The sequence below is a fragment of the Exiguobacterium sp. s70 genome, assembly GCF_018618315.1.
GTDB lineage: Bacteria > Bacillota > Bacilli > Exiguobacteriales > Exiguobacteriaceae > Exiguobacterium > Exiguobacterium chiriqhucha.
Window position 1 is genome coordinate 575758 of sequence record NZ_JACSLV010000002.1, and the last position, 57671, is coordinate 633428.

The following is a 57671-nucleotide window of genomic DNA, read 5'->3' on the forward strand; positions in this document are numbered from 1 at the left end:
GTCGAGATTCGCCGCTGTGCGATTATCCGTGAACCGTCGGGCCTTGCGAAATCGTCCCGTAACGTCTATTTGTCGGAGTCAGAGAAGGCGGATGCGAGTGACATCAACCGTGCCTTGATCGAGGCGCGAGACGCCCTTGCGCAAGGTGAGGCGATTCGAGACGTGATGGCACGGCTCGAGGACCACTTGAAGAACATTCCGAACAGCACGATCGACTATGTCGAAATCAAAGACTATCCGACGTTGACCGAGGTGACCTCCGCGTCAACCGAACTATTGATTGCTGTAGCGGTGCAGTTCGAACGGGCCCGCTTGATTGATAATGTGATTTGGAAGAGAGGATGAATCCAATGATTCGAACATTTATGCACGCAAAACTACACAAGGCGACCGTCACCGAGGCGAACTTACATTACGTCGGCTCGATCACGATCGATGAAGATTTAATGGATGCGGTCGGGATCATGGAGAACGAGCATGTCCACATCACGAACAACCATAACGGGGCTCGCATCGAGACGTACGTCATCAAGGGCGAACGAGGCTCAGGCGTCGTCTGTTTGAACGGGGCTGCGGCCCGTCACTTCCAAGTCGGGGACGTCGTCATCATCATGGCGTACGGTCAAATGACGGCCGAGGAAGCGAAACAACATCGTCCGAAAGTCGCCGTCTTGAACGAGCGAAACGAGATCGATCAACTTCTATACGAAGAAATCGCCCATACGATTTTATAAGACGAACGGGGATGTCCGCGAGAGGCATCCCCGTTTTTTCGTGTATCGTTCTATGGTAAGATGAGACAGACAGAAAGCACGAGCGTGCCGAAGATGGGATGGATGTTATGGACACCTATGTGATAGTGGATTTGGAGACGACTGGTCATTCCGTCAAGTCCGGCGACGAATTGATTGAATTTGCGGCGGTGGTCGTTCAAGGGAGTGAAGTGATTGAGCGCTACAGTACCTTGATTCGTCCGAGTCGCCCGATCCCGCCTTTTATCACGCAGTTGACGACGATCACGAATCAAGACGTGGCGGAAGCCCCGACGTTTGAGGAAGTGATCCCAGATATATGGAAGATGCTAGACGGGCGGATTTTTGTCGCCCATAACGTATCGTTTGATTTGAATTTTTTGAATGAAAGCTTAGAGTTGGCCGGGTATATCCCGTTCCAGGGCCGGGCCATCGACACGGTCGAGCTGGCACGGATTCTATACCCGACGCTCGAGAGCCACGCGCTCGAGTCGCTCGCCGAGACGTTCAACCTCGTCCACACCGACGCGCACCGCGCGCTGAGCGACGCCGAGGCAACGGCTGAACTGTTCGTTCGTTTGGTCGAGCGGTTGCGCGCGTTACCGCTCGTCACGCTGAAACAATTGCGGCGGTTGTCCGAATCGTGGACGAGCAACGTCGAGCCGCTGCTCGATGAGTTGATCATTCAAGTCGGGATTCGAGCCGACGACGAGACGACGTACGATATTCATCGGAAAATCGCACTGAGACGTCTCGTCGACACGTTCGAACCCGCCGTCGAACGCGAGCCGTTCGAGCCGTTCCTTCACCGGACGATTGAAGAGACGCTCCCGGCATTGTTCGGGCAATTCGAGCCGCGTCAAAGTCAATTCGAGATGATGCGCCACGTCTATAAAGCGCTCGATGACGAAGCGACACTGTTAATCGAGGCGGGAACAGGGACCGGAAAAACGTTAGCGTATTTGATTCCGAGCGCACATCACGCGCTCGAGACGAAACGACCGGTCGTCGTCAGCACACATACGATTCAATTGCAGGAACAGCTGTTGAATCGAGATTTGCCGATTTTAAAAGCGATTTTCCCTGAAGTCGAATTCACGTTGTTGAAAGGGAGACGCAATTACATCGACCTCCGCAAGTTCGAGATGATTCTCGAAGAGGCGAACGAAGGCTTGCTCCCAGCGATGTGCAAGGCGATGGTACTCGTCTGGTTGACCGAGACCGTGACAGGCGACTTGGAAGAGTTGTCGCTACCAGGCGCGGCGTCACAAGGGCCGGCCTCGTTCAAACGGCTCATCCAAGCCGACGCGGCCTCGGACTTCGGCCGTTTCGACCCGTGGTATAGCCGGGACTTCTTCACCCGGGCCGTCTTGCGCTCGAAAGAGGCCGATATCATCGTGACGAACCACGCCTTATTGTTCTCTGATTTGCAGCATCAGGCCGGGATTCTTCCGATCGATACGCCGCTCATCTTAGATGAGGCCCATCAAGTCGAGGAAGTCGCGTCGCATCACTTCGGTGTGACGTTCGACGCGATTCAGTTCGACCGCTTGTTCAAGTGGTTCGGTTACGGCGCCGATGGCAAGTTCCATTCACGCGTGCTCGGACTCGCTGATTTGACGGCCGTCGCGGAAGAAGCCGAGGCGTTCAGCAAGGCGACCGATCAAGCGCTCGCGCGCGTCGACGATGAACTGAACGATTTGCTCACGGCGCTCCAGTCGCTCGGTAAAAAGCGGGAGCAACGTCAAACCGTCCGCTTCGAGCGGGAAGGGGAGCCGTTCCGTCCGATTCGGGAAGTGGCGAAGCGACTCGAAGACCGTCTGCGGACACTCCGGACGACGCTCCGGCAACTGCATCGGCTTCTCGATGAGCATAAAGAACATATGACGTTCAAACAACGGGCCGTGCTCGGGGATTTGAAGGCGTTCATCGGGGACGTGCGCGATATCGAGAGCGTGCTCTACGAAACGATGCTCACGCGGGATGACGATGCTGTCAGTTGGGTCGAACTCAACCTGGCCAACCGTAAGTTGACTTCGGTGTATACGCAACCGGTCGAAATCGGTCCGCTCTTGCATGAACGACTGTTCGCCAAGCGTCCGACCGTCTTGACGTCGGCGACGATGACCGTTTCGGGCCGATTCGGATTCATCGAACGCCGTCTCGGCCTCGACGGCGAGGATGTCCGTCGCGTCGTCCTGGCGTCACCGTTTGATTTCAAGAAACAAGCGAAACTGTTCGTGCCATCCGACATCCCGCTCATCAACGAGGTTCCGTTGCCGCGGTTCGTCGAACAGATTGCAGGCTCGATTGCCCAAATCGCCAATGTGACGAAAGGACGGATGCTCGTCTTGTTCACATCGAACGAACTGTTGCGGTTGACGCACGAGGCCGTCAAAGACCAGCTTGATGAGGGCTATACGCTCCTCGCCCAAGGCGTCAGCGGCGGATCACGTAGCCGTTTGACGAAACAATTCAAGCGCATCGACCAATCGATTTTATTCGGGACGGCCAGCTTCTGGGAAGGCGTCGACATTCCGGGCGAGGCACTCACTTGCCTCATTATCGTGCGACTCCCGTTCGCCCCGCCCGACCAACCGGTCATGCAGGCGCGGTCCGAGAAAATCGAGGCGACAGGCAAATCGTCATTCTTCGAGCTGTCACTCCCACAAGCGGTCATCCGCTTCAAACAAGGGGTCGGCCGTCTGATTCGCTCGAAAGAGGATTACGGCGCCATCTTCGTCTTCGACCGTCGTGTCGAGACGACCCGTTATGGGAAGCAGTTCATCAACAGTTTGCCGGCCGTCGACCGAATCGACGGCCCGCTCGAGACCGCACTCGCCGAACTGGAGCTGTTTTTAGACGAGAAAGAAAAGACCGGCCTAGGAAATCAGAGATAACGCTAGGCATCGTGATATTATCGTTTTATAATAATGGGTATAGTGTTTTTTGAAGGAGGAGTAATCATGAATTCGAATATCGAGACGTTGGCGACGGTTCGAATCGAGCCGACGGCAGATGTATACAAAATTGTCGACTTGTTGAACCGCACGTTGAAGGGCCAAGATTTAATGTTCGGTCTTGCTTTAGAGAAAAAAGTGAATGATCCGAAGAAAGAAGAGATGGTGTTCACCATCTATCGGACGGAATGACACGGAAGACCAAAGTAGTGGTTGCGTTCATGACGGCACTCATCGGTGTCGTCATCGTATTTAGTGGCATCTATTGGTTCACGGTCGGTCACACCGAGCGCACGAAAGACAAGATGATCGAGGCGGCACGCGAGCGTCTCGAGACCGAGCAACCGTCCGTCAACATCGAACGGGCCGAGCTGTACAATGGGACGGAACCGTACGTCGTCTTCGAGGAGACGGATCAAGTCCAGTTCGTGCCAGTCGATGACAAGTTGCCGATTGTGACGCGTGACATCGCGTCGGTCGACCTCGATCAAGTCTGTGCCGAATCGGTCGCAGAAACGGGCGGGTCACTCGTCAGCTGTAAATACGGGTTCGACGAACGGGCCTTGATTGAGGTCGTGACGAAATCGGGCGCATCGTATACGTATTCGTATTATACGCTCCAAGCGGGCGAATTTATTCGACGGGTCCAATTGACGGACTCGTAACGAAACCAAGGGGGAGTTTTTGTGGAACATCTATTGGCACAACGTGTAAAGCAGTTGACACCTTCAACGACACTCGCCATCACAGCGAAAGCGAAAGCGTTAAAGGCTTCGGGACAAGACGTCATCGGCCTCGGCGCCGGGGAACCGGATTTCAATACGCCGGAACGCATCATCGAGGCAGCCTGTCAGGCCGCGCGCGATGGTGACACGAAGTATACGCCATCAGGCGGGACGGTCGAATTGAAAGACGCGATCATCGAGAAGACGAAGCGCGACAGCAACTTGACGTTCACGCGTGCGGAGGTCATGGTCGCCTCAGGTGCGAAGCATGCCCTCTATACATTGTTCCAAGCGATTTTAGATGAAGGCGACGAGGTCATCATCCCGGTACCGTACTGGGTCAGCTATCCGGAGCAAGTGAAGCTCGCGGACGGTGTCCCGGTCTACGTCGATACGAACGAGTCGACGATGTTCAAATTGACGCCAGAGTTGCTCGAAGCGGCCATCACGGATTGGACGAAAGCGGTCATCTTGAACAGTCCGTCGAACCCGACCGGTATGATTTATACCGAGGCCGAGCTGTCGGCACTCGCGGACGTCATCAAACGACACGACTTGCTCGTCGTCAGTGACGAGATTTATGAGAAACTCGTCTACGGCGATGCGGAGTTCGTCTCGATCGCGACGCTTCCAGGGATGTTGGAGCGGACGATCATCATCAACGGCGTCTCGAAGTCACACGCGATGACCGGATGGCGCATCGGTTATGCGGTCGGCGATAAGACGATTATCGAGGCGATGACGAACCTCGCATCGCACTCGACATCGAACCCGACGTCAATCGCCCAAGCGGCGGCGGTCGAAGCGTATAACGGGCCACAAGACGATGTCGAAATGATGCGTGTCTCATTCGCAGAACGACTCGAGATCGTTTATGAGCGTTTGATTGCCATCCCAGGCATCACATGCTTGAAGCCGCAAGGCGCATTTTACTTATATGCCAACGCCAAAGAGGCGGCATCGATGAGCGGATACGACTCGGTCGACGCATGGTGTGAGGCCGTGCTCGGCGAAGCGTTCGTCGCCCTCGTCCCAGGCTCAGGTTTCGGACAGGACGACTACGTCCGCTTGTCTTATGCAACAGAATTGAAACGGGTATTAGAAGCGCTCGATCGAGTAGAAGACTTCATTACACGTAACGCTCGATAAGCGAAAGGATGGATATGGATATGACAACAATTTCAATCAGCCAATTTAAAGATTACGAAGGCCAGACGGTCCGCGTCGGAGCCTGGATCGCCAACAAACGTTCGAGTGGAAAGATCGCTTTCCTTCAACTTCGTGACGGGAGCGGTTTCGCTCAAGCCGTCGTCGTCAAAGCCGATGTAGCCGAAGAGTTGTTCGCGCTCGCTAAAGGCGTGACGCAAGAAACTTCGGTCTGGGTCACGGGTACGGTCAAATCGGACGGCGGACGCACGCCGCTCGGCTTCGAGCTCGAAGTGACGGCGATGGAAGTGATCGCGGAATCGATCGACTATCCGATCACACCGAAAGAGCACGGCACCGAGTTCTTGATGGACAACCGTCACCTTTGGCTCCGTTCGCGTCGCCAGCACGCGATCATGAAAGTTCGTAACGAATTGATTCGGGCGACGTATGAGTTCTACAACCAAGAAGGTTTCGTGAAAATCGATCCACCAATCATCACGTCGAGTGCACCGGAAGGCACGACTGAGTTGTTCGAGACAGATTACTTCGGACAACCGGCCTACTTGTCACAAACGGGCCAGCTATACATGGAAGCTGCCGCGATGGCACTTGGCAAAGTATTCTCGTTCGGACCGACGTTCCGGGCCGAGAAATCGAAGACGCGCCGCCACTTGATCGAGTTCTGGATGATCGAGCCGGAGATGGCATTCTTCGACCACGACATGAGCCTCGAGCTCCAAGAGCGCTACGTCTCGTATATCGCCAAATCGGCGCTCGAGAACTGCCGCAACGAATTGGAACTGCTCGGACGCGACTTGTCGAAACTTGAGAAAGTCCAAGCACCGTTCCCGCGTGTCCGTTACACCGATGCGATCAAGTTCTTGAAAGACGAAGGCTTCGACGACATCGAGTACGGCGACGATTTCGGTGCCCCGCACGAGACGGCCATCGCCAACGCGCATGACCTCCCGGTGTTCATCACACATTGGCCGAAAGACATCAAGCCGTTCTATATGAAAGTCGATCCGGAAAACCCGGAACTCGTCCTCTGTGCCGACTTGATCGCACCGGAAGGCTACGGCGAGATTATCGGCGGTTCGCAACGTGAAGACGATTACGACCGGTTGAAAGAAGAAATCATCAAAGAAGGTCTCGATGAGACGGACGCGTACGACTGGTACCTCGAACTCCGCAAATACGGATCGGTCCCGCACTCTGGCTTCGGTCTTGGCCTTGAGCGTACGGTCGCCTGGATTAGCGGGATTGAGCATATCCGCGAAGCGATTCCGTTCCCACGCCTCTTGAACCGCATTCACCCATAATCGCCAATCGGGGATGACTTCGTCTTCCCCGATTGATTTGTCTAGAAAGGATGTGCGACATGGATGCACATAATCTAATCAAGCTGTTCGAACAAAATCCAGTCGTCGTTCCGAGAAAATTGTTCACGGAGGCGCGTCGCCTCAACTTGAGTCCGGTCGAGTTCAATCTCGTCATCCACTTGCTTGAGATGACGGGGGAAGGCATTGAGATGCCGCTTCCGAGCGAACTCGGAGACCGGATGAACGTGGCCGAGAGCGAGGCTCGTTCCGTCTTGCTCGGCTTGCTCCAAAAAGAGTTGATCGCCATCGATGCGTCGACCGAGGTTGAACGATACAGTCTGCTTCCGTTGTTCCTTGCACTCGAAGAAGGGGCGACACCTGAAAAATCGGCTCATTCGTTAAATGAGAACATCATTCATACGTTTGAGCGCGAGTTCGGGACGATCACCCCGTTCGAGATCGAACAGATTGTCGGTTGGTTGACCGAGGACGGCTTCAGTGAAGAGCTGATTATGGCCGCGCTTCGGGAAGCAAAGCTTCGCAACGTACGCAACTTTAAATATATGGACAAGATTCTCAGAGTGTGGCAAGACCACAACGTCGAGTCACTCGAGGACCTCGTCGATTATCAACGGAGGAAAAAGTGATGTTGACGAGAGCCCAATTGACCGAAGTGTCTGACACGATGCGTCGCATGTTCCCGGACGCCCACTGTGAGTTGACGCACCGTAATCCGTTCGAGCTTGTCGTGGCCGTGGCGTTATCGGCGCAGGCGACCGATGCACTCGTCAACAAAGTGACGCCTGGTCTGTTCGAGGCCTATCCTTCCGTCGAATCGATGGCTGCGGCTGACGTCGCCGACATCGAGGCGTTAATCAAGCGCATCGGTCTCTATCGGAACAAGGCGAAAAACGTGAAGGCGCTCTCGATGCAAATCGTGGAACGTCACGACGGGATCGTCCCGTCCGACCGTGAATCGCTCGAGGCGTTGCCTGGCGTCGGACGGAAGACGGCGAACGTCGTCTTGTCGGTCGCGTTTCACGAACCGGCATTCGCCGTCGACACGCACGTCGAGCGCGTCTCGAAACGTCTCGGCATCTGTCGTTGGAAAGATAACGTCCGTCAAGTCGAGGACACGCTCATGAAGAAGTTCCCGCGCGAAGAATGGTCACAGCTCCATCACCAGTTCATCTTCTTCGGCCGCTATCACTGCAAAGCGCAACGTCCTGCTTGCGAGACATGTCCGCTGCTCGATATGTGCCGTGAAGGAAAGAAACGAATGAAGTCCAAGCAAGCGACTGGACAATGAACGGAAGCGTCTTCCTGATCACGAGATCGGGAAGACGCTTTTTATACGTACGGGGGTATTTTTTGATATACTCAATCCAGCAACCAGTTGGCAAGGAGGATGTATATGAATCAACCACGTATCGGCGTCCGAGAAAATCGATTCAATTTTATACTGCTCGTCGTGACAAACTTCTTTGTCGGATCGATGGTAGGGCTTGAGCGGACGATCTTGCCTATTATCGGAGAAGAGGATTTTGGTCTCATCTCGACGAGTGCGGCACTCTCGTTCATCATCAGCTTCGGATTCTCGAAGGCGGTCGTCAATTACTTCGCAGGAGCCATCGCCGACCGATACGGTCGCAAAAAAGTGCTTATCTTCGGTTGGGCAATCGGGCTCCTTGTTCCCGTGTTCGTCATATCGGCATCGGCTTGGTGGGTGATTATCGTGGCGAACGTCTTGCTTGGGGTCAACCAAGGGCTGACGTGGTCGATGACGGTCAATATGAAAATTGATTTGGCCAAACCGACGGAGCGGGGACTGGCGGTCGGACTGAATGAGTTCGCGGGTTATATCGGCGTCGCCGTGATGGCGGCGGTGTCCGGGATGGTCGCCGTCACATACGGCAGTCGGCCGGAACCGTTCTATATCGGTGTAGTCGTCGCCTTGATCGGTCTCACGTTATCGTTGTTCGTCCGCGATACGACGAAACAATTACAGCTTCAGTCTATAGGTCAACCTGAAAAGACACGTTCGCCGAAACAGGTATTCCTGGCGACGACGTGGAGAGATCGTTCGCTCTCGAGCCTGACGGTAGCCGGTCTGTCGACCAATTTGAAGGACGGCATGGCATGGGGCTTGTTCCCGATTTATTTTGCTGCCCAAGGGCTGAGTCTCGCGGAGATCGGGCTTATCGTGGCGCTCTATCCCGCGGCATGGGGCTTCTTTCAACTGTTCACCGGTGTGTGGAGCGACCGCATCGGACGAAAAGGGTTGATTGTCGTAGGGATGTGGGTTCAGGCCGGCTCGCTATGGGCGATTCTCGTCATGACCGACTATTGGCAATGGGTGTTCGCAGCGGTCATGCTTGGCATCGGGACGGCGATGGTCTATCCGACGCTCCAAGCCTCAATCAGTGACGTCGCCGAACCTTCGTGGCGCGCCTCGGCGATGGGCGTCTATCGTTTTTGGCGCGACAGTGGCTATGCGTTCGGGGCTATATTCGCCGGGCTGTTGACCGATGTCTTGTCCATTGGCTGGGCAATCGGATTGGTGGCCGTGATCCCGTTTTTGGCCGGCCTCAACGCGCTCATTCGTTTGCGGGAGACGCTCCCGGGCTTGCGCCGAACATAAAAACTGCCTTGCCGAATGATGATCGGCAAGGCAGTTTTTAGTGATTCCACGGATGGTCGCTCCATTCGCGGCGCTTTTTCGTAATCGGTACTTTTTTGAATCCCCAGTTGCGGAAATCTTGGTCAGGACTTTCTTTACGAATGTAAATCTTGTCCTTGATGGCTTTGAAGATGCGGTTCTCATCCCCATAATGGACGAACCGTGGTTTTACTTCGATGACGCCGCGACGCACGCGCGAGAGCGGGAGGCAGACGAGGTCAGCGATTTCGAGACCCGACTGATACACCGTGTTCTGCTTCTCTGAAAAGATGAAGCCTTTGATTTTTTGACGGCTCTTCTCGACGTCGAGATGGACCGTCCCCGAATTGAAGATATCGAAGAACGCTTTTTGGATGAGCAAGTTCTGATAGTCATCCCGTGACTCCAAGACGACGCGGGCGCTGACGGCTTCCGTCTCTTCCAAAAACGCATAGAACGACTTCATCAAGTGAGCGAATGCGACGACGTACGGGTCTTTCGGTGTCGAGTAGAAGTCATGGAGCTTTTGTTTATCGACCTCGACGCTGACGATCGTACAGTCGATATCGCGCAAGAAATCAGGCAACTTGTTCCAGAAATCACGAAGCATATCGATCGTGATGCCGTCTTCTTTCCCGTACGGATGCTCGGCTTTTAAAATCTCTTTTAAATGGAGCGGGATATTTTCTGTCTTGAACACGTCACGTTTGAAGGCGTGTAACCGACGTTTCAATTCGCAAGGCATGCCGGCCTCGTCGGCATCAATCGCATATTTATATTCCATCAATACGCCGGTCAGATTGAATTGCGTGTTCCCCTTTGGCGTTCCCGTCTCATCGACGAACATGACATACTTCTTTTGTGTTTCCATCTTACTCCTCCAACCATGGCTCTACTGCTTATAAAAGCGGGCCTGCTAATTGTTTATCAACCTTGGTTTACACTATTTATTGCACACTTTTTAGAAACTTCCGTCAATCTGCGTTTAATCCGCCCTGATTATGGCTAATAAGTAGAAGACTTATTTCAGAAAAATAAATAGCTTCTCCGTAACAAGGTCGTGTCAATTTGACTACACAATGCACTACATACTAGTTTAACATACGGGAGTTTGGTACGATATGGATTGCGGAAAATCCACACAGGAGTCGAGCGACAGAACTCGACAATCAGACTTCAGACGGAAGGAACGGCTGGGCGAACCTGTTAAACTAGATATTAGGGGTGACGACATTGTTCCATTATCCAAACGGAAAAAAGCCGCAACCTTCGGCTGGGCCGGCCCGATCGAATCCGCAGACGTATGCGAACCGAGGCATGAACCTCGAGACGCTGCTGAACGACACGAACGAGTTTTATCGGCTCCACAGCCGGGCGGTCATCCATAAGAAACCGACGCCGCTGCAAATCGTGAAAGTCGATTATCCGAAACGGAGCGCGGCGAAAGTGACCGAGGCGTATTTCAAGCAAGCATCGACGACCGATTATAATGGGGTGTATCGCGGCAAGTATATCGATTTCGAGGCGAAAGAGACGAACAATAAAACGTCGTTTCCGCTCGGAAACTTCCACGACCACCAAATCCATCACATGCGCGAGTGTGAACGACATGGAGGGATTTGTTTTGTCATCATTCGGTTTAGCCGCTATAATACGCAATATGTGTTATCAACGGAGCAATTATTAGTCTGGTGGGAACAGCGCGAATCAGGACGCAAGTCGATTCCGCTCTCCTATATCGAGCAAGAAGCAATTGAAGTTCCAACCCGGGCGATGCCGGCCATCGATTATTTGACGGCGATTGAAGCATGGCTCGATTGAAATAGAAGGAGTGAAGCGTGAATGGAACGAAGTCGGATGGCACGTCGACAAGACACGACGACCAATAAACGTAAACCAGCGGCCAAAAAGCCGAAACCAAAAGCGAAGAAATCGAAGTTTCGACGCATAATAACGATTTTAGGGATTTTATTCATCATCGGCGTCATCGCCGGCGGCGCATACACCGCGTATGCGATCGCGACAGCACCACCGCTCGATGAAGAGAAATTGGTCGATACGTACCCGATTCAGCTGCTATCGGCTGAAGGTGAACCGCTCGAAGAGAACGGACAGATTCGCGAGTACGTCTCGATTGACGATATCTCGGAAGTGATGCAACAAGCGGTCATCTCGATTGAGGACCGTCGTTTCTATGAGCATAACGGGGTCGACTTGCGTCGCATCGGCGGCGCCGTGCTCGCGAACGTGACCGACGGCTTCGGGGCCGAAGGTGGTTCGACGATCACGCAACAGCTCGTCAAGCAGTCGTTCTTATCAACGGATAAAAAGTTGAAACGGAAACTGCAAGAGCAGTGGCTCGCCATCAAACTTGAGCGCGAGTACACGAAAGAACAGATTTTAGAAATGTACTTGAACAAGAACTATTACGGTTCAGGGGCATGGGGTGTCCAAGCGGCTTCGAAGACATACTTCAATAAGCCGGTCTCGGAAGTGAACTATCAAGAGGCGGCCATCTTGGCCGGTCTCCCGCAACGTCCGAGCGCCTATGACCCAATCAGTGGTGACCAAGAGCTCACGCGTTACCGTCAAGAGCAAGTGCTCTCTTCGATGAAGCGTGACGGTCACATCACGGAAGAACAATACAATGAGGCGCTCGACGTCGAGATTGCGGATATCATCTCACCAGGCGCCCAGTCTGAAGAAGAGTCGTATACACGTTCGATTTACGCCCGCGTCCAAGCCGAGCTCGAGGAAGACTACGGTCTCGAGCAGGCCGATATTTACGGGACGGGCTTGAAAGTATACACGTCAATCAATAAAGAGTTGCACACGAAGTTCAATAGCGACATTAAGAACGATAACGTCAACCTTCCAACAAGTGAGTTCCCAGAAGATCTTCGTATGGGAGCGACGGTGTTGAATACGAAGACGGGTGAAATCGTCGCCGTCATTGACAGCGAACAAGCGAAACAAGGCGATAAGAACTATCGCGACTATTCGCGTGAGAAACGCCAAATCGGTTCCACGGCGAAGCCGTTCTTCGATTACGGTCCAGGGATTGAGAACGCGCAATGGTCGACGGGAAAAGTGTTGATTGATAAAGCGTTCGAAGAAGATGAATACAATCCACAAAACTACTACGGTGATTATCGTGGCGCCAACACGATGCGCTATTACTTGACGATTTCGGGTAACACCCCGGCCGTCCGTGCCTTCTATGAAGTTCGCGACGAGTTCGGTCAAGAGGCAATCCAGTCGTTCGTCGAGAACGTCGGCATCGAACCTTCAATGTCAGGCGACGAGATGAACGCCTCGAACGCGCTCGGTGCCGCCGAGGCGAGCACGACACAAATGGCGGCCGCTTACGCCGCGCTCGGGACGAACGGGATGTATACGAAGCCGCACTTGATTCAAAAAATCGAGTTCAATGACGGCTCAACCATCAATTCGCCAATCAAGGCGAAACAGGCGATGGAAGACTATACGGCGTACATGTTGACGGATATGCTCCGTGACGTCGTCAGCGGTTCGAACGGGACGTATGAGCCGGGCGCGTTCCCATGGGACGTCGCCGGTAAGACCGGGACGACGAACAAGGACATGGACAAATGGTTCACCGGCTATACGACCGATTACTCGATTTCAGTATGGTCGGGCCGTTCAAGTGCCACACCTGCATCGGTGATGGATCCGAACTACGCCCAATACTACTTCGAGTATATGATGCAAGAAGTGACGAATGCGACGGGACAACCGGACCGCTTCCAGCAACCGGAGTCGGTGCTCTCGCTCGGCAACGAGTTGTACGTCAAAGGGACGAAACCGAAAGATTTACAGCCGGATAAATTGGCCGCTCCGACCGGCGCATCGATTGACTATGATGTGCCAGGAGAGACAGGCACACTCTCGTGGTCGTATGACACACAAGGGGTACAAGCCGCTGGCTATCAAGGTCTTTCGTTCACCGTGACGGAGACACGTCCGGACGGTAGCGAACGTGTCGTCGGGACGACCGAAGACACGAGCATCGCCATCGCCGGTCTGGCGGAAGGGCAGACGACGTTCACGATTGTCGCCAACGCGACGAATGCGCTCGTCGGCGATCAACAATCGAGCCCGCTCCAAACGTCTTACACGGTCGAACGAGGCGAAGAGCCTCCGGCCGAAGAGGAAGAAGAGCCAGCCACGGAAGAGACGCCGCCTGAAGAGGAAGGCGAACCGACCGATGGCGAAAATACTGAGAACAACGGCAATAACGAGAATAATGAAAACAGCGAAAACAATGAGAATAACGGCAACGACACGAACACCGAAGACGAGAATACGGAACCACCGACCGAAGAAGAACCACCAGCCGATGAGACTGATGGGGAAGCGGATTCGAACGGAGACGTCAGCCGTCAATCGACAGACTCGAATGGCCAGGGTAACGGCAACGGGAATGGCAACGGTGGTCGTGACTAAAACCGACTCACAGGAAACAGGGCGACATCAGCGCCCTGTTTTTCTGTTTCGTTTGCTATAATGAAAAGAAAGCGAATAGGATGGTGACACATGGTACAACTCTCACTGAAACGCAAGATGAAAGTGTTGTTTGTGATCGACCGACTGCAAGACGATGATTTAGGTATTCCGTTACACGGTATCAACGGCTTGAAAATGAGCCGATTGCTCGTCGAGGAGTCGATTCCGTTCGGACGTTTGATTGATGATCAAGCTGTGGCCGAAGCCAGTGGCCATCCTTATTTGAAACGAATCGGCGTCGAGACGATGTTCCTCGGCGACGAAACATTCTATCCAGAACTTCTGCGGGGCAAGCGTCAAGCGCTCGCGACGCATGAAGATTATCATAAAGCGGTGCAGCGTTACACGAAACACTTGCAAGCCGTTCATTCGAAATGCACGAAGCTACATACCATCGTCTTGTTCGGACGGTCGACGCAACGGTTGTATGACGATGCGATCATTAGACTCGAAGAAGAGAATGGACATGTTGCCGGCTCCTTCAAAGAAATGGATGTGCTGCGTTTACCTGCTGTCCATCGGCTCGTACGCGATGAACGGATCGGCGAAGTGAAAGCAATCGTGGAGCGACTCGCACCTTCGAAATCATAAAGAAGGTGAACCTCATGCGGAAAAAACGTTCCGTGGAAGAAATGATCCATACACTCAAGACCGACCCGGGCTTTTCTCAAAACGTGACACATTGGCATACGGTCGAGGCGAAACCGGCCCGCTACGCATCGATTCCGTCGAGTGTGCCGCCAGATCTTGTCCGAGTGCTGCATGGCCGGGGAATCGAACAACTGTACACCCATCAAGCCGAAGCAATCGAGCAGACGTCGCGTGGGAACTCGACGGTCATCGTCACACCGACCGCATCCGGGAAGACGCTCTGTTACAATCTGCCCGTCCTGTCTAAAATGATTGAACAACCGAACGCCCGGGCGCTCTATTTGTATCCGACGAAGGCGCTCGCGCAAGACCAAAACAGCGATTTGATGGAGATGGTCGAAGCGCTCGAGGGCGACTTGCGTTGCTTCACCTATGATGGCGACACGGCACCGGCAGCCCGAACGAAAGTACGGGACGCCGGCAATATCGTCATCACGAATCCAGATATGCTGCATTCCGGCATCTTGCCGCATCATACGAAATGGATTCGCTTGTTCGAGAATTTGGAGTATATCGTCGTCGATGAGCTTCATACGTATCGCGGCGTGTTCGGTAGCCATGTCGCCAACGTCTTCCGCCGCCTGAAACGGATTTGCGCCTATTACGGGAGTCATCCGAAATGGATTATGACGTCGGCGACGATTGCCAACCCGGTCGAGCTGGCTGAACTGTTGACGGAAGAAGACGTCGTCTTCGTCGACAATAACGGGGCGCCACAAGGCAAGAAGCATTTGATTTTCTATAACCCGCCCGTCGTCAATGAAGCGCTCGGCATTCGCCGGAGCGCGACGCTCGAGACGAAGCGCATCGCCTCGAAATTGGTCGAGGCGGACATCCAGACGATCGTCTTCGCCCGCTCACGTGTCAGGGTCGAGGTGTTGTTGACGTATTTACAAGAATTGACGCGGCGCGAGCTCGGTCCAAAATCGATTGTCGGGTACCGAGGCGGTTACTTGCCGTCGGAGCGTCGCGAAATCGAGCGTCGGCTCCGTAACGGGGAGATTAAGGCCGTCGTCTCGACGAATGCGCTTGAACTCGGCGTCGATATCGGCCAATTGCAAGCGTGTGTACTGAACGGCTATCCGGGAACGGTCGCCTCGATGTGGCAACAAGCCGGCCGGGCCGGACGCCGTCATTCCGAGGCGCTCGTCATCTTCGTCGCCTCATCGTCATCGCTCGACCAACTCGTCGTCGAACAACCCGATTTGATTTTAGACCGGTCTCCGGAAGCGGCTCGTCTCGACCCGAACAATTTAATCATCCTCGTCGACCATATGAAATGTGCCGCCTTCGAACTGCCTTTCCAGAAAGGGGAGCGGTTCGGCACGGTCGAGACGGAAGAGATTCTCGATTTCTTGACGGACGCCCACATCTTGCACGAACGGGCCGATAAATATTATTGGATGACCGATGCGTTCCCGGCCCATGACATCTCGCTTCGGACGAGTGACCAAGAGAACGTCGTCATCGTCGATCAAACCGCGAAGAACCAAGTCATCGGTGAGATGGATACGTTCAGCGCGATGACGTTGCTCCACGACGAAGCCATCTATTTACATGGCGCCGAACAGTATCAAGTCGAACGTCTCGACTTCGAAGAGAAGAAAGCGTACGTCCGACGCGTCGACGTCGACTACTATACGGACGCCAATTTGGCAGTCGAACTGAAAGTGTTGGAAGAGAACAAGACGACCGGCGTGAAGACGTTCGGGGAAGTGTCGGTCATCGCGATGGCGACCCTGTTCAAAAAAATCAAGTTCGGGACGCATGAGAATATCGGTTCCGGACCGATTCACTTGCCAGAGCGGGAACTTCATACGACCGCGACATGGTTCACGCTCGACGAACGGTTCGCCTACTCGGAAGCCGACATGGAAGACCAGCTCGAGGCGGTCAGCGATCTGTTGCGACGCCTGGCCCCGCTCTATTTGATGTGTGACACGCTCGATCTGTTCACGACGATTCAAATGAAAGCGACCCATACGAATAAACCGACCGTTTATTTATATGACCGCTATCCGGGCGGCATCGGGCTGAGCGAAGCACTTTATCGCGACGCCGATGAGGTCTTGGATGCGGCCATTCGAACGGTCGACGATTGTCCGTGCGAGAGCGGTTGTCCGCGCTGTGTCGGAATGATCGGCTACGGTGACTTTAAACAGCAGGTCGTCAGACAGTTGCAAGCATTGAAAGGAACGATATGAAAGCAAAACTATCACGACTCATTAAAACGAATGAACCGAAACAGGTGACCGTGACGCCGGACGACGTTGAACAGGCGAAGTGGCGCGAGCGCGGCGGAGAGATTTTGACGTTCGAACAAGAGTGGTGCGTCCGCTTGAAACAGATTTATCCACTCGATGAGACGTATCATGACTATACGTTCGCAGAGGCGAAAGCCTCGCTCGCAACATCGACCCATCCGTTCTTTCAAGTCGATGTGCCATCTGAACAGGTATTGTTCATGGACACCGAGACGACCGGGCTTCGCGGCTCCGGCACCTCAATCTTTTTAATCGGCTTCGCGCGCTTCCAAGACGATCATCTGGAGATGATTCAGTACGTGTTGCCGCACCCGGCGTTCGAGACGGCGTTCTACTATCACTTCTTGAATGACATCGGCGACGAGGTTCGTTTCGTGACGTATAACGGCAAGTCGTTCGACTGGCCCCAAATCAAAACAAGGCATACGTTTGTCCGTTCGAAAGTGAAGGCGCTCCCGGCCGTCGGCCACGTCGATTTGTTGCATGCCTCACGTCGTCTGTTGAAACCGACACTTGAATCGGTCTCGCTCAAAGCGGTCGAGGCCCACTTCGGTCATGCCCGGACGGACGACATGCCTGGCTTTTTGGCGCCGATGCACTATTTTCAATACGTGAAAGAACGGGAACCGGATATCATCCAGCCCGTCATCGAACACCACCATGCCGACTGTTTGAGTCTCGTCTCACTTTATAAACGGCTCTGTCATCTCGTCGAAGCCGATGAGACGCCGTTCGGCGAAGAGCGGGCCCACTGGTTGAACGATCTCGGTAACGCCGAGGCGGCGCTTCAAGAATATGAGCGGCTTGAACAACCGACGAAACGTGCCTTGATGCGTCAAGCCCTGCTGTTAAAACGGACCGGCCAGATGGAGCAGGCGTTGCCGCTGTTCGAACAGGTCGGTACGGTCGAGGCATTCGTCGAGTTGGCGAAATATGCCGAACATCATCAAAAAGACATCAACCGAGCCATCACGTTCACCGAGCAGGCGCTGACGCTCTCGGAACGGAAAGAGACGGTGCTTCGACAGACCGCCTTGACCGAGATGCGGGCACTCCGTCACCGGATGAATCGGTTAGAAAGGAAGCGGTCATGAAAGTTGTCGCCATCACAGGATATCGTCCACATGAGCTCGGCATCTTCAAAGCCGACCATCCTGGCATCGATATCATCAAAGAAGCTTACGAGCGAAAAATAATGGAAGCGATCGAGCTTGGGGCCGAATGGTTCATCTTTAGTGGCACGAACGGTTGTGAATTGTGGGCTGGAGAAGTATTGTTAGAGTTAAGAGAATCTTATCCAATCAAAATTGCCGTGTTTCCACCTTTTTTACAGATGGAAGAGAAGTACAAGCCGTTTGAACAAGAACTGTTCATCCGCTTGCAGCTCGAGGCTGACTTTTTTGAACCGCTGACCCAACGTCCGTACGAGGACCCGAGCCAATTGCGCGCAAAAACCGCCTTCTTTTTGGACAAAGCAGCAGGATTAATCACGCTGTATGACGAAGAGACGGGGGGAAGCCCTCGTTTTCTCGTCGAAGGGGCTAAACGAAAACACCAGATGGAGTTATTCTTGATTACGCCGGAAGAGTTACGTGTAATCGAAGAAGAAAAACAATGGGAACAACATTGGGAGTGAAAATCATGCAGACCGAACTAACAGCTGAAGCCATTTATAAACAAGAATTCAAAACCGCCCTCCGTGGCTACTCACAAGAAGAAGTCGACCAGTTTTTGGACGTCGTCATCCGCGATTACGAGAAGATGACGAAAGAAATCGAACGGTTGCGCCAAGAGAACGAGTCGCTTCGTCGCGGTTCGAACGAACAAGCAGCAGAACCGGTCAAACCGGCCCAGCCTGTCGCGTCGAACTATGACATGTTGCGACGCATCTCGAATTTAGAAAAGGCCGTCTTCGGAAAACAGGTCGGTCCAAGCGAATAAAGGGAGGAGGTGGAGAAGATGTTACAAGTATTGACGGCCGTCAAGAAAGAACCTGAGAAACGACAGACGAAAGGCTTGTTCCGCACGAAAGAAGAAGTCATCACACCACCGAAATCGTACACGGACGAGATCGTCGAGATCATTCGTCATACATGTCGCTTTGATTGGATGATGATTGAACACGTCCAGCTCGGCGATGACGTGCTCGATTATGTGTTGGTCGGACCGAAGGGCGTCTTTTTAGTCCGCATCAACCGGACGACGTCGGCCGTCCATATGACGAACCGAGATTGTCGTCTCGAGACGCCGCTCGGTTGGAAAAACATCTATCCGCATCCGATGGAAGAACTTGAGCGGATGACGAAGCACGTCCGGAGTGTCTTGAAGAGGCAATGCGGACAAGCTGTTCCCGTCACGTCATTTTTAATATTCCCGGAGACACCACGTCTCAAAGTGGAACGCATCAAAGCGAACTGTGCCGAGACGTTCGATGTGATTGACGATGTCATCACGAAGACGAAGCTCGAGCTGTTGTCTGAGGCGACGATTAAACATATCGCCTACTATTGCTCGGAGCGGCAAGTACATAAATGAAAATGGCGCTGAAGAGTCAGCGCCATTTTCATTGTGCCCGGTCGGACAAATACAAAGGCTGCAGACGATGTTAATGTCTACAGCCTGACACAACGGCGCTGTAGTCTCAGCGTCGTTTTCATTTCAATAATTGTCGAGCCTTCTGTTCGTCTTTGCGATGGACGAACAAGGCGACCCGGTCGTCCAAGTTTTTGGCGAGCGGGCGGAACAGGCGGCCGGTCGGCAAACCGTGCTCGACGCGACACGTGATGCCTTGTTCTGTTAAGTACGTATAGTCGTCAAGCAGCGCCTCGCCTTGTTTGCCGAACGCCTCACCGAAGCGGACCCACTGCAAGTTGCGGACGGCGCGGATCGAGACGAGCACGACGAATGTGATGCCTAAGACGATAATTAAAATAGTTTCCAAATTCAAAGCGTTCAACCCCTTCTTTACATAATTTTAAGGGCGCAACCGCTTGAAAGCAACAACGATGGACCGGTATACTCAAAAGAAAGTGGGGGATGACTATGAAAACAACGATTCAATCGCGTCGCGAAGCCGTGACGCTGCTAGAAGACAAGCACGTGCTCTACATCCGCATCCATAACGGACAGACCGGGATGATCAAACAGACCGATGATGGCATCATCGTCGCAATCCCGAATGAAGAGACGGACAAAGTCGATTTTCGCAAGTTGGAAGATATCGAAGCGTTCGAGGCGTTTTATGACTTGACGCTGTCGAAACCAGGGACGCTTTATTACAATCAAGCGTAAACAAAAGCTCCACTCAAATCCGAGTGGAGCTTTTGTTATGGGGACGGCAACCAAGCTGCCATCGTCGCTTGTAGCGCTTCCGGGCGAAGGTGCCGCTGCTTGTGGAGCAGATAACCGTCTGGACGGATGACGAGGACGCCGCGTTTCATGAACAGCGATTTCGCGAGCTCGTTGCCTTGATCGAAGAAGGGACGGCTCGTCTTCGACAGCGTGATGATTTGGAAGAACGATTGATGGTCGTTCAAATAGTCATACAACGCGCTCGCGTCCCGTTTATCGTCGTCGAGCACGAGCACTTGGAAGCGGCCGTCGGCGACTTCTGAAATCTTCGTGCGGAGCCCGTCGTCCGTCCGGATAATCTCGATTTCCGGGAAGATTTTGCCTTCGGTGACGCGTAAGAACGGGACGCGGGAATGTCCAGGATACGACAAGTGTAGCTGGGCAATCCGTTCCGTGATTTTTTGGTTGATGAGATTGACGCGCGTAAAGACGTCGGCGCCTAGTGCTTGGAACGGCAGTAGGACTGGGAGCGTCGTCTGCAACACTTCGGTCGCCACGTTCGTCGTCTGCAGGACGTTACGGGCCACATGTTCGCGCTCATCGCGATATGAATCGACGACGCGGAACGGGGCACCCGCCTTCAAATGAAGCCACAGCTTCCAGCCGAGGTTGAACGAATCGGCGATGCCGGTATTCATCCCTTGTCCGCCGACAGGTGAATTGATATGGGCGGCGTCACCCATGAGAATGACGCGATTGTGAATGAATGAGTCAACCATGCGGTTATGGACCCGGAACAATGAGAACCATTCGACCTCGTCGATTTCGACATCCATATGGCTGCGCTGTTCGATCAACTCACGCAATTCCGCCTCGCTGAACGACTCATCGCTCGCGAGATTGCCGGTGATGCGAATCGTGTCGTCCGTGAGCGGGAAGACTTCCAATACACCGCGGTCCGAAAAGAAAATATGCACCTCTTCACGCGAGATGTTCCATTTAGCTTTCATGTCGGCGAGCACCCACGATTCCTTAAACGATTTTCCGCTGAACGGCAGAGCGAGCATGCGTCGAATCGTACTGTTCGCTCCGTCGGCCGCCACGACATATTTGGCCTCGATTGTCCGGTTTGAGTCTGACTCCAAATGTGCGAGCACACGAGACGGGTAATGTGTCAGCGAAACGAGCGCTTCCCCACGCTGGACGTAATGCCCGTGCTCGTTTAACGCCGCCTCGAGAATTGCTTCGGTCTCGTTTTGACGGAGCAACGTCACGAACGGATAGGGCGTGACGAGACGGGAAAATTCGAGCTTGGCCGTCCATTGTCCTGAAAAATATAGATTTCCTTTCTCGATGGTCCGCGCCCGGTCGAGCACTTCTTTGGCGACATCGAGACGAGAGAAGACTTCAATCGTCCGCGGTTGAATCCCGATGGCGCGGGAGTTGTTCGACGGTGTCGTCTTGCGATCGATGATTTCAAATGAGATTCCATATCTGGCTAACGTCAGCGCGAGCGTGAGTCCGGTCGGGCCCGCCCCGACAATCAATACATCAACTTGTTTGTCCACCACATCTACCATCTCCTATCATTAATAATGATATTTCCGACATTTGATGCGTTTAAACGAGGAGACAACGGTGGAACTGTAGAAACATAGAGAATGAGGTGGAGAACATGAAACAATCGTGGATCACGGAACAACAATTGCGTGACAGTTTTTCGATGGAAGAGAATTATGAACAGACGGCTGCCGTATTGATTCCTTTGGTCGAGGTCGATGGAGCGTGGCATGTCATCTTTGAAGTGCGCGCCCATACGATGCGGCGCCAGCCTGGAGAAATCTCATTCCCGGGCGGCCGTCTCGATCCTGGCGAGACCCCGGTCGAGGCGGCTGTTCGTGAGACGAGTGAGGAGCTATTGCTCGCGGTGGAAGAGATTGAAGTGATCGGTCGCCTGCAACCCCTCGCAACGCCACATCGGCAACTGATCTATCCGTTCGTCGGAGTGATTCCGAAGCTCCCAGACGTCCGTCACACCGATGAAGTCGACCATCTGTTCTCAATCCCGGTCGAGACGTTGCTGTTGCTCGACCCGTTCCACGGCGAGATGGAATGGACGATGAATCCTGATCAAAATATTCCGTTTGACCGGATGGCGAATGCTAAAGCGTACGAAAAACGGGTAATTAAAATGAGAGAACCTTTTTATGAACATGAAGACTACATTATTTGGGGATTGACTGGAAAAATTTTGACACAATTTATTAAACGGCTTAAAGAAAACGTATTCAAACCGATATAATTTCGTTATAATGATAGAAACAAATTTAAGATTGGAAGTGAATGGGTGTGTCTGTAGAATTCGTTGTGGGTGATATCGTCAAGTCAACTCGTGAAGGTTGGGTCGCAGAAGTGACTGCCGTATTGACCAATACGGTCATCGGGGACGTTTCCATCATGGAAGAATTTCAACAGCTTGGTCTCGAATTCGAGAAGCAAGTTTTACTGAAAAAAGATTTGGAATTGATCGAACGCGCCAGCTGACCTTTTAATCGAAAGGGATGATTCAGGTGTCCATTGACAAAAAAGTTCGTGAATGGGAAGAGGCCGGTTTACTGGATGAAGTGACCGGTCAGCGCTTGGTCGAGTATGAACATAAGAAGTTGGCGGTCGGTGACAAACGTGAGCACAAACCGCCTATTCTTGTGATTATCGGATCGATTTTGCTCGCACTTAGTCTATTCAGTTTTGTCGCGGCCAATTGGCAAGCGATTCCTGATCTTGTGAAAGTCGCTATTTTCCTCGTGTTTATGGTCGGGATGTATGTGACCGCCGAACGCCTGCAAGTGAAAGCGTCACGCTATGTCACGCTATTCCGACTGTTAGGCGTCGCCTTTTTCGTCGCCACGATGATCGTCATTTTCTCGACGTATAATCTTTCCTCGCAAATTCCGTTCTTATTCTGGTTATTCCTTGCCGTCGCCGTCATGCACAAATTGATTTTCAAACATCCGATTTTTACGTTCTTGGCCGCACTCGCCGCCTTTTTGGCAATCACGAATAGTTTTCAAGGCATCGGCATCACGTTGATTGCGTTCGGATTGATCGTGACGTGGGTCTGGTTCCATTATGGGGACAACGAGCTCGATCGCATTTTCGCCTGGTTCGGCTTCTACGGCCTATTGATCACGATTGGTCAGTACGCCGACTATGAAGGCCGCTTTTGGCCGTTATGGGCACTCGCTGCGCTACACGTCTTGTTTCTCGTTTATCGGGAGCGGGCCCAATGGAACTATCTGTACCTCTTCGTCGCAGCCGTCCTATCAATCGGCTATTTGATTAATGCGACGGAAGGCTGGTTGTCGCAACGAACGCCGTCGGTCATCGAGGCGACAATCCTTTCGGTCGTCCTCGTCGCCGTCTATTTGTTGCACCGACGTCCAGATTTGATGTGGGTCAGCCTGCTCGCCGTCATCCCCTTCTCATTGTTCGAGGATTCGGGCATCTTGCTGGCCATCCTGCTTGAAGCGGTCGCCCTCGCTTATCTCGTCTATCAAGACCACAATCGCAAACCGATCGTGCTCGCCTTCATCTATTTCTTACTCGTTCAAATGACGATCTACTTCATCTATGTGTGGGATAAACTTGATATTTCACTCTTCTTCCTCATCGGAGCATTGATCGTCTTCGCATTGTCGCTAGCCTTGTGGTGGCGCAGCCGTAGTCGTACGACGAGAGGGGATGCTCAGACATGAAACGATTGACGCCTTGGCTAGTACCGATTGTGCAAGTGTTGATTGCCGTCGGGTTTATACTGCTCGTCTATGCGGTCTCCTGGTTCGGTGAGACATATACGTTCAAAGCGACTTCCTACGAACCGTACGACCCGTTTTTCGGAGACTTCGTCTATTTGGAGTATGACTCGTTCGAAGGAAGACAAGATGTCGAGTCAGGGACAGTATACGTCTCATTCAAAACGGGGGACGATGGATATGCGACCATTGACCGGGTCAGTTCACGGCCGTTTTTCGGAGGCACTCGGGCCAACTATTACGACCGCCAAGTATATATTGATGATATGAGTTCGTATCGTGTCGCTGAGGAAGAGACATCAGCAATCGAAGGGGCGAAGACGTTCGAAGTGGACGTCGACGTGGCACCTTGGGGCATGGTAAGACCTCACGATTTGCGCTCGACCGAAGCTGAAACAGAATGACAATCAGATTACAGATTTGTTACACGTCGTGTTGTAACGAATCTGTAATTTTTTATAAAAATGCTTGGTAGCGCTATGTTTCATGTAAATGTTACAGATTGTAACCGACAGAGAGTCGATGTGTCAGAAATATTTCACTTCATCAAAATCCCTTCTCGGGGTCGGACGGGCATGGTAAATTAACTCCTGTTCGTTAGATGACGAGAAAGGTGCTGACCTATTGATTATGCATTCCTTAAAATATATGATGACTGTCCTACTTATGGCGGTGGGAACGTTCGCGTTTGCCGCAACGGCCGATGCCGCCCAAATCGGGATTGGGACAGAACAAAAAATTGTCCAAAACCCACTTGAATTGGAACGAAAAGCAATCGAGCAAGAACGCCAGCAAAAGATTGCACGAGAAAAACGACTAGCCGAACAGAAACGGATCGCGGAAGAAAAACGTGTCGCTGAAGCGAAACGGATTGCGGAAGAAAAACGGGTAGCCGAAGAGAAAGCCGAGCGAGAGCAGGCAGAGCGTGAAGCAAAAGCAGAACGTTTGGCCGAAGAAAAACGTGTCGCTGCCGAGCAGGCACGACAAGAAGAAGCGAAACGTCAAGCCGCAGCTACGAAAAAGCAATCGACGGTGTCGACAACGACTGCAACTCCAGTCTCGACGACAGGACGCTCCATTCAAGCCGAGTCGACGGCGTACACGAACGATGCAGCCGATAACGGCTCATACGGGGGCCGCGTCTTGACGGCAACCGGTCATGATGTCACGGATTCGATTTTCTATAACGGCATGCGTATCATCGCAGTCGATCCAGCCGTCATCCCACTTGGAACGATTGTTCAAATCGAAGGTGTCGGTCAAGCGATTGCCTTGGATACGGGTGGACGCATCAAAGGAAATATCGTCGACTTGCTCGTCGACACGAAAGACGAGGCCATCAACTGGGGTCGTCGCCACATCACGATTACACTTCCATAACAGCAGGTTCTCCTTTAGGAGGACCTTTTTTGTGCCTTGCTTCATGATTTTGCTTACCGGCAGTGTCCATACGCACCAGATAGCACGTCCGATTGTTTAACAAACGTTGGAAACGGGCAAACTAATATTTGACTTTCATGAAAAAGTTACGAGCCGAGGAGGGGTAGAGTTGATAGAATTTCAAAATGTGTCCAAGCGCTACGAAGACGGGACGCTAGCCGTCAAAGACTTGGATTTGACAGTCCGTAAAGGAGAGATTTTTGTCTTAATCGGGCCATCGGGGTGCGGGAAGACGACGACGATGAAGATGGTGAATCGACTGATTGACCATACAGATGGAAAAATCCTCATCGACGGGAAAGAGATTTATCAATTCGATATATACGAGTTGCGACGCAACATTGGTTATGTGCTTCAACAAATTGCCTTATTCCCTCATTTAACGGTCGAGGAAAATATTTCTGTCGTTCCCGAATTATTGAAATGGCCTAAACAGAAGACGAAGGACCGCGTGACCGAACTCATGAACATTGCAGGGCTGGATCCGGTCTTGCGAGTGAAAAAGCCGACGGAACTATCCGGTGGACAGCAACAACGCGTCGGCGTACTGCGGGCGCTTGCAGCCGATCCGGAAGTCATCTTGATGGATGAACCGTTCTCGGCGCTCGATCCGATTAGCCGAGGTCAACTTCAAGATGATATTAAACGCTTGAACGATGAGCTCGGGAAGACGATTCTGTTCGTGACCCATGACATGCAAGAAGCGATGAAACTTGGGGATCGCATCGCCTTGATGCGTGATGGCGAATTGGTCGTTATCGGTACTCCAGATGAAATTAGAGCGAGTACGGATCCGTTCGTCCTCGACTTTACACAACGTGGAAGAGGTGAGGTAGATGCTTGAGACATTTCAAAACCGGCGTGGCGAACTCGTTGAGGCGCTGATTGAGCACTTGCAGCTCTCCGTCGTATCACTTTTGATAGCCGTCTTAATCGCCGTTCCGCTCGGGATTTGGTTGACGCGTCGCAAGAAAGTGGCCGAGACCGCCATCGGCGTTACCGCCATCATTCAAACGATTCCTTCTTTGGCACTCCTCGGTCTTATGATTCCGCTCGTCGGGATTGGTGCTTTACCGGCGACGATTGCCCTCGTGTTATATGCCTTGCTCCCGATTTTACGAAATACTTTCACCGGGCTGAACGAGGTCGATAAATCGCTCATCGAAGCGGCCCGGGCTTGTGGGATGAAACCGAACCAAAGTTTGATGAAAGTCGAGCTCCCGCTCGCGCTACCAGTCATCATGGCCGGGATTCGAACGGCGATGGTGCTGATTGTCGGAACGGCGACCCTCGCTGCTCTCGTCGGCGCAGGTGGGCTCGGGACGTTAATTCTTCTCGGCATCAACCGAAACGACAATTACTTAATTCTGCTCGGGGCAATCCCGGCAGCCATCCTTGCCTTGTTATTTGATTTCTTGCTTCGCCAAATGGAAGGGGCGACGGCAACCCGGAACAAGACGAAATTGATTGCCGTCTCGACCGTGTTGGCGCTCATCGTCGCGGCCCCGCTCGCATTCGGTCGGACGCAACAGACCGACCTCGTCATCGCGGGGAAACTCGGGCCAGAGCCTGAGATTTTAATGAACATGTATAAGCTGTTGATTGAAGATCAGACTGATTTGTCTGTATCCGTCCGTCCGAACTTCGGAGAGACGACGTTCGTCTGGGGCGCGTTACAATCTGGCGATGTCGACATCTATCCAGAATTCACAGGAACGGTGCTCGCGAGTCTCGTGAAAGAGACACCGAACTCGAACGATGCCCGTGAAGTGTATGAACAGGCTCGGGACGCGCTCGCCGATGACGGCTATGCGTTGCTTGAACCGATGCAGTTCAACAACACGTACGCCATCGCGATCCCACGCGACTATGCCGAGCAAGAAGACATCACGGCCATCTCGGATTTACGAAACGTTCAATCGGATATTAAAGCTGGATTCACGCTCGAGTTCACGGACCGTGAAGACGGATACCCGGGACTGCAACAAGCGTATGGACTCGATTTCCCGTCGGTCGTCTCGATGGAACAAAAGTTGCGCTATCGTGCTATCGCACGTGGAGACGTCAACCTCGTCGATGCGTATGCGACCGACCCGGATATCGCCGAGAACGAATTGCTTGTCCTCGAGGACGATCAACAGTTCTTCCCACCTTACCAAGGAGCTCCGTTGGTGAAACAAGAGACGCTCGATGAACATCCGGAAATCGAGGATGCCCTCAACCAATTGGGTGGTAAAATTACTGACGAAGAGATGTCTGAATTGAACCGTCGCGTCGCGTACGGGAATGAACGGGCGTATGACGTCGCGAAAGATTTCTTGGAGCAGGCGGGCTTATTATGAGAGCATTGATTATCTCCAATCCCACGTCTGGCGGGAACGAGACGATGCTCGGTGAGGTAGTCGGGACGATTGAATCGTTATACGATGAGATTTTGATTCGGAAGACGCTCGCGCAAGGAGACGCCGGTCGTTTCGCCGAAGAGAGCGGGGCTTACGAGCACTTGATTGTCATCGGCGGGGACGGGACGCTTCACGAGGTCGTCAATGGCTTGATGAAGCTTCCGCGGGATGAACGGCCGACAATCGGTCTGATTCCGGCCGGCACGTGTAATGATTTCGCCCGTGCCCTCGCTCTACCGGTCGAACCGATCGAGGCGGCCCGTTTGTTCAAGATGAGTTACGCGCAAAAGGTCGATGTGATGCGAGTCAACGAACGGTACGGGCTCAACTTCATCGGGGTCGGCCTGATCGCGGACGCGTCGAGACAAATCGATCCGCTCCAAAAAGAATCACTCGGGTCAATCGGTTACTTTTTAGCGACAATCCGGCAGTTTCGTGAACTCGATCCGTTCGACGTTCGCATCGAACACGGAGGGGAAGTCGTCCACGATGGACCAGTCAGCTTCTTATATGTAGGGAACGGGGCTTATCTTGGAACAGTACCGACGAAGCTCCCGACCCAATCGTTCACGGACGGACTCGTCGAGGTCGTCCATAGTTCCGCCATCGGCTTCCCGATGATTCGTCAATTGTTGACCCAACAGCTCGGACTCGAACAGTCGTCTCCGGAATGGGTGCATCTACAGATGTCTCAACTGACCGTCCATTTGAGTGAATCTCAAATCATCGACGTCGATGGGGAGCACTTCGAGGCTGAACGGTTGGATATCGATGTCTTGCCGGGCGAGTTGTCATTTCTTGTCCCGTCACACTAAAAATCTATAAAAATTGCTGACAGAGAAAAGAATTCAGACTTTTCTCTGTTTTTAGTTGTTCTCATTTCTGAACCGTGTTAGTATTTCACTATTATTATGAAAAAAGATATGAAAACAGGAAGTAGGGATGGTAATGGCGCAAAATTCGTTCGCCTCAAAAATTGGATTCATCTTAGCGGCCGCAGGGTCTGCGATTGGTCTCGGTGCAATCTGGAAATTTCCGTATGTCACCGGCACAAGTGGAGGCGGCGCCTTTTTGCTCATGTTTTTAGCGTTCACGCTCTTACTCGGGTTACCGCTATTGATTGGTGAATTCATCGTCGGACGCTCGACACAAAAGACGGCACTGCTCGCTTTCAAAAAATTAGGCCACGGGCGTTGGACACTCGTCGGCTACCTCGGCGTCATCGCATGTTTCTTATTGCTCTCATTCTACAGTGTCATCGGCGGTTGGGTTTTAATCTATGTCGGGCTCGGATTGAGCGGGACATTGAACGGACGTTCTCCCGACGAGTTCGGTGTCGTTTTCGGAGATGTCGTCTCATCTCCAGGCATCGCCGTGTTCGGTCAGTTCTTGTTCTTATTGATTACGCTTTTAATCGTCTTGAAAGGTGTCGAGGCTGGCATCGAGCGCATGAGTAAGATTTTAATGCCGCTCTTGTTCGTCAGTTTCATCGTGCTCGTCATCCGTTCGTTGACGCTCGACGGTGCGATGGAAGGGGTTCGCTTCTTCTTGCAGCCTGACTTCTCGGCCTTGACCGGTGAATCGGTTTTGTTCGCCCTCGGTCAAGCGTTCTTCTCGCTATCGCTCGGTGTCGCGGCCATGTTGACGTACGCCTCGTACATTCAGACGAAAGGTACGCTCAATCGTTCAGCGAACATGATCGTTCTCTTGAATATCGCCGTCTCGCTATTGGCAGGCCTCGCGATTTTCCCGGCCGTATTCGCTTCGGGTCTTGACCCGGCAGAGGGACCGGCGCTTCTCTTCGTCGTCTTGCCGGCCGTCTTCAACCAAGTACCGCTCGGTGGATTCTTCATGGTGTTGTTCTTCTTATTGTTCACATTCGCCTCGATCACATCGTCGATTGCGATGCTCGAAGTCGTCGTAGCAGGTGTGACTGACAAGTTGAACGAGAAGAAACAAACGATATCGAAGCGTAACGTCACCCTGTTGTCAGCGGCCATCGTCTTCGCAGTCGGGATTCCATCGGCACTCTCGTTCGGTATCATGAGCGAGATGCAGTTCTTAGACGGTCGCACGTTCTTCGATTCGATGGATTACATCGTTAGCTACGTATTAATGCCGGTCGGTGCGCTCTTGACGTCGATTTTCGTCGGATATATCGTCGATCAACGCATTTTGAAAGAAGAGATTCAAACGTCAGACATCGGTGTGAAGTTGTACCCGATCTGGCACTTCTTGATCCGGTACGTCATTCCGGTGACGGTCGCCGTAGTTATGGTGACGACGTGGGTCAGATTATAACGGAAGCAACCTCCTGATTCGTTGAATCAGGAGGTTTTTTGTACAGTTATCGGCAATACTTTTCGTTCTTGCGACCGAGAGAGCGCGCGGGAACGTTATGCTAAGCTTATAAAGATGACGAAACTTTTTTTGAAGGGTCACGTAAGGTACAATAGAAGTATCATGAGACGAGGTGAAACGGATGAAAACATGGATGAAATGGGCCCTGACCGGGGCAATCCTATATTTTGCCATAAGCGTTTTTGATTTCTCTTGGTTGTTTATCATCGTCGGGGCGCTCGTATTGAACGAAGTGTGGTCGAACAGCAAACGTCGGAAGCGCTCACCGGCGCCCGTCGCCAAGCGGGCCAAAAAGAAATTGTTGCTCGATGAGGACGAACCGTTCGTCGGTTCACGCATCTTGAAACCGCTCGAAGAAGCGGCACCGGTGCGCCAATTTGAAGCGACAGATGATTTAGAGCTTCAATTTTTACAGCGGACGATTGAACAAGGCTATGAGAAGTTACAACAGATTGACCGCGTCTTGCCTGAGATTAAAGACATCGAGGTGCGGCGTGAGATGAAGGCGGTCTCGAAAGAAGCACACGAACTGTTCGCTGAGCTGTTCGAGAATCCTCAAGATGCCAAGCATGTCCGTGACTTGTTCACGTTCTATTTGGACTCGCTCGTATCGGTCGTATTGAAATTCAAAGAACTAGAAGGAAAACGGGTCGTCATTCAAGAAGAGACACGTGAACAGTTGATGACCAACATGCGGCTCATCGTCGACAAGTTCAAACAACAGCGCAGTCGTCTCCTCGAAGATGACGCGGTCGATTTTGAACGAGAGTTGATCATGATGGAGAGAGTATTGGCCGATCAACCAGAAGGGAGAAAAAAGCATGACTTCATCGAATGAAACGAACTGGCAGTCATGGCCAGAAGAAGAACTTACTTCCCAAACGAAAACGAAGACGGAAACCGACGCGATTTCGGACCCGTCCGTGGACTGGTCAGCGATGACCGAGAAACATGAGGTGCCGGCCATTCAAGTAAATGCCGACGTCCCACAAGCGCACCGGGAACGCATCACACGCATCGCAGAGTCGATTGATATTAAAAAAACGGATTCCGTCATGCTGTTCGGTTCGAACGTACAACGTGAACTATCGCAATTCTCGGACCAAATCTTGACTGAGGTCCGGATGAAAGATGGCGGAGACGCCGGCAAGCTGTTGTCCGACTTGATGCAGAATGTGCGCAAGATGGACCCGGACATGTTGCAACCGGAAAAGAAGAGCTTCATGGACAACCTGCCGCTCATTGGCCGGGCCAAAAAGAAAGCCGAGAACTATAAGTTACAGTTTGAAAAGATGAGTGTCTATTTAGAAGAGGTCATCCATAATCTAGACCGAGCTAAGTTCGGTTTGATGAAGGATATCACGATGCTCGATCAAATGTACGACAAAAACAAACGCTACTTCGAAGAACTAAACGTCTATATCGCCGCTGGGGAGACGAAGCTTGATCACGTACGGAGCTATGAGATTGCCCCGCTTCGTCAAGAAGTCGAGATGTCGAAAGACCAGGTCAAACTGCAACAGTTGAACGACATGATTCAACTCGCAGACCGGTTTGAGAAGAAGTTGCACGACTTGAAACTGAGCCGGACAATCAGCCTACAGATGGCCCCGCAAATCCGGGTCATCCAGCAGAACAACCAGATTCTAGCCGAGAAAATCGAGTCGGCGGTCGTCAATACGATTCCACTCTGGAAAAACCAAGTCGTGCTCGCGCTCAGCTTGACGCGGCAAAAGACGGCGCTCCGGATGCAGCAAGACGTCACGAAGACGACGAATACGTTGCTCGAGCAGAACTCGAAGATGTTGAAAGACTCGTCAATCGAGATTGCCACGGAGAACGAGAAAGGCATCGTCTCGGTCGAGTCGCTCAAAGTGGCGCACGAGAACTTGCTCTCGACGCTCGATGAGACGCTCCGGATTCAACAAGAGGGACGTCAGAAGCGTCGTGAGGCGGAACGTGAACTCGATCGGATGGAGCACGAGTTGAAAGAAAAAGTCATCGAGATTGCTTCGAAAAACAAAGAGTTACCAAAAGAGACTGGATATTGAACGGGGAAAGTCTGAGCATTCAGACTTTCCTTTTCTTCGAGGAGGATCAACAATGGATAAACAACATCTATGGGACGAGACGTGGTTACAGTTTGCCGATATGATGGCGGTACGTCATTCGAAGTGTGCTTCTAAAAGTGTCGCTTGCGTCATCGTCAAAGATGAGAAGCCGATTTCGATTGGCCTGAACGGCACGCCGCCGGGGCATACGAACTGCAATGAAATCTTCTTAAAGCGGGATGATGGATTTTATAAGCGCGCTGAATACGTATCCGCGAATGCGGTCGACTTGCTCGAGACGCCGGTCTCGTTCATTCATGACGGTGTGACTTATATCAAATGCTCTGACCCGTACGATCATCACAATTGGTCGAAACAACATGAGATTCATGCTGAAATCAACGCGATCGGAAAGCTCGCCGCCGATTCGACGAACGCTTTCGGGGCGACGGCTTATGTGACCCATTCGCCGTGCCACGCCTGCTCGCTCGCCTTGATCGCCTCCCGCGTCGCCCGTGTCGTCTATGCGGTTGGTTATGAACATGGCGACGGTCTCGATTTGATGCGCGAGAGCGGAATTGACGTGGTACATATGCCACTTGAAAAAAGTTTTAAAAACACATTGTAAACGTTTACATTCGGTGTTATATTATTAATGTACTGCCAATGGTGTTTTACTCTTCCATTATTTGTCTCTCCTCGGAGGGACCTTTTTTTATGTTCACAACTAGGTGAGACAAAAATTCCACAAAATGTTCAACATTTCACAATCTTTTCGGGGGTTTCTTTCTTATAATGAAAGTAGATTAACGAGAGGGGAAATGTTACATGGAAAAACAAGTTCGTTTCACAGATGGTGCCTATGATGTGGAAGCGTTGATCACACTCGAAGAGGTGTGGGAAGATAAGTTCGCGATTGGAACGCATAAAGAGTTGGCAGTCAAAGCACTTAAGATCAATGGAAATGATATCTCAGAAATGAAGCACGTCCGCGCGCTACTCCGTTACTATCCGACGCTAGGTGTATCGGGCATCTTGCTCGCGCTCGATGATGCGGCAGCCGAAATCGTTCGTATGTCTGGCGACAAGGATCCTGCACTTCAGTTCGTCGAACTCGTGGCGTTACAGATGGACGAGGCGTCTACAGAGGAATTAAAAGGTTTATACGCTGAAATGGCGGTCTAAATAACAAAGGATGACAACTCCGTCATCCTTTTTTTCATTTTCAGGTTGCATTGCCGAATCAGTATGGTATTATTGTCAATAGATGAAGAAATGGAACGCCATATCGTTATCGACAACCAAAAATGGGGATCTAGATAGCTAGATCGCTGTGAAAAAGCCACGTTCATAGGAACGTGGCTTTTTTTTGTATGTCATTAAATCCAGCGGCGACGTCAGCAGCGATATGGGCGTCCGATCCGAGCACGAACGGGATTCCGAGTCCGGCCGCCTCAGACGCGACGTCGATGGCATACGGTTGTCCGCATTCGGGCTTACGGAGTCCGGCCGTATTAAGGTCGAGCCCGAAGCCGCGGGCCGCCATCGTCTGGAGCAGGTGCGACTGTTCGGCCTGGACGTTTGAGCGGTCCCATACATAATTGGTCTGATATTTGATGGGTAAATCGATATGCCCGATCCGGTCCACTTTCAGGCGCTCCCAAGGGAATGCGAGGCCGGCAGCAAGCGCCGTATAATATTGTTTCATCACGGCCTCGAACGAGCCGACACGTTCGACGAGGATATGAAACGTCTCGAGCGAGAAGTCGACAGGCAGGAGCTCACCGTCGACGAGTAGAAAGTGTTGAGACAAGATTGTTTCATCTAATACGTCGGCATAGGGCTCGAGCAACGCCAACGTCTCAGCTTCATAGCCGGGCAAGTAGTCGATCTCTAAACCGAGGCGAAGGTCGAGTGCCGGATACGTCCGTTTTAACGACTGCAAGGCCTCGATATAATCCGGGAGCAATTCGAACGCCATCGCCGAATCTTTGTCTGGTGTTGGGTCTTGAAACCGGGCTGGGAGCGGAGCATGTTCTGTGAACGTGAGCGTCTTGATACCACGGGCTAACGCCTGTTCGACGTACGCCTGGAGCGGGTCTGTCGAGCCATGTGGACAAAATGGGGTGTGAAGGTGACCATCACGGGTAAAGTCAATCATCAAGCGACATTCCTTTCGAGTTCGCCGGTTGACAGCACCGGCTTGGTTTGATAAATTTAACACACTACTTTAGTTTGGTAAAGTGATAATAAGATAAAGGGTGATATCGATGATTTGGTTCAATACAAAAGGATCCATCCCGGAAGGATGGCACGAATTGCAAGGGGAGGACGTTCTGCGTCCGAAGCAGTGGATGTTATCATTTCTCGAACGAGCTGAATCGAACGGCTACAGCGTGATCGAACCGCCACTCGTAGAATATTATTCGCACTATCAAGACTTGGCCTTGTTCGATGAGTCGGCCTATTATCGTCTGTTCGGAAATGACGGAGAGTTGCTCGTCATGCGTCCAGACTATACGTTACAAATCGCACGGAAACTCGCGGACGGTCATGAGCCGATGCGTGTCGCATATGCCGGTGCCGTCTACCGACGTACCCCGAAGCATTCGGGACAGCCGCATGAACGTCAACAGCTCGGTCTCGAATGGATTGACGGGGACGCTCCGGATATGGAGTTGATCGCCTCGTTCCTCAGTATGACCGAGCGTGTCCTGCCGCAAGACGGACTCCGGATTCAAGTCGGATCAGCAGCCTTGGTCGCCGCCGTGGCCGACGAAGCCGGTATCCCTGAGCGGACGCTCCGCCAATATTTGGCGCTTCGCAATTTGGAGTCACTCCGGGAACTCGCCGATACGTATCAATACCCGTTAATCGCGAAATTACCGTTCTTGATTGGCGACTCGGCACTTGGTGAGTTACGTGAAGTCGCCGAGCCGGGCTTGACGGCAGCAATCGATGAAGTCGAGCGGGCGGTCGAACATTTACGGTCCATCGGTTTGAATGTCTCGTACGACTTCGGACAGACCGGTGATTTTGATTATTATTCAGGATTGACGGTGACAGGCAGCATCGACGGACGACGCGTCCTATCGGGTGGTCGATATGATTCATTATACGGACATTTCGGCCAATCTCGTCGGGCGTTCGGACTGTCCCTTGATTTAGAACAGTTAGGTGAGGTGATTTTATGAAAGTAGCCATCGCAAAAGGACGCATTGAAAAAGCGGCCCGAGACTATTTCGAACAAGTCGGACTTACCGTTTGGCCTGAAAAGCGTGGCCGCGAACTGACGGTCGAAGTCGACGGGCATGAGTTCATCTTCGTCAAAGGGGATGACGTCTACAAATACGTCATGCACGGCGCGGCTGATGTCGGCGTCGTCGGCGGTGACATCTTGCGAGAGAAGACGCCTGGCGTGCTGGAAGTCGTCGACTTGCCGTTCGGCCGTTGCCGCATGGCGGTCTGCGGACCGAAAGAACGGAAGAATGGAACAAAAAAATTGAAAGTCGCGAGCAAATATCCGAATATTGCCATCTCTCACTTCGCTTCGAAACGACAGAACGTCGAAGTGATTGCGTTGAACGGATCGGTCGAACTCGCACCGCTTACAGGACTCGCCGATTGCATCGTCGATATCGTAGAGACGGGGGCGACGCTGCGCGCGAATGACCTTGAAGAATACGAGACGATTTTCACAGTGAACGCCAAGTTCATCACGAGTGAGGCGGCTCTCGCCAACAATCCTGATGAATTGAAGGCGTGGATTCGTCGCTTGAGCAAGGAGGATGCCCGATGAGTACAGAAACGAACCGGGCCCGGCGGGAAAGCTGGGCAGAAGCGGTCAAACCGATCCTCGAGGCCGTAGAGTCGAACGGGGACGAGGCGCTCCTCGCGTTCACGAAAAAATTTGACGGCGTCGACAAAATCGAAACGGTCGATTTGACGACGTTTACGCCACCTGACGCATATGCTGAACTGACCGAGGCGTTGACGCTCGCGGCCGAACGGATTCGTACGTTCCACAGTCGTCAGCGACGTCAAGACGATGTGTATGAAGACGAGATGTTCCGACTTGGACGCCGTTTTATGCCACTCGACTCGGTCGGCGTGTACGTGCCAGGCGGGACGGCCGTCTATCCGTCGAGCGTGTTGATGAACATCATTCCGGCGAAAGTGGCCGGTGTGAAACGTGTCGTCATGGTGACGCCGCCGAAACAAGACGGCATCGATTTGTCGTTATTGATTGCGGCAAAAATCGCAGGGGCGGATGAATGCTATCTCGTCGGCGGGGCGCAAGCCGTGGCCGCCTTGGCGTTCGGCACCGAGACGATTCAACCGGTCGATAAAATCGTCGGTCCCGGGAATGCCTATGTCGCGACGGCAAAATCGCTCGTCTCCCATATCGTCGGCATCGATTCGGTCGCTGGACCGTCCGAGGTGCTCATCATCGCCGATGAGACGGCCCATCCGAAATGGGTCGCCGCCGATTTGCTCGCCCAAGCCGAACACGATGTCGAAGCGACGGCACTTGCGCTCGTCACGACTGGCGAATTGGCCGAAGCGATTCGACAAGAATTAGAACGACAATTGGCTGAATTACCGCGGCGTGACATTGCGATAGAGGCGATGAAGCGCGGGGGTGTCCTCGTGAAGACGAAGGCTGAGGCGATTCGTTATGCGAACGAGATGGCGGCTGAACACGTCCAACTCGCCGTCGCCGACCCGGAAGATTACATGCAAGCCATCCGTCACGGCGGATCGTTCTTCCTCGGTCATGAAGCGGCGGAGGCGTTTGGGGATTACATCGCTGGACCGAACCACGTCCTGCCGACGAGCGGGACGGCCCGTTTCTCGAGCGGCCTCTCGGTCGATGATTTTTACCGACGCCAGACGTTCCTGCAAATGACAGAACTCGATGAGCGCATCACGCGTGCCGCGATTCGAATCGCGCAACAAGAACAACTTGACGGCCACGCCCGGGCGATGGCGGTCCGATTGGAGGACGTATGAGACTGAACTATGAGACGATTCCACGCTACGTCCCGCATGCGGTCAAAGGGCACGCGTTGAATCAAAACGAAAGCCAATATGTCTTTCCAGAGCGCTTGAAGACGGCTATCCGAGAGCTTCCGCTCGACTTGAGCCATTATCCGGTCGACGAGTTGACGGCGCTTAAACAAAGCTATGCGGCTTATGCCGGTGTGAGCCCGCAGCAACTCATGGTCGGCAGTGGCAGCGATGAATTGCTCGCGATTCTCTGTCAGGCCATTCTCGATGCCGACGATGTCGTCGCCGCACCGATTCCAGACTTTTCGATGTATGGCATTTACACGCATATCGCCCGTGGGAATTTCGTGCAGCCGGATGCGGACGGATTGTCGTTCAAGTCGCTCATGCAAACGATTGAGGCGGAACACCCGAAACTTGTCCTCATATCGAACCCGAACAATCCGACCGGGAAGATGTGGTCGCTCGATGATCTCGAGACGATTGCCAGCCGAGTCCCGTATTTGGTCGTCGACGAGGCGTATATCGATTTCACGATGGAAGATTCATTCAAAGACCGCCTGGCGGACCACGCGAACGTCATCATTCTCCGGACGTTATCGAAAGCGTTCGGACTCGCGAATCTGCGCATCGGCTTCATGATCGCCGATGAGCGCTTAATCGAGAAGATTGATCGGTTCCGCTCGCCGTTCAATGTGAGTGGGCTGAGTGCGGCCGTGGCCACGGTCGTGTTGAACGACTCCGCTTATATCGATGAGTCGATCAGTTTCCATCAAACGCAGCGACAAAAGCTTGAGACGTTGCTCGCACCGATTGGGAACGTCTTACCGAGCCGTGCTAATTTCCTTTACGTCGAGACACCGGACAGCGAAGCTTGGGCAGCCCGCTTCCTTGAAAAAGATGTACATGTTCGCGCGTTCGCAGACGGGATTCGTGTCAGTGCCGGAACGGACGAGGCGTACCGCTTGCTTCAACAAACGATAGAAGAGGTGACTTCACTTGAGAACAGCTGAGACGAAACGAGAGACAAAAGAGACGAACATCGAGCTCAAGCTTGATTTGAACGGGACGGGGCAAAGTGACGTGAAGACAGGCGTCGGCTTCTTTGACCATATGCTGACACTGTTCGCGTTCCACAGCCAAATCGATTTGACGGTCCATGTCGAAGGGGATACGTGGGTCGACGCTCACCATACGGTCGAAGACGTCGGGATCGCCCTCGGGCAGATGATCAATCAAGCGCTCGGCGACAAAATCGGTATCCGCCGCTACGGCACGAGTTATTTGCCGATGGATGAGACGCTCGCGCGTGCCGTCGTCGACGTGTCCGGCCGTCCGTTCCTCGTCTACCGGGCCGAAATCAAAAATCCGAAACTCGGGGACTTTGATACCGAGCTCGCCGAAGAGTTTTTCCGGGCCGTGGCAATGAACGCCCGCTTGACACTTCATCTTGAGGTGCTCTACGGGTCGAACTCGCACCATATGATTGAAGGACTGTTCAAAGCGTTCGGTCGCGCCCTCGCTGAAGCGATCGGGCAAGATGGATCGAATCGACTGCCTTCGACGAAAGGACTGATCGAAGGATGAAGGTCGCGGTCATCGATTATGGAATGGGCAACGTGTTCAATGTCGAACGGGCGCTCCAAGCCATCGGCTGTTACGTCACCATCACGAACGATCCCTTAGACATCGAGGCAGCTGACGCCATCTTGCTGCCGGGCGTCGGTGCGTTCCCCCAGGCGATGCAATCGCTGAACGAGACGGGACTGATTCCGCTGTTGAAACAATCGGCACAAGAAAAACCGTTCCTTGGCATTTGCCTTGGCATGCAGCTCTTATTCGAGTCGAGCACGGAAGGGGTGCCGACAGAAGGACTCGGTTTGATTGAAGGGCGCGTCGAGCGGATGCGGGCGAAACGTCTGCCACACGTCGGATGGAACTCGATTTTGCGAGACGAGGACGTCTATTTCGTTCACTCGTATCACGTCGTGACCGACCCGACCCATGTGATCGCTTCTGCCGATTATATGGGGGAAGACGTGCCAGCCATCGTGCAAAAAGGGCTCGTCACGGGGATGCAGTTCCACCCGGAGAAGAGCGGTGCGTTTGGACTCAGTTTATTGAAAGAATGGAAGGAGGCGGTCGAACGTGAGATTACTACCGGCCATTGATTTGATTGACGGAAAAATCGTCCGCTTGACAGAAGGCGATTTCAATACAGAAGAACAGTACGGAGACCCGTATGAGAAATTGAAGGAGTGGCAAGGGCGCGTCCCGATGCTCCACTTGATTGATCTCGAAGGGGCGAAAGCCGGTGAACCGAGACATCTTGATGTCGTCCGCTTTGCCAAAACGTGCGGGTTCTTCGTTCAGACCGGCGGGGGCATCCGTTCCGAGGAAGCGCTCGACGCGGTCATGGCGACCGGTGCGGACCGGGTCTTGCTCGGGACAAAAGCGTTCACAGACCCGGATTTCTTGGACCGGGCGCTCGCGAAGTACGGAGATCGTGTCGCCGTCGCCCTCGATGCCTATGATGGCATCGTCGCCGTCAACGGCTGGCAAGAAGCGACCGACTTAAAAGATATCGATGCCGCGAAAGGCCTCGTTGACCGTGGTGTCAAAACGATTCTCTATACGGACATCGGGTCGGACGGGAAGTTGAACGGACCGAATCTCGAGCGGATGAAGGCGCTGCGTGAGGCTGTTTCAGTCACGCTCATCGCTTCGGGCGGTGTGACGACCGAGGCTGATGTCGAAGCACTTCAAGCGGCCGGTATCGACGAAGCGGTCGTCGGGAAGGCACTACTCTCCGGACAAGTCAGCCTCGATGACTTGATCGAGTGGGAGGCGCGCCATGCTTAAACGTCGCATTATTCCGTGTCTTGATGTGAAAGACGGTCGTGTCGTCAAAGGAATCGAGTTCGTGGCACTCCGGGATATCGGCGACCCGGTCGAGATTGCTAAGTATTATGACGCATCCGGTGCGGATGAGCTCGTGTTTCTAGATATCACTGCGAGTATGGAACGCCGCCAGACGATGCTTGACGTCGTCAGTGCCGTCGCCCGGAAAGTGTTCATTCCGCTCACGGTTGGTGGCGGTATTCGGTCGCTTGAGGATATTTCCTCGCTCTTAAAAGCCGGGGCCGATAAAGTGTCGCTCAACACGCTCGCCGTCGAATCACCCGATTTGATTAAACGAGCGGCCGAGCGGTTCGGGTCACAATGTATCGTCATCGCCATCGACGTCAAGTTCGAAGACGACGATTACTTCGTCTATACGTATGGCGGGAAGAACCGGACCGAGTTGCGGGCCGTCGATTGGGCAAAGCAAGTGGCTGCACTTGGGGCGGGTGAACTGCTCGTCACGTCGATGAATCAGGACGGAAAGCAGAGTGGCTACGATTTGCGAATCCTTGATTTGCTCCGGGACGCCGTCGATATCCCGATTATCGCCTCTGGCGGTGCCGGGAACGCGAATCATGTCGTCGACGCGCTCGAGAAGGTCGATGCGGCGCTACTCGCCTCGATTTTGCATGACCGGAAAACGACAGTGGAAGAGGTGAAACACGTATGCAGCGAGCACAACTTGCCGATGCGGTTCGTTACGACGCAAACGGATTGATTCCAGCCATCATCGTGTCGACAGAGGACGACGCCGTCCTCATGTTAGGCTACATGAACGAGGAGGCGATTCAGAAGACGCTCGAGACGAACACGGTCACGTTCTGGTCACGTTCGAAAGGGCGACTCTGGATGAAAGGGGAGTCGAGCGGAAATACGCTCGAGCTCGAAAGCATCCACGTCGATTGTGATCAAGACGCACTCTTGGTCCGGGTCCGTGCCAATGGGCCGACGTGTCATACGGGAAATCGAAGCTGCTTTTTCACGGAGGTGGAAGGATGATTCACGAATTAGAGAAGTTGATTCAAGAACGACAGGCGTCACCGAAAGAAGGGTCGTATACGTCTTATCTATTCGACCAAGGTGTCGACAAGATTGCCAAGAAGTTTGGGGAAGAGTCGTTCGAGGTCGTCATCGCAGCGCTGAACGATGAAGATTTGGTCGAAGAGTCGGCTGATCTCTTGTACCATTTGCTCGTCTTGCTCGCCGCCAAAGGCGTGTCATTACAAGACGTCGAGGCGCTCCTCGCCAAACGGCACGGGACGACGACTCCGGCGAAACCGCGCCGAGACGTCACTGACTGGTAACACAAAAAGGAACGAAGCCATTATCGGCTTCGTTCCTTTTGATTAGCGGTTGACCGAGGCGGCCATGCGGATATACGTATGGCGCCGTCCCCGAATCGCAATCGATAACGCCTGGATATTCTCCGGTGTGGCGATTCCGGACAAGCCGGCGTCGCCGATATGGAAGATGTCCGTCCCACCCCGCTTCGAAGACAAGGCGATGTCACGGATTGTCGCTTCATCGGACCCTTCCTGTGACGTACCGATGGCGGCGACGACGAGTTTATCCAACGCCTGAATCTCGCGCGTGACTTCATAGAATTCGTCTTCGCGGACGCCTGGGACCGTCCCAGGCGCAGGAATCAAGATGATGTCGGCCCCGGCCTCAGCGAAGCGGACATAGGCCTCTTGGTCGAGTACTCGGCCGACGCCGGCTTGATGCATCTTCCCGGCGATGATGACGCCAGCGAACTCTTGGCGGGCGTTGATGATGGCTTGCTCGATCGCCTCGTTCGTCACCCCGGTGTTCGGGTTGCCGGTCAAACAGATAAAATCGATCCCGAGCTCGGACGCTCTCGCGAACGCCTCCCGTGTCGCCAGACGTCCTTGTTTCACGTCATACATGTCCTCTGACTTTTCGGAGAAGTCGACCGGTTCGAGGTTGACCCCAATCGGCAAACCGACGAGCCGCTTCAATTCCATAATCGGATTGTCAGACATCGTCTCGCCCGGTACGTTACCAAATAAGGCGTGGCTTTCCAGACCCTTTATGTACGGATGGAATACGTCGAGCATATTCAATAGAATCATATCGGCTCCGAACGCTCGAGCGAGTTCGGCGTTCGTCACTTCTGGATAGAGCGGCTGCACGGTCGGGATGACCTCGGCGAGTACGGTCCGCCCCTCGGCTTTCCGAATCGATCCAATCAAATCCGAGCGGTTGAACGTCAAGAAATCACTGGCTCTGCAATCAAGAATTCGTTTCATCTGTCTATTCCTCCTCTAGTTCGTCATGTTCCTATTCCCCGTTTGGTCAGAAATTCCTCTATACTAAAAAAGAAAAGGGGGAGAAGCAGATGACAGAAAAAGAAAAGATGATTCGGGGCGACCTTTACATGGCCGGGGACGACGAGCTCGTCGCCGACCGGCGTCAGGCCCGGCGTTTGACGGAACGATTCAATCGTTCCGGCATCGACGAAATCGACGACCGAAAAGCTGTGTTAGCGGAGCTGTTCGGCTCGACCGGGAGTTCGTTTTATCTGGAGCCGACGTTCAAATGCGACTACGGCTATAACATTCATCTCGGAGAACGGTTCTTCGCTAACTTTGACTGTGTGTTCCTCGACATCTGTCCGATCACATTCGGTGACGATTGCATGCTCGGTCCGGGTGTGCACGTCTATACGGCGACGCATCCGCTCGACCCGACTGAACGGATTTCAGGTCTTGAATACGGGAAGCCGGTCACGGTCGGACATCGGGTATGGATTGGCGGCGGTGCCATCTTGAATCCAGGGGTGACGGTCGGTGACGATGCTGTCATCGCCTCTGGCGCCATTGTGACGAAAGATGTGCCAGCTCGTGCCGTCGTCGGGGGTAATCCGGCAAAAGTCATCAAACTCATCCCATGACAAAAACGCTCAGACTGGAAACAGTCGGAGCGTTTTTGATTAATTCGATGTTTGGGTTGCGTAAATGCTGAGCGCCTCGTGTGCCAGGGCAAGGGCTTGTTGATTGCCGAGCGTGATGCGAATCCCGTTCGGTTGTTTCGATGTGTGAACCCCATGCGCGGCGAGGTGGGCCCAAACGGCCTCCGGCTCATCGAGCGTGACGTAAATGAAGTTTGCCTCGGCGGGATGGACGTGGCCGATTGTGGCGAACAAATCGGTCCACTGTCCGCGCATGTCGGCGTGCCAAGAGATGGCCTCGTCGAGATACGTAGCATCTTGTAAAAACACATTGGCGATTTTCGCGCTGACCCCGCTAATGTTGAACGGTGGGACGAACTGACGGAAATAAGCGGCAAGTTCGGGCGTCGTGACCATGAAACCGAGGCGGACGTTGGCTAAGCCAAACGCCTTCGATAACGTCCGCAGTACAATCACGTTCGTGAATGAATCAAGGTGGGCCACCATGCTCGAGTTCGGCGAAAAGTCGATATACGCCTCGTCGACGATTAAATATGGGACGAGTCCTGCGAGTTCGGCCAATTCGGCGACGCTCCACAATTTACCGGTCGGATTGTTTGGATTCGACAACAGCAACAGCTTCGGTTCGTGTTGCGTAATCGCCTGGACGAGTGCGTCATAAGAAAGGTCATCGGCTTGCACGTGCCGGCCATGGGCGATTGTCGTGAAAATTGGATAGAGTGCGAAATCCGGACTCGGTGACAAGACGACGTCTTCCGGTGCCAACAGCGCCTGGGTGACGACATGAATCATCTCGTCACTCCCGCAACCGACGAGCAGCTGATTCGGGTCAACACCGGCGTAGGCCGCATAACGGGTGAACAACTCGTCAATCGGTTGGACCGGATACTCATGCAAGTCTTGGAACGAGATTGTCGCAAGTTGGTCATACAACCGGGACGGCACCGGGAACTGGCTCTCGTTTTGATTCAAACGGTACCCTTCTGGATAGGTGACTGGATAAATCGGTAGCGAGACTTGTCTCATTCCGTCGGCTCCATCGAGAACCATTTCTTGGCGAGTTTGTCGATTTCACCTGAGTCGATCATCTTGTTCAACTCCTCGTTGAACTGATCGCGAAGGTCATCCTCCAATTTAAAGGCGGCTGCAGAACCTTTCTCGCCATCTTCTTTCAAGGCGAACGTGTACAGTCCGGCATCTTGATCCAAGTATTTTTGGGCGACCGTGTCCTCGATGACCATCGCGTCAATCCGACCCGTATTCAACTCTTGAACGATTTCTGGAATCTTGTTCAATGAGACGAGCTCTGCATCCGGAGCTTGGTCTTTGGCGATGTTCTCTTGAATCGATGCCGTTTGGACGCCGATTTTCTTGCCGGCGAGCGCTTCAATCGACTCGAGTGACTCATCTTTCGTCATGACTAGGTTCGTCGCCGACAAATAGATGTCCGAGAAGGCGGCATTTTCTTTCCGCTCTTCGGTCGGCGTCATACCGGCCATGACGAAGTCGACACGTCCGGCGTTGAGTGCCCCGAGCAGGCTACCGAAGTCCATGTCCTCAATTTTAAGTTCGTAGCCGAGGCGTTCCGTAACCGTTTCGGCAATCTCGATATCGAATCCGACAATCTCGTCTCCGTTCGCCGTATCGACAAACTCATACGGGAAGTAATCGGCGCTCGTTCCCATGACGAGTGTTTTTTTCTCTTCGCCCGTCGTCTCTTGGCTACATCCTGCTAGTAATGCACTTGCCACTAATCCCCCTGTAATGACCCACTTTTTCATGTATGAATTCCTCCTTCAAGATATGAGACTAAGTGTATATGTATGATTATTAATTGTAAAGCATAAAAATACAAAAACGATTAAAAAGATACATCCAGGAAAAAGTCACAGGATGCATCAGGTGGTCAATCAATCCCTTGGAGATAGGCGATGACGTCAGGCAAGTACGTCTCGAGAGGGCGATTCGTATCAATTGTAAGCGTATGCATATTCGGTGGTTTTTTACTGCTGGCGACGGTCCGATCAAAATTCTCTGGTGAGACGCTTCTGATTTGACTGAGCTTTCGGTCGCGCTCGCGCAACCGCCGATTGATTACATCGACGTCGTCGACGAGGCACTCGATGTAACGATACGTGGCTCCGCTATTTGCCGTAATTGTCAGGCCGCGTTCAATCATCACGTCATATAGACAAGGGCTATCTAAAATAACGTTCCGTCCTAAAGACAACTGGAACTCGACGAGCGACCAATCGAGATCATAAGCGATTTTTCCGGCCAGCGCAGCATCAAGCGGGTGTTGTGAAGTCGATTCGAGCAGTGCCGTCTTCGTGACATCGTGATCGACGATGACCGCATCCAGTCGTCGAGCGATTTCCCGAGACAGCGTCGATTTGCCTGATCCGGGGAAACCGGACATTTGCAGAAAGAACATGGGCTACCCTCACGTTTCGTTTGATTTCCCACGGCTGAATCCGGCGAACAACCGGCCGCCGAACGGGGAGAGCGTCACATCGACGTAACGGATGAGCGCGTCGGTTTCGTTCGTTTGATAATACGCCTCAAGGGCGTCAGTGAGTTGACGTGCGGCTGACGCATCAAATTGTTCAAGCGAACGATACGTCCATTTCGATGAACCAATCCATTTTTTGTTCGTACGCAATATGAACTCAGCCGTGAGCTCACCGATTTTTGCGGCGATGAACAGTCCTTCCGAGCGACGGGTACATCCAATCAAGTCATCGAGTGCATCGGTCAGAAAGTATCGTTTCAACTCAATCGTCTCGTCCGACCAAGCCTCCGGCCCGCTGTCGAGCAACGCTCTCGCTTCACGTTTGATGTCTTCGACGATGTCTGTGTCCTTCAAGACGATGCCTTCGGTGACCATTCTTGGTAACGATGGAATGGCACGCTGGCAATCCTGTTCGAAGAACGTACGATACGACGTCAAGTTATGGGCGAATAGTTCGATGGGCCATCCGGACTCGATGAACGATTCCCGATAAGACGAGACGAGGGTGTCGTCGAAGATGATGATGTCTAAATCCGACGTTGCGGTCGCCTCACCACGGACGACGCTCCCGGCGAGCAGTGCGGCCTGACAGTGGGGGAAATGTGTGGAGATGAAGCGAAGTGCCGCTTCGAACGGTTCAATCTTCAAGGCATCCTACACTCCTTTTAGGAAGATGTGCATAAGGCGTACAAGTAATTGGATTGATTTGAATCGACAGACTCACTCAGCCTCGCAGCCGCTAGGATGGGTAGCCATTTCAAGACCTCATCTCGGGATGTTTCGCTTTTCTCACAATAGCGCGATATATAGCTTTCCGCTAACTCGGGATACTTCTCTAGATAAAGCAGATACGTCCGGCAGATATCGGCATGTGCGTCACCGAGGCTGGCATCCATCCAATCGATGATTGAGATGCCTGTCTCGGTTTGAATCAAATTATGTAGATGAAAATCACCATGACATAGTCTCGATACAAACTGAAACGACTCCATTCGCGTTACGAGTCGGTTTTTCTCATACTCGTTCAATCGGGGAGCCCTTTTGATTTGACTATGCAATCGCTCAACCATCGATTCGATTTCGATGTGTACAATCTGATGGATGGCGAGTTGCAGTTGAATCGAACGGTCAATATATTCGGCCAGACGGCCCGGTTCCCTGAGTGCGAGTTGACCGATCGAGAGGCCGGGCACATATTCCATGACGAGCACAGCATATCCCTCAGCATCGAATACCTCATAGACGTCTGGGACAGGTAGGCCTGCCGCGTGAGCCAGCTGTTGCTTCTTCGCTTCATGTCGTGCCGTGTCTAAAGAAATCGGCGGCTTAAATCGTTTGTATATTTTATTGTCGTCAAGATAGACATGGGCACTGTTTCCTTCAGCGATCCAATCTATATGTTGCATCGGCGACCCTCCAGTGGCAGGCGAGTCTGAACTCGGACTCTCGTCACGTGAATAATCCATATTAAGTCTCGCCAGCAGATTATAGTAGATGACAATCAGGGTGTGTCATCAAGTTTGCGATTTCGACACGATGGATACCGTTCGGTTTCGTACAGAATTGGAGTTACAGGGTCCCGACGACGGTTTCCGCTCATGTGGCAATTAACAAATGAACGTCGGGCGACAAGTCGCTCAATTGAGTGATTGCGCGATCCATGTGATTGACGCGTTGAATTTGAATGCTTGCACCTTCTATAGGCCCCGTCAGCATTGGCACATCATCAGGATGTTTCCGTCTGGGTCTTTGAAATTGAACCAATGGTCGTGTTCAATCGGGGTTACAATGTCAATTTGTCGTTGCACCATATGCGCATATGCTTGGTGGATATCAGGCGTGTTCAAATGGAAAAGCGGGGTCTGAATGACGTTCGCTTCAGAGAAAATCTTACTGTCTAGTACCAGATTTGGTCCGTTTAACGGGACGACATAGAGATGATCGAACAGTATGTCTCCATCTGCTGATATATCAAATAGCTGACAATACCAATCCCGGGACGTTTCAACGTCTCGGACGGGGATAAAGACGGTCCCAATTTCTGCGAGAATTGGATTCATGTATTCGCCTCCAGTTGATTCACTACGAAACGACGGACCTCGGCCCGTGAACGCAGGAGAATAATGTCTTTTTCGGATTCAAGTTTGTGTAAACGTTGTAAAATGGCTGGTCGCTGCGACTTCGGATAATCCCATACCCACTTCAAGAACTTCGGGTCGAATCGTTCCTCACAACCAGGGCCCATGTCAGGGCGTGTTTTGCCGCGGTACTTGAGCATGCGCTTCAAAACGCGATACGTGCAGACGGTACGCGGCAAGTCGAGAAATACAATCGTGTCGGCAGCATCTACTCGCAAATCGAGCGTCCCCCCGTAATTCCCATCGATGATCCACGAATCGCGTTCAATCAACGCTGACTGCGTGGCAATTTGTTCTTGTCGCGTGGCGGGTGTCCAATTCGGCTTCCATAGTAACGCGTCGAGGTGATGAACATCGATTCCGAGTCGGGCGCCCAACTCGCGGGCGAGTGTCGACTTGCCCGAACCGCCTGAACCGATTAATAATATTTTTTGCATGACGTCTCGCCTCTCATATGTCGATTTTCATGAACTTGCTGACGTCGGAGAAGCCAAGTTGTTCATATAGATGCATCGCTGTTTGATTATGCGCATACACGTTCAAGCGCACGTCGGTATAGCCCATTTGTTTGAACGTGGCGAGCGCCTCTTGCATCAATAATTTGGCATAACCGTGCCCGCGAAAAACGGGTTTGATATATAGGTCGTTCACCCAACCGACCTCCGCACCCGTCAAATAATCGAACGCTTTGTCGATTTGCGTCCAGCCGATGAGTGTCTCGTCATCGACGAGACAGAGAAAATAAGCACCGAACTTTGCAGAATGTTCGTACGCTTCAATCATCTTTTCTCGGCTATCAGTCGACACGTGGTTGGTCGCTTCCTCACGATTGACGCCTGCAAGTGCATAAATTTCGGCTTGTTGTGATTCGGTTGCCCGTTGAAATGTGAGATTCATATTAGTTCCGCCTTCATTAAGATTCTGTGGATTCTAGGATACGCCATTTTTCAATGACACCGTCCTCTTCGTATAGGACGCGTACTTCCATCTGGTTCAGTACGAGCCGTTGCTCGCTGGCGAAGAGCACAATCGGATAACCGATTGACAGCGGTTCGTCCGCTTCAAAGACGGGGCTGTGCGCTTGCATGGCATAATAGCCGTCCGAGCGTGTGTTGGCCGCCCCAGCATCGACTTGAATCACCGTATCGAACCCCTGAAGTCGCAACACGTAACTATAAGTCGTGCGCGCCCCGCGTTCGAGCCGCCACTCCTCGATAATCGCCTCGCGGCCGTCGTTCGCTTCCTCGAGTAACACTTTTTGTGCCGTGTACTCGCGTTCATACGGAATCATCTCTTGAATGTTGACAGCCGTCATGGTGGCGACTTTTTGTGATTCTTCTGATGGAGGTGTAATCAAAATACCGATAAAAATCAAGATTGGAATGAGCAGATAAATGATGACCCGACTTCGCATATGGTTTCACCTGTCCTTTATCGATTTTTTCGCCATCTACCGGCAGAACCCTGCCTGACCGGTGAAATATGTCTACGGAACACGTTGAAATGTCTCGGATTTCGGGAAGCCATGTATGATGAAGGCAGGAGGGGATTAACATGCGAATCGGGATTATCGGTGGAGGAGTTGCCGGATTGACGACGGGTGCGTTAGCGAGCCGAATCGGCCATGACGTGACCGTATACGAGTCGTCACGAGAATGGGGTGGTTGTGCCGGGAAATTCGAACGGGGGGACTATCGGTTCCCGGCCGGGGCGACGCTCGGGATGGGATTTGAACCGGGCGGCCTGCATGAGCGAGTCTTGTCCTACTTAGGTGAAACGATTGACGTTCGCCCGTTAACCGAGGTGATGCAGATTCATCTCGACGGACAGACTGTCCATTATCTTCAAGACCGGGATCTGTTTTTAGCAGAACTTGAGTCGATATTTCCAGAGCTCGCTCCGCGAATTCGTGCTTTTTTGAATGAAGTGTGGACCGATTTCGAGACGATTCGTCCTTTGTTTGAGACGCTACCGGCGTTGCCGTTTCGAACGATTCGTGACGCATCGGTTGCGATACGAGCGTTTCGACCGGCACAGCTCCGGTCGTTCCGGAAGCTGTATCGACCGCTCGGTACAACGTTAAAACGGCATCGATTGAACGGGACTGCGTTCGAGCGGGTTATCGACGGGATTTTGCTCGATAGCTTGCAGACCGGTGCCCGCGAGGCGAGCCATTTGCTCGCGGCCGTCGCTTTATCCATTTACCATGAGGGAGCATATTACGTCGATGGGGGATTGTACACACTCGCCCACGCGTTGGAGCGGTCGATTCGAAGAGACGATGGAAAAACGATTCTCGGACGACAAATTGTTAAAATCGAGCGGATTGCTGACGGTTGGTTGTTGACCGATCGCCGGGGCCGGCTCGACCTCGTCGATGTCGTCGTGTCGGCCATCCCGCTCGAGGCGACCGCTCAGTTGGTCACGGGACAAGCGGCTCGACAGTTCCATAGACAGTACGGCCGTCAACTAGAACGGTCGCAATGGGGGACGTTCAGTCTTTACGTCACGTTACCGGAAGCGGTGTGCACGGGACGTCCGCTCTTCCAACAAGTATATAGTGATGATTTGCCGTCAGGTCACGCCTTCATTTCGATGTCAAATGCGGACGATACGCGCCGAACCGAACGGCCGGAACGAACGTTGACCGTCTCGACCCATATCGATTTGTCGGAGTGGCAGGCTTGGAAAGACAAGGAGACGTATGAGAAACTAGAGACAGAATGGACCGAGCGCCTCGTCAAGGCAGTGCGACGGGCGTTCCCGAGTTGGACCGGCACATCGTCGGTGTTGCTTCCGGGCGGACCGGGGGCATGGGTGAAATATACGAAACGTCCGCACGGTGCGGTCGGTGGATATGCCCAAACACCGCAACAAGCGTTATTCCATGCGGCGAGCTATCGGACGAACCTTCCGAATTTTTACGTTTGCGGCGACACGGTGTTTCCAGGTGCCGGGACGATTGGGGCGATGACGAGCGGGCTCCACGTCGCCCGAGCGCTCGGTTCGAAGTTATGAGGGGGACAAGTTGAGATGCAGAAAAAACGGTTTGACGAATTGACGACGAGAGAGCTCTATGAGTTATTGGCGCTCCGCACCGAAATCTTTGTCGTGGAACAAGATTGCCCGTACCAAGAAGTCGATGGGAAAGATGTGACGGCGGTCCATTACTGGATTGAGGCAGACGGTCGCCCGATTGCGGCGTTACGTGTCCTCGAGGATGAATCGCCAATCGCCATCGGTCGTGTCGTCACAAAATCGACGCATCGGGGACAAGGCCATTCGCGGCGCTTGATGCAAGAAGCCGTGGCAGACTTTGGGGATCGCGATTTGTATTTGCAAGCGCAAACGTACGTGGAGCCGTTCTATGCAAGCTTTGGGTTCACACGAACGAGCGAGGAGTACTTAGAGGATGGGATTCCTCACGTCGATATGGTTCGGACGGCGACCATCTCGAAGTGAATCGATGCGGTACCGTTTGCCATAAGTTCGTGGTAGAATGATGAGGAATACTTGCGTGCGTCAAGACGTGCGTTCAATCATAGAGAGCAAAGGGGTTTACGATGGTGACTGATCAAACTGTGATTCAAAAAGCGAGAGAATTAGCCGACTTATTGGCGAGCACGCCGGAAGTGGCCCGCTTCAAAGAAGCGGAAACGAAAGTGAACGAAAGTGAGCGCGTTCAAACGTTGATTAAGCGTATCAAATACTTACAAAAAGAAGCCGTCAACTGCAAGCACTACGGGAAGACGGAAGCACTCGCCAAAGTCGAGCTAAAAATCGACAAGGCGATGGACGAACTCGATTCGATTCCGGTCGTCCAGGCGTTCCAAGAGACGCAAGTCGAAGTGAACGATTTGCTTCAATACGTGACGGTCACACTCGCCAACTCGGTGACAGATCGCATTATCGAGTCGACGGACGGTGACGTTCTCGCCGGTAAAACAGGAAGCGGCATGGCAGCGGAGAAATCACGCGGCGGCTGCGGATACTAACAAACAGACAGCTGGCCTTTGGTCAGCTGTTCTAATTTCTAGAGGTGAACACGAATGGAAACGATACATCAAACCCCGATGATGAAACAATACTTTTCAATCAAGGCCGATTATCCAGACGCCTTTCTCTTCTACCGGCTCGGTGACTTTTACGAGCTGTTTTTTGAAGATGCTCAAATCGTCGCCAAAGAACTCGAATTGACATTGACTGCGAAAAACGGAAAAAACGCCGAGCACCCGATTCCGATGTGCGGGGTCCCGCATCATTCCGCTGCGATCTATATCGAGCAACTCATTGAAAAAGGGTTCAACGTGGCGATTTGTGAGCAGATGGAAGATCCAAAAGCGACGAAAGGACTCGTCAAACGTGAAGTCATTCAAGTCATCACGCCGGGTACATATATGGCCGCGCTCGGTGAGAAAGAGAACCGGTATTTACTATCGGTCGTGAACGTCGCAGGCCGTTTTGGAATCGCCCGCGGCGATGTGACGACAGGTGAATCTTGGTTGACGACTTTACCGTCGCGTGAGGCCGTCCTACGCGAAGTCGAAGGATTGGTCCCGAGCGAAATCATCGTTGATGACTCCGAATTGGCAGACCATCTCTCATCACTTGGCATTCCGCTGTCGGTGCAAACAGAGCGATTGGCGAGCTCATTGTCGAGCGGCGCCCGCGACGAGGCGCAAGTAAGTGCGTTCGAACTCCTTTTCGCCTATTTGACGCGGACGCAAAAACGCGCCCTCGATCACCTGCAGCCGGCTGTCGCCTATGAGGTTGAGGCCCATATGCAACTCGATGCGAACACGGCCCGCAACTTGGAGCTGTTCCGTTCGGCCCGGTCCGGGGAACGGAAAGGATCACTTCTCGCCCTGCTCGATGAGACGACGACAGCGATGGGGGGACGACTATTGAAACGTTGGCTCGAACAGCCGCTCTATACGGAACAGGCGATTCGTGAACGCCAAGATGCCGTCGAAAATTTAGTCGATGATTTCATGCTCCGCGATCAATTACGGGAGCAATTACGTCACGTCTACGATATCGAACGGCTCGTCGCGAAAGTCGGTTACGGGACGGCCAACGCACGTGACCTTGTCCAGTTGCGGAACACGCTTGAACGCATTCCAGCGGTACGAGAGTTGCTCGCGAATGTCACGGCAACGCGATTGCATCACATCGATGCGACGCTCGACACGTTCGACGCGCTATCGGAACGACTTCAGGCAGCGCTCGTCGAGACACCACCCATCTCAATTAAAGAAGGTGGCATGATTCGTTCAGGCTATTCGACAGAACTTGATGAACTGCTCGAGGCGAAAGCGAACGGGAAGACGTGGATTGCCAATCTCGAGCAACAAGAGCGGCTCGCGACCGGCATCAAGTCGCTGAAAATCGGCTATAACCGTGTCTTTGGCTATTATTTGGAAGTGACGAAAGCGAATGCGCGCTTACTCGAAGAGGGGCGGTATGAACGGAAACAGACACTTACGAACGCCGAACGCTATGTCACGCCTGAGTTAAAAGAAAAAGAAGCGCTCATCCTCGGTGCCGAGGAGAAGAGCTGTACGCTTGAATATGACTTATTCGTCACGTTACGTGAAGAAGTCAAACAAGAGACGAAACCGCTCCAACAACTGGCCCGCTCATTAAGTGAACTAGACGTCCTGCTCGCGCTCGCCATTGTCGCCGAAAAACGGGACTATGTCCGGCCGACGACGTCAAACAATGTCCAAATCGATCGTGGGCGCCATCCGGTCATCGAAACGGTATTGCCTCGTGGTGAATATGTGGCCAACGACTTGACGCTCGATGACACGCGGCGCATGCTCTTGATCACCGGACCGAACATGTCCGGTAAATCGACGTATATGCGTCAGTTCGCACTGATTGCCATCCTGCATCAAATCGGTTCATTCGTGCCGGCCGAATCGGCCGAACTTCCTTTGTTCGATCGCATCTTTACTCGCATCGGGGCAGCCGACGATTTGGTGAGCGGACAGTCGACGTTCATGGTCGAAATGACGGAGACACGTCAGGCGGTGACGGAAGCAACAGCACATAGTCTCATCCTCCTCGATGAGATTGGACGGGGAACCTCTACGTATGACGGTATGGCGCTCGCGCAGGCCATCGTCGAATATATCGCGGCCACCATCGGCGCGAAAACATTGTTTTCGACCCATTACCACGAGTTGACCGTGCTCGAAGACACAATTCCAGCCCTTGAGAACGTGCACGTCCGTGCCATTGAACGGGACGGACGTGTCGTTTTCCTGCATGAAGTTCATCCGGGACGGGCCGACAAATCGTACGGGATTCACGTCGCCGAACTCGCTGATTTGCCGCCTGATTTGATTGAACGGGCGCGAACGATTTTGTCTGAGCTCGAGACAGAACCGAAACCGGCACGGGCAGCTGTAGAACAGCCGGCTCCGGCTGAACCTGTGTCCCAACTGTCACTATTTGAGGCGGAAGACGACATCAAACGACAACTGCTCGACCTCGATTTGCTGGCGATGAACCCGATTGAGGCGATGCAGGCGCTCTATGCGCTCCAACAATCCGCGAAGAAGGAGTGAGTCAATGGGAATCATTCAAGAGTTACCGGAACAACTGGCCAACCGAATCGCTGCCGGGGAAGTCGTCGAACGCCCAGCCTCGGTCGTGAAAGAGCTCGTCGAGAATGCGATTGACGCCGGTGCCACGAAAATCGAAGTCGATTTGGAGGAAGCGGGTATTCGTCTCATTAAAGTCCGGGATAACGGGCATGGGTTTTATGAAGAGGATGCTCCGCGAGCTTTTTTACGTCATGCGACGAGCAAAATTCGGGACGAGCACGACTTGTTCCGGATTCGCACGCTCGGCTTCCGTGGAGAGGCCCTCGCCTCGATCGCCTCGGTCAGTCATGTGACGCTGAAGTCACGCCGGACCGAAGAGGACGGATTTGAGATGACGCTCCAAGGGGGTGTCGTTACGGCGCAAACACCGGCCGCAGCCAACGTCGGAACAGAGATAGCGGTCAGTCAATTGTTCTACAATACACCGGCCCGCCTCAAATACTTGAAGACGTCGGCGACCGAACTCGCGAGCATCACCGATACGTTGAACCGGATCGCCTTGTCCCACCCGGAAGTTCGCCTCACGGCGTTCCATGAAGACAAGGAACTCCTGCGGACGAGTGGCAACGGCGACATCAAGCAAGTCATGCTTGCCATTTATGGGCGTCAAGTTGCGGCGCAAATCGTCACCGCGTCAAGCAAGACGAACGACTATAGTTTGAGCGCCCATCTCGTCCGGCCTGAAGTGACACGTTCGAACAAGCAGTACGTGACGCTCATCTTGAACGGTCGGAGCATCAAGAACTTTGCGTTGACCCAAAGTGTACTCGAGGGCTACCATACGTTACTCCCGATTGGTCGTTATCCGATTGCCGTCCTCGAAGTGAACATGGACCCGATGTTGATTGACGTCAACGTCCATCCGACAAAACGGGAGGTCCGACTCTCGAAAGAGAAAGAGCTGTGCCAGTTGATTCGCGAGACGGTCCAACTGACGCTCCGGGAACAGCGTTTAATCCCGTCGGTCAAACCGAAAGAGCGACCGGTCAATCGGACCGAACAAGAGCGACTTGATTTCACGGTCGAACGGACACCTGTCACGGATGAACCGCCGACGTGGAACTATCCGATTCCACGTGAGCCTGTCACGTCACCGAGTCGATGGTCACCGACCCCGCTCGTCAATGAAGCGCCTGCACCGACCGACCCGATTGTCGAATCAGACGCAATTGAGACGAAAGGAGAGCGGTTGCCGCCGCTCGACGTCATCGGCCAATTACATGCGAGCTATATCGTCTGCGGCGCCGAGGACGGCATGTATGTCATCGACCAACACGCGGCTCAGGAACGGATCAAATACGAATTGTTTTATGAGCAACTCGGGAATCCAGACAAAGAGTATCAATTGTTGCTGCTCCCGCTCACACTCGAGTTCACGCAAGAAGAGACGCTCGCGATTGAAGAAGTCGCTCCGCTCTTGAAAGAAGCGGGGCTCGATTTGGAGCCGTTCGGTGGCAACACGTTCCTCATCCGAGAGATTCCGACGTGGTACCCGCAGCATGATTTGGAAGGGACGGTCCGCGATTTGATTGAGATGGCGATTCGGGACCGCTCTGTCAATCTCGCCAAATATCGGGAAGACGCGTCAATCTTGATGGCGTGCAAGCGGTCGATTAAAGCGAACCATCCATTGAACCATGAGATGATGCGGCAATTGCTGCATGACCTCAATCAGACGACGTCCCCGTATACGTGTCCGCACGGGCGACCGATCTTGGTGAAATGGAGTACGTACGAACTTGAGAAGTTGTTCAAACGGGTTATGTGACACGCTTGTAATCTTTTTTTAACCGGCTGTAACGTTTATGTCCGGGTGCCTATGGGAACAATATACACATGTCACTCAACGCATCGAGGTTGAGAGGTGGCTTTTTCACTGCCTCACCCTCAAGATGTAGACATGATCGATAAACCAGTAGGGGGAAAAGATTATGGCAGACACGCTTAAAGTAACGAAACGAGAATTACGACCACGTTCGGTCCGCGCAAACTTGCGTAAAGAAGGTAAAGTACTAGGTGTCGTATACGGCTATAAAGTCGAGAGCACACCAGTTGCATTCGAGGAGATGGCACTTCGCAAGATTCTCCGCGAACACGGTGACAACGCGTTAATCGAGTTGAACATCGACGGCAAGAAAGTAAACACGCTCGTTCACGGGACAGAAGTTGACCCGTTCACGAACGAATACAAGCACGTCGAGTTCATGGCCGTGAAGATGGACGAAGCGACGGAAGTCGAAGCGGACGTCACACTCGTCGGCGACGCGAAAGGTGTCAAAGAAGGCGGCTTCTTGGCACAAACGCTCTATAAAGTTACGGTATCGGCGACACCGGCTAACATTCCGGAACGAATTGAACTAGATGTTTCTGAACTCGGTATCGGTGATTCGGTCACGGTAGCTGACATTCCAGAGAACAAAGACTATGAAATCGTCTCGGATGGCGAGCTTCAAATCGCATCTGTGAACGAGCCGGTCTCTCTTGAAGAGCTTGAAGCTGACACAGACACAACGACAGAAAGTGAAGCTGAAGCAACTGAAGAAGAGTCGGATGAGGCATCATCTGAAGAGTCTGAAGAGAAGTCTGCAGACAAAGAATAAGCTGTATCGAACGACCCTTTGCGAAGGGTCGTTTTTTTCGTCACAAATCCGACAAATGTAAACGATTACGATGTGAAAAATGTGTCAACACGGTCCAAGGTCGATTGCAATTTATTGGATTCGGGCTTATATTGTTAATGATTTCACATGTTCGTTCTTATTATATGGGTTCATTCAAACAGAAAGAAGGGTTTGTGACATGGCATCAATGGAAATCCATGCACTCGAATCATTACGGAAAAAAGCTCAGGCATCTTCGCAAATGATTCATTATCGGCCAATGGAATACTTTTTACGGGCAATGCTCGCGGGGATCTTTATCGGATTCGCTTCAATCTTCACACTTAAAGTCGTCAACGGAATGTACTTGATCGATTCGCCGTTCACGACACTCATCGGTGGGTTCTCATTCGGGATCGCGCTTGTCATGATCATCTACGGCGGAGCCGAACTGTTCACGGGAAACACAATGTATTTCACGACCTCGACGTTACGCGGCTATACGACGCTCAGTGACACGATGCTCGTCTGGTTACTTTGTTTCGTCGGGAACGCGCTCGGTGGCGTCTTGTTCGCCTTGTTGCTCGCCCCGACC

Annotated in this window: 61 protein-coding genes and 2 pseudogenes (2 of these 63 only partly in view); 49 read left to right on the forward strand and 14 right to left on the reverse strand. The window is 52.8% G+C overall.

What is annotated here, in order from left to right; all coding sequences use genetic code 11:
- The 10 genes from panC to KNP84_RS07675 all read left to right on the forward strand — a co-directional run.
- Positions 1-345, forward strand: partial view of a pantoate--beta-alanine ligase gene (gene panC / locus KNP84_RS07630; RefSeq protein WP_214800829.1) — the 3' end only. Its footprint begins 486 nt before the window's first position; only the last 345 of its 831 coding nucleotides appear in the window; the start codon falls outside the window, past its left edge; the stop codon is at positions 343-345.
- Positions 346-350: 5 nt separating this feature from the next.
- Positions 351-734, forward strand: a complete 384-nt coding sequence (panD, locus tag KNP84_RS07635; protein ID WP_021067221.1) for an aspartate 1-decarboxylase — start codon at positions 351-353, stop codon at positions 732-734.
- Positions 735-841: 107 nt separating this feature from the next.
- Positions 842-3652, forward strand: a complete 2811-nt coding sequence (dinG, locus tag KNP84_RS07640; RefSeq protein WP_215114549.1) for an ATP-dependent DNA helicase DinG — start codon at positions 842-844, stop codon at positions 3650-3652.
- Positions 3653-3718: 66 nt separating this feature from the next.
- A complete protein-coding gene (locus KNP84_RS07645; protein WP_021067223.1) occupies positions 3719-3904 on the forward strand; it encodes a YpmA family protein in 186 nt (61 codons plus the stop codon).
- Entirely contained in the window at positions 3901-4377 is a 477-nt protein-coding gene (locus KNP84_RS07650; protein ID WP_021067224.1) for a hypothetical protein, read from the forward strand. The genes KNP84_RS07645 and KNP84_RS07650 overlap by 4 nt, the downstream gene beginning before the upstream one ends.
- A 21-nt stretch (positions 4378-4398) precedes the next feature.
- Positions 4399-5586, forward strand: a complete 1188-nt coding sequence (locus KNP84_RS07655) for a pyridoxal phosphate-dependent aminotransferase (protein WP_215114550.1) — start codon at positions 4399-4401, stop codon at positions 5584-5586.
- 20 nt (positions 5587-5606) lie between these two features.
- Positions 5607-6908, forward strand: a complete 1302-nt coding sequence (gene asnS / locus KNP84_RS07660; RefSeq protein ID WP_215114551.1) for an asparagine--tRNA ligase — start codon at positions 5607-5609, stop codon at positions 6906-6908.
- Between the two features lie 59 nt (positions 6909-6967).
- Positions 6968-7555 carry a DnaD domain-containing protein gene (locus KNP84_RS07665; RefSeq protein ID WP_021067227.1) on the forward strand — a complete coding sequence of 196 codons (588 nt, stop codon included), beginning with the start codon at positions 6968-6970 and terminating at the stop codon, positions 7553-7555.
- Complete coding sequence (gene nth, locus KNP84_RS07670) at positions 7555-8217, forward strand: endonuclease III (protein ID WP_215114552.1); 663 nt, start codon at positions 7555-7557, stop codon at positions 8215-8217. The genes KNP84_RS07665 and nth overlap by 1 nt, the downstream gene beginning before the upstream one ends.
- 105 nt (positions 8218-8322) lie before the next feature.
- Positions 8323-9549: an MFS transporter gene (locus KNP84_RS07675; protein ID WP_215114553.1), complete on the forward strand. Its 1227-nt coding sequence runs from the start codon at positions 8323-8325 to the stop codon at positions 9547-9549.
- A gap of 37 nt (positions 9550-9586) precedes the next feature.
- On the opposite strand, the gene KNP84_RS07680 is transcribed toward KNP84_RS07675, so the two are convergent.
- Entirely contained in the window at positions 9587-10438 is an 852-nt protein-coding gene (locus KNP84_RS07680; RefSeq protein ID WP_021067230.1) for a DUF3800 domain-containing protein, read from the reverse strand.
- Between the two features lie 353 nt (positions 10439-10791).
- On the opposite strand from KNP84_RS07680, the gene recU reads away from it, so the two are divergent.
- From recU to KNP84_RS07720, 8 genes are all read left to right on the forward strand, one after another.
- Complete coding sequence (gene recU / locus KNP84_RS07685) at positions 10792-11388, forward strand: Holliday junction resolvase RecU (protein ID WP_029595649.1); 597 nt, start codon at positions 10792-10794, stop codon at positions 11386-11388.
- A gap of 36 nt (positions 11389-11424) precedes the next feature.
- Positions 11425-14034, forward strand: a complete 2610-nt coding sequence (locus KNP84_RS07690; RefSeq protein ID WP_251131179.1) for a transglycosylase domain-containing protein — start codon at positions 11425-11427, stop codon at positions 14032-14034.
- Between the two features lie 90 nt (positions 14035-14124).
- A complete protein-coding gene (locus KNP84_RS07695) occupies positions 14125-14685 on the forward strand; it encodes a hypothetical protein (RefSeq protein ID WP_251131180.1) in 561 nt (186 codons plus the stop codon).
- 14 nt (positions 14686-14699) lie between these two features.
- Positions 14700-16949 carry a DEAD/DEAH box helicase gene (locus tag KNP84_RS07700; protein ID WP_215114555.1) on the forward strand — a complete coding sequence of 750 codons (2250 nt, stop codon included), beginning with the start codon at positions 14700-14702 and terminating at the stop codon, positions 16947-16949.
- Positions 16946-18103 carry a ribonuclease H-like domain-containing protein gene (locus KNP84_RS07705; RefSeq protein ID WP_215114556.1) on the forward strand — a complete coding sequence of 386 codons (1158 nt, stop codon included), beginning with the start codon at positions 16946-16948 and terminating at the stop codon, positions 18101-18103. Before KNP84_RS07700 ends, KNP84_RS07705 begins: the two co-directional genes overlap by 4 nt.
- Positions 18100-18645: an SLOG family protein gene (locus KNP84_RS07710; RefSeq protein ID WP_021067236.1), complete on the forward strand. Its 546-nt coding sequence runs from the start codon at positions 18100-18102 to the stop codon at positions 18643-18645. The genes KNP84_RS07705 and KNP84_RS07710 overlap by 4 nt, the downstream gene beginning before the upstream one ends.
- Before the next feature lie 5 nt (positions 18646-18650).
- Positions 18651-18950 (forward strand): cell division regulator GpsB, encoded by a 300-nt coding sequence (gene gpsB / locus KNP84_RS07715; RefSeq protein WP_021067237.1) that lies wholly within the window; start codon positions 18651-18653, stop codon positions 18948-18950.
- A gap of 18 nt (positions 18951-18968) precedes the next feature.
- Positions 18969-19544, forward strand: a complete 576-nt coding sequence (locus KNP84_RS07720; protein ID WP_021067238.1) for an NERD domain-containing protein — start codon at positions 18969-18971, stop codon at positions 19542-19544.
- A gap of 118 nt (positions 19545-19662) precedes the next feature.
- Here the strand turns inward: KNP84_RS07720 and KNP84_RS07725 are convergent, their stop codons facing one another.
- Positions 19663-19950, reverse strand: a complete 288-nt coding sequence (locus KNP84_RS07725; protein WP_031200203.1) for a hypothetical protein — start codon at positions 19948-19950, stop codon at positions 19663-19665.
- Positions 19951-20051: 101 nt separating this feature from the next.
- On the opposite strand from KNP84_RS07725, the gene KNP84_RS07730 reads away from it, so the two are divergent.
- Complete coding sequence (locus KNP84_RS07730; protein WP_021067240.1) at positions 20052-20300, forward strand: hypothetical protein; 249 nt, start codon at positions 20052-20054, stop codon at positions 20298-20300.
- 35 nt (positions 20301-20335) lie between these two features.
- Here KNP84_RS07730 and KNP84_RS07735 read toward each other — a convergent pair whose 3' ends face one another.
- Positions 20336-21868, reverse strand: coding sequence for an FAD-dependent monooxygenase (locus tag KNP84_RS07735; RefSeq protein WP_353049103.1), 1533 nt, complete (start codon positions 21866-21868; stop codon positions 20336-20338).
- Positions 21869-22023: 155 nt separating this feature from the next.
- Here KNP84_RS07735 and KNP84_RS07740 point away from each other — a divergent pair, with 155 nt between their 5' ends.
- From KNP84_RS07740 to KNP84_RS07800, 13 genes and pseudogenes are all read left to right on the forward strand, one after another.
- Positions 22024-22602 carry an NUDIX hydrolase gene (locus KNP84_RS07740; protein WP_371819368.1) on the forward strand — a complete coding sequence of 193 codons (579 nt, stop codon included), beginning with the start codon at positions 22024-22026 and terminating at the stop codon, positions 22600-22602.
- 65 nt (positions 22603-22667) lie between these two features.
- Positions 22668-22844 carry a DUF2187 family protein gene (locus KNP84_RS07745; protein ID WP_232939448.1) on the forward strand — a complete coding sequence of 59 codons (177 nt, stop codon included), beginning with the start codon at positions 22668-22670 and terminating at the stop codon, positions 22842-22844.
- Positions 22845-22861: 17 nt separating this feature from the next.
- Positions 22862-24055 carry a DUF2157 domain-containing protein gene (locus tag KNP84_RS07750; RefSeq protein ID WP_058763430.1) on the forward strand — a complete coding sequence of 398 codons (1194 nt, stop codon included), beginning with the start codon at positions 22862-22864 and terminating at the stop codon, positions 24053-24055.
- Positions 24052-24516, forward strand: coding sequence for a GDYXXLXY domain-containing protein (locus tag KNP84_RS07755; RefSeq protein ID WP_214799546.1), 465 nt, complete (start codon positions 24052-24054; stop codon positions 24514-24516). Before KNP84_RS07750 ends, KNP84_RS07755 begins: the two co-directional genes overlap by 4 nt.
- 226 nt (positions 24517-24742) lie before the next feature.
- Positions 24743-25492 carry a 3D domain-containing protein gene (locus KNP84_RS07760; RefSeq protein ID WP_215114558.1) on the forward strand — a complete coding sequence of 250 codons (750 nt, stop codon included), beginning with the start codon at positions 24743-24745 and terminating at the stop codon, positions 25490-25492.
- Positions 25493-25661: 169 nt separating this feature from the next.
- Positions 25662-26378 (forward strand): annotated as a pseudogene (locus KNP84_RS07765) (ABC transporter ATP-binding protein); the annotation flags it as partial.
- Between the two features lie 10 nt (positions 26379-26388).
- Positions 26389-27894 carry an ABC transporter permease/substrate-binding protein gene (locus tag KNP84_RS07770; protein ID WP_021067248.1) on the forward strand — a complete coding sequence of 502 codons (1506 nt, stop codon included), beginning with the start codon at positions 26389-26391 and terminating at the stop codon, positions 27892-27894.
- Positions 27891-28769: a diacylglycerol/lipid kinase family protein gene (locus KNP84_RS07775; protein WP_214836183.1), complete on the forward strand. Its 879-nt coding sequence runs from the start codon at positions 27891-27893 to the stop codon at positions 28767-28769. Before KNP84_RS07770 ends, KNP84_RS07775 begins: the two co-directional genes overlap by 4 nt.
- 133 nt (positions 28770-28902) lie before the next feature.
- Positions 28903-30255: a sodium-dependent transporter gene (locus KNP84_RS07780; RefSeq protein ID WP_215114559.1), complete on the forward strand. Its 1353-nt coding sequence runs from the start codon at positions 28903-28905 to the stop codon at positions 30253-30255.
- A gap of 181 nt (positions 30256-30436) precedes the next feature.
- The gene (locus KNP84_RS07785) at positions 30437-31153 is read left to right on the forward strand and encodes a 5-bromo-4-chloroindolyl phosphate hydrolysis family protein (RefSeq protein WP_214832804.1); all 717 of its coding nucleotides are present in this window, start codon (positions 30437-30439) and stop codon (positions 31151-31153) included.
- On the forward strand, positions 31137-32366 hold the full coding sequence (locus KNP84_RS07790) for a toxic anion resistance protein (RefSeq protein ID WP_021067252.1): 1230 nt from the start codon (positions 31137-31139) through the stop codon (positions 32364-32366). Before KNP84_RS07785 ends, KNP84_RS07790 begins: the two co-directional genes overlap by 17 nt.
- 52 nt (positions 32367-32418) lie before the next feature.
- Positions 32419-32994, forward strand: a complete 576-nt coding sequence (locus KNP84_RS07795; RefSeq protein WP_029595628.1) for a deoxycytidylate deaminase — start codon at positions 32419-32421, stop codon at positions 32992-32994.
- A gap of 200 nt (positions 32995-33194) precedes the next feature.
- Complete coding sequence (locus KNP84_RS07800; RefSeq protein ID WP_029595627.1) at positions 33195-33551, forward strand: hypothetical protein; 357 nt, start codon at positions 33195-33197, stop codon at positions 33549-33551.
- Positions 33552-33714: 163 nt separating this feature from the next.
- Here KNP84_RS07800 and hisJ read toward each other — a convergent pair whose 3' ends face one another.
- Complete coding sequence (gene hisJ / locus KNP84_RS07805) at positions 33715-34527, reverse strand: histidinol-phosphatase HisJ (protein ID WP_215114560.1); 813 nt, start codon at positions 34525-34527, stop codon at positions 33715-33717.
- 109 nt (positions 34528-34636) lie between these two features.
- Between hisJ and KNP84_RS07810 the strand changes: the two genes are divergently transcribed.
- From KNP84_RS07810 to hisIE, 9 genes and pseudogenes are all read left to right on the forward strand, one after another.
- Positions 34637-35560, forward strand: a complete 924-nt coding sequence (locus KNP84_RS07810) for an ATP phosphoribosyltransferase regulatory subunit (RefSeq protein ID WP_021067256.1) — start codon at positions 34637-34639, stop codon at positions 35558-35560.
- Positions 35557-36165 carry an ATP phosphoribosyltransferase gene (gene hisG, locus KNP84_RS07815; protein ID WP_214713732.1) on the forward strand — a complete coding sequence of 203 codons (609 nt, stop codon included), beginning with the start codon at positions 35557-35559 and terminating at the stop codon, positions 36163-36165. The genes KNP84_RS07810 and hisG overlap by 4 nt, the downstream gene beginning before the upstream one ends.
- Positions 36162-37379, forward strand: coding sequence for a histidinol dehydrogenase (gene hisD, locus KNP84_RS07820; RefSeq protein ID WP_215114561.1), 1218 nt, complete (start codon positions 36162-36164; stop codon positions 37377-37379). The genes hisG and hisD overlap by 4 nt, the downstream gene beginning before the upstream one ends.
- Positions 37376-38389 carry a pyridoxal phosphate-dependent aminotransferase gene (locus KNP84_RS07825; protein ID WP_214713727.1) on the forward strand — a complete coding sequence of 338 codons (1014 nt, stop codon included), beginning with the start codon at positions 37376-37378 and terminating at the stop codon, positions 38387-38389. Before hisD ends, KNP84_RS07825 begins: the two co-directional genes overlap by 4 nt.
- Complete coding sequence (gene hisB, locus KNP84_RS07830; RefSeq protein WP_215114562.1) at positions 38376-38963, forward strand: imidazoleglycerol-phosphate dehydratase HisB; 588 nt, start codon at positions 38376-38378, stop codon at positions 38961-38963. Before KNP84_RS07825 ends, hisB begins: the two co-directional genes overlap by 14 nt.
- Positions 38960-39547 (forward strand): imidazole glycerol phosphate synthase subunit HisH, encoded by a 588-nt coding sequence (hisH, locus tag KNP84_RS07835; protein WP_215114563.1) that lies wholly within the window; start codon positions 38960-38962, stop codon positions 39545-39547. Before hisB ends, hisH begins: the two co-directional genes overlap by 4 nt.
- Positions 39525-40238, forward strand: coding sequence for a 1-(5-phosphoribosyl)-5-[(5-phosphoribosylamino)methylideneamino]imidazole-4-carboxamide isomerase (gene hisA / locus KNP84_RS07840; RefSeq protein WP_021067262.1), 714 nt, complete (start codon positions 39525-39527; stop codon positions 40236-40238). Before hisH ends, hisA begins: the two co-directional genes overlap by 23 nt.
- The gene (gene hisF, locus KNP84_RS07845) at positions 40231-40998 is read left to right on the forward strand and encodes an imidazole glycerol phosphate synthase subunit HisF (RefSeq protein ID WP_215114564.1); all 768 of its coding nucleotides are present in this window, start codon (positions 40231-40233) and stop codon (positions 40996-40998) included. The genes hisA and hisF overlap by 8 nt, the downstream gene beginning before the upstream one ends.
- Positions 40947-41584: pseudogene (hisIE, locus tag KNP84_RS15395) on the forward strand (bifunctional phosphoribosyl-AMP cyclohydrolase/phosphoribosyl-ATP diphosphatase HisIE). The gene hisF and the pseudogene hisIE overlap by 52 nt, the downstream one beginning before the upstream one ends.
- Before the next feature lie 42 nt (positions 41585-41626).
- Here the strand turns inward: hisIE and KNP84_RS07860 are convergent.
- Positions 41627-42550, reverse strand: coding sequence for a DUF7916 family protein (locus KNP84_RS07860; protein ID WP_058763459.1), 924 nt, complete (start codon positions 42548-42550; stop codon positions 41627-41629).
- Positions 42551-42639: 89 nt separating this feature from the next.
- On the opposite strand from KNP84_RS07860, the gene KNP84_RS07865 reads away from it, so the two are divergent.
- Complete coding sequence (locus KNP84_RS07865) at positions 42640-43194, forward strand: maltose acetyltransferase domain-containing protein (protein WP_058763461.1); 555 nt, start codon at positions 42640-42642, stop codon at positions 43192-43194.
- 39 nt (positions 43195-43233) lie between these two features.
- Here the strand turns inward: KNP84_RS07865 and KNP84_RS07870 are convergent, their stop codons facing one another.
- From KNP84_RS07870 to KNP84_RS07910, 9 genes are all read right to left on the reverse strand, one after another.
- Positions 43234-44238 carry a pyridoxal phosphate-dependent aminotransferase gene (locus tag KNP84_RS07870; RefSeq protein ID WP_215114565.1) on the reverse strand — a complete coding sequence of 335 codons (1005 nt, stop codon included), beginning with the start codon at positions 44236-44238 and terminating at the stop codon, positions 43234-43236.
- Positions 44235-44993, reverse strand: a complete 759-nt coding sequence (locus KNP84_RS07875; RefSeq protein WP_021067270.1) for a transporter substrate-binding domain-containing protein — start codon at positions 44991-44993, stop codon at positions 44235-44237. The genes KNP84_RS07870 and KNP84_RS07875 overlap by 4 nt, the downstream gene beginning before the upstream one ends.
- Before the next feature lie 125 nt (positions 44994-45118).
- Complete coding sequence (locus KNP84_RS07880) at positions 45119-45646, reverse strand: P-loop nucleotide/nucleoside kinase family protein (protein WP_215114566.1); 528 nt, start codon at positions 45644-45646, stop codon at positions 45119-45121.
- 9 nt (positions 45647-45655) lie between these two features.
- Positions 45656-46372: a nucleotidyltransferase domain-containing protein gene (locus KNP84_RS07885; protein WP_214800798.1), complete on the reverse strand. Its 717-nt coding sequence runs from the start codon at positions 46370-46372 to the stop codon at positions 45656-45658.
- 17 nt (positions 46373-46389) lie between these two features.
- Entirely contained in the window at positions 46390-47130 is a 741-nt protein-coding gene (locus KNP84_RS07890; protein WP_215114567.1) for a phosphotransferase family protein, read from the reverse strand.
- 303 nt (positions 47131-47433) lie between these two features.
- On the reverse strand, positions 47434-47784 hold the full coding sequence (locus KNP84_RS07895) for a VOC family protein (RefSeq protein ID WP_021067275.1): 351 nt from the start codon (positions 47782-47784) through the stop codon (positions 47434-47436).
- Entirely contained in the window at positions 47781-48299 is a 519-nt protein-coding gene (locus KNP84_RS07900; RefSeq protein ID WP_214800794.1) for a DNA topology modulation protein, read from the reverse strand. The genes KNP84_RS07895 and KNP84_RS07900 overlap by 4 nt, the downstream gene beginning before the upstream one ends.
- 13 nt (positions 48300-48312) lie before the next feature.
- Complete coding sequence (locus KNP84_RS07905) at positions 48313-48759, reverse strand: GNAT family N-acetyltransferase (protein ID WP_021067277.1); 447 nt, start codon at positions 48757-48759, stop codon at positions 48313-48315.
- A 16-nt stretch (positions 48760-48775) separates the two neighbouring features.
- On the reverse strand, positions 48776-49276 hold the full coding sequence (locus KNP84_RS07910) for a hypothetical protein (protein ID WP_021067278.1): 501 nt from the start codon (positions 49274-49276) through the stop codon (positions 48776-48778).
- Between the two features lie 140 nt (positions 49277-49416).
- Here KNP84_RS07910 and KNP84_RS07915 point away from each other — a divergent pair, with 140 nt between their 5' ends.
- From KNP84_RS07915 to KNP84_RS07945, 7 genes are all read left to right on the forward strand, one after another.
- Entirely contained in the window at positions 49417-50880 is a 1464-nt protein-coding gene (locus tag KNP84_RS07915) for a phytoene desaturase family protein (RefSeq protein ID WP_215114568.1), read from the forward strand.
- 15 nt (positions 50881-50895) lie between these two features.
- On the forward strand, positions 50896-51324 hold the full coding sequence (locus KNP84_RS07920; RefSeq protein ID WP_021067280.1) for a GNAT family N-acetyltransferase: 429 nt from the start codon (positions 50896-50898) through the stop codon (positions 51322-51324).
- Positions 51325-51425: 101 nt separating this feature from the next.
- Complete coding sequence (locus KNP84_RS07925; protein ID WP_021067281.1) at positions 51426-51857, forward strand: YlbF/YmcA family competence regulator; 432 nt, start codon at positions 51426-51428, stop codon at positions 51855-51857.
- Between the two features lie 54 nt (positions 51858-51911).
- Positions 51912-54437 carry a DNA mismatch repair protein MutS gene (gene mutS / locus KNP84_RS07930; protein ID WP_215114569.1) on the forward strand — a complete coding sequence of 842 codons (2526 nt, stop codon included), beginning with the start codon at positions 51912-51914 and terminating at the stop codon, positions 54435-54437.
- Positions 54438-54441: 4 nt separating this feature from the next.
- On the forward strand, positions 54442-56244 hold the full coding sequence (gene mutL, locus KNP84_RS07935; protein WP_214713713.1) for a DNA mismatch repair endonuclease MutL: 1803 nt from the start codon (positions 54442-54444) through the stop codon (positions 56242-56244).
- Between the two features lie 163 nt (positions 56245-56407).
- Positions 56408-57076 carry a 50S ribosomal protein L25/general stress protein Ctc gene (locus KNP84_RS07940; RefSeq protein WP_215114570.1) on the forward strand — a complete coding sequence of 223 codons (669 nt, stop codon included), beginning with the start codon at positions 56408-56410 and terminating at the stop codon, positions 57074-57076.
- Positions 57077-57284: 208 nt separating this feature from the next.
- On the forward strand, positions 57285-57671 hold the 5' portion of the coding sequence (locus KNP84_RS07945; protein ID WP_029595608.1) for a formate/nitrite transporter family protein. Its footprint extends 456 nt past the window's final position; 387 of the gene's 843 nt are visible here — the first part of the coding sequence; its start codon is at positions 57285-57287; the stop codon falls past the right edge of the window.

Bases quoted from the DNA above. Each gene is read 5' to 3' on its own strand.
- panD (WP_021067221.1), top strand. From the start codon at position 351: ATGATTCGAACATTTATGCACGCAAAACTACACAAGGCGACCGTCACC.
- dinG (WP_215114549.1), top strand. From the start codon at position 842: ATGGACACCTATGTGATAGTGGATTTGGAGACGACTGGTCATTCCGTC.
- KNP84_RS07645 (WP_021067223.1), top strand. From the start codon at position 3,719: ATGAATTCGAATATCGAGACGTTGGCGACGGTTCGAATCGAGCCGACG.
- KNP84_RS07650 (WP_021067224.1), top strand. From the start codon at position 3,901: ATGACACGGAAGACCAAAGTAGTGGTTGCGTTCATGACGGCACTCATC.
- asnS (WP_215114551.1), top strand. From the start codon at position 5,607: ATGACAACAATTTCAATCAGCCAATTTAAAGATTACGAAGGCCAGACG.
- KNP84_RS07665 (WP_021067227.1), top strand. From the start codon at position 6,968: ATGGATGCACATAATCTAATCAAGCTGTTCGAACAAAATCCAGTCGTC.
- nth (WP_215114552.1), top strand. From the start codon at position 7,555: ATGTTGACGAGAGCCCAATTGACCGAAGTGTCTGACACGATGCGTCGC.
- KNP84_RS07675 (WP_215114553.1), top strand. From the start codon at position 8,323: ATGAATCAACCACGTATCGGCGTCCGAGAAAATCGATTCAATTTTATA.
- KNP84_RS07680 (WP_021067230.1), bottom strand. From the start codon at position 10,438: ATGGAAACACAAAAGAAGTATGTCATGTTCGTCGATGAGACGGGAACG.
- KNP84_RS07690 (WP_251131179.1), top strand. From the start codon at position 11,425: ATGGCACGTCGACAAGACACGACGACCAATAAACGTAAACCAGCGGCC.
- KNP84_RS07695 (WP_251131180.1), top strand. From the start codon at position 14,125: ATGGTACAACTCTCACTGAAACGCAAGATGAAAGTGTTGTTTGTGATC.
- KNP84_RS07700 (WP_215114555.1), top strand. From the start codon at position 14,700: ATGCGGAAAAAACGTTCCGTGGAAGAAATGATCCATACACTCAAGACC.
- KNP84_RS07705 (WP_215114556.1), top strand. From the start codon at position 16,946: ATGAAAGCAAAACTATCACGACTCATTAAAACGAATGAACCGAAACAG.
- KNP84_RS07710 (WP_021067236.1), top strand. From the start codon at position 18,100: ATGAAAGTTGTCGCCATCACAGGATATCGTCCACATGAGCTCGGCATC.
- gpsB (WP_021067237.1), top strand. From the start codon at position 18,651: ATGCAGACCGAACTAACAGCTGAAGCCATTTATAAACAAGAATTCAAA.
- KNP84_RS07720 (WP_021067238.1), top strand. From the start codon at position 18,969: ATGTTACAAGTATTGACGGCCGTCAAGAAAGAACCTGAGAAACGACAG.
- KNP84_RS07730 (WP_021067240.1), top strand. From the start codon at position 20,052: ATGAAAACAACGATTCAATCGCGTCGCGAAGCCGTGACGCTGCTAGAA.
- KNP84_RS07740 (WP_371819368.1), top strand. From the start codon at position 22,024: ATGGAAGAGAATTATGAACAGACGGCTGCCGTATTGATTCCTTTGGTC.
- KNP84_RS07750 (WP_058763430.1), top strand. From the start codon at position 22,862: ATGATTCAGGTGTCCATTGACAAAAAAGTTCGTGAATGGGAAGAGGCC.
- KNP84_RS07755 (WP_214799546.1), top strand. From the start codon at position 24,052: ATGAAACGATTGACGCCTTGGCTAGTACCGATTGTGCAAGTGTTGATT.
- KNP84_RS07760 (WP_215114558.1), top strand. From the start codon at position 24,743: ATGCATTCCTTAAAATATATGATGACTGTCCTACTTATGGCGGTGGGA.
- KNP84_RS07770 (WP_021067248.1), top strand. From the start codon at position 26,389: ATGCTTGAGACATTTCAAAACCGGCGTGGCGAACTCGTTGAGGCGCTG.
- KNP84_RS07775 (WP_214836183.1), top strand. From the start codon at position 27,891: ATGAGAGCATTGATTATCTCCAATCCCACGTCTGGCGGGAACGAGACG.
- KNP84_RS07780 (WP_215114559.1), top strand. From the start codon at position 28,903: ATGGCGCAAAATTCGTTCGCCTCAAAAATTGGATTCATCTTAGCGGCC.
- KNP84_RS07785 (WP_214832804.1), top strand. From the start codon at position 30,437: ATGAAAACATGGATGAAATGGGCCCTGACCGGGGCAATCCTATATTTT.
- KNP84_RS07790 (WP_021067252.1), top strand. From the start codon at position 31,137: ATGACTTCATCGAATGAAACGAACTGGCAGTCATGGCCAGAAGAAGAA.
- KNP84_RS07795 (WP_029595628.1), top strand. From the start codon at position 32,419: ATGGATAAACAACATCTATGGGACGAGACGTGGTTACAGTTTGCCGAT.
- KNP84_RS07800 (WP_029595627.1), top strand. From the start codon at position 33,195: ATGGAAAAACAAGTTCGTTTCACAGATGGTGCCTATGATGTGGAAGCG.
- hisJ (WP_215114560.1), bottom strand. From the start codon at position 34,527: ATGATTGACTTTACCCGTGATGGTCACCTTCACACCCCATTTTGTCCA.
- KNP84_RS07810 (WP_021067256.1), top strand. From the start codon at position 34,637: ATGATTTGGTTCAATACAAAAGGATCCATCCCGGAAGGATGGCACGAA.
- hisG (WP_214713732.1), top strand. From the start codon at position 35,557: ATGAAAGTAGCCATCGCAAAAGGACGCATTGAAAAAGCGGCCCGAGAC.
- hisD (WP_215114561.1), top strand. From the start codon at position 36,162: ATGAGTACAGAAACGAACCGGGCCCGGCGGGAAAGCTGGGCAGAAGCG.
- KNP84_RS07825 (WP_214713727.1), top strand. From the start codon at position 37,376: ATGAGACTGAACTATGAGACGATTCCACGCTACGTCCCGCATGCGGTC.
- hisH (WP_215114563.1), top strand. From the start codon at position 38,960: ATGAAGGTCGCGGTCATCGATTATGGAATGGGCAACGTGTTCAATGTC.
- hisF (WP_215114564.1), top strand. From the start codon at position 40,231: ATGCTTAAACGTCGCATTATTCCGTGTCTTGATGTGAAAGACGGTCGT.
- KNP84_RS07860 (WP_058763459.1), bottom strand. From the start codon at position 42,550: ATGAAACGAATTCTTGATTGCAGAGCCAGTGATTTCTTGACGTTCAAC.
- KNP84_RS07865 (WP_058763461.1), top strand. From the start codon at position 42,640: ATGACAGAAAAAGAAAAGATGATTCGGGGCGACCTTTACATGGCCGGG.
- KNP84_RS07870 (WP_215114565.1), bottom strand. From the start codon at position 44,238: ATGAGACAAGTCTCGCTACCGATTTATCCAGTCACCTATCCAGAAGGG.
- KNP84_RS07875 (WP_021067270.1), bottom strand. From the start codon at position 44,993: ATGAAAAAGTGGGTCATTACAGGGGGATTAGTGGCAAGTGCATTACTA.
- KNP84_RS07880 (WP_215114566.1), bottom strand. From the start codon at position 45,646: ATGTTCTTTCTGCAAATGTCCGGTTTCCCCGGATCAGGCAAATCGACG.
- KNP84_RS07890 (WP_215114567.1), bottom strand. From the start codon at position 47,130: ATGCAACATATAGATTGGATCGCTGAAGGAAACAGTGCCCATGTCTAT.
- KNP84_RS07895 (WP_021067275.1), bottom strand. From the start codon at position 47,784: ATGAATCCAATTCTCGCAGAAATTGGGACCGTCTTTATCCCCGTCCGA.
- KNP84_RS07900 (WP_214800794.1), bottom strand. From the start codon at position 48,299: ATGCAAAAAATATTATTAATCGGTTCAGGCGGTTCGGGCAAGTCGACA.
- KNP84_RS07905 (WP_021067277.1), bottom strand. From the start codon at position 48,759: ATGAATCTCACATTTCAACGGGCAACCGAATCACAACAAGCCGAAATT.
- KNP84_RS07910 (WP_021067278.1), bottom strand. From the start codon at position 49,276: ATGCGAAGTCGGGTCATCATTTATCTGCTCATTCCAATCTTGATTTTT.
- KNP84_RS07915 (WP_215114568.1), top strand. From the start codon at position 49,417: ATGCGAATCGGGATTATCGGTGGAGGAGTTGCCGGATTGACGACGGGT.
- KNP84_RS07920 (WP_021067280.1), top strand. From the start codon at position 50,896: ATGCAGAAAAAACGGTTTGACGAATTGACGACGAGAGAGCTCTATGAG.
- KNP84_RS07925 (WP_021067281.1), top strand. From the start codon at position 51,426: ATGGTGACTGATCAAACTGTGATTCAAAAAGCGAGAGAATTAGCCGAC.
- mutS (WP_215114569.1), top strand. From the start codon at position 51,912: ATGGAAACGATACATCAAACCCCGATGATGAAACAATACTTTTCAATC.
- mutL (WP_214713713.1), top strand. From the start codon at position 54,442: ATGGGAATCATTCAAGAGTTACCGGAACAACTGGCCAACCGAATCGCT.
- KNP84_RS07940 (WP_215114570.1), top strand. From the start codon at position 56,408: ATGGCAGACACGCTTAAAGTAACGAAACGAGAATTACGACCACGTTCG.